Genomic DNA, 55019 nt, shown 5'->3' with positions numbered 1-55019 from the left:
TTGAATCTAACGTTATTTATAGAGGCTCATCAGTAAGACCTGATGATGAATCAAAGGCGATAGATGGAAGTGGTACTGGAAGTTCTATCCAAATTGATCCAACTGATCTTCAAAAGCCAATGTCAGCATACTATACTGAAGACACGGTAGATAAAAATGGTGTTTTCCATAAAAAAGGAGAAGCTACAACAGTTAATTATAGTATGGATACATTCCTATATCATGAATTATCTCATGTTATTCTTAATTCCGAGGGAACAAGTAAAGGAGATGTTGATAATCACACTTTTTTTAGGAAAGACAGTAATGGGAATTATGGTGATCCTGTAACATTAGAAGAAGTGAAAATAGAAAATACACAAGAAATGCTATATGTTAAAAATACAATTATTGTTGATGGAAAAGAAATTGTGACTTATCAACCGGCAACTGAAAGTCAATTAAACATGACTTTATCGATCCCGACAGTCTGTGATTATTTAAAAAGTAGAGGTGTAAAAACATGCAGATTAACTTATTAATAGGATTATTGATTAATTTATTTTTTATAACAAGTGTTTTTTCAGAAGATATAAAATGTGATTATTCTAACCCAGCTTATAATATGTGCTATACGATAAAACAATGTTTCTTTAAAATGAAAGTAGAGAAGCGTTCTCTGTATCACAACGCTTTTTATGAATGGGGTGAAGGAGGTTCTATAGGTTTTTCCGCTAACGATGTAAATGAGCCTTATTACTGGAAAATTAAAAAGGTTCCCGAATCTCATAAATTCATGCTTGAACCCAATGATTGGATTTACCAGATTGATGAGTGTAATCCTTATGTACAATCGATGCTTGAATTTAAAATGAAATATGAACAGAAAAAAGCTCATCTCCCGTTGATTGATATTTTAGCACTATTTCCAAAATCTGTTCCACATTTAATTAAAACGATAGAAGTTGGGAGATTAGTTGATGGTAAACGAGTTCGAATGAAGTTTGATATCAAAGAGCTATATAGGAAAAAAGAAATACAGGATCGTCACATTCTTCGTAAGATATTTTTCTTCTGGGAATGGGGAGATTATTTTTAGGTAATGGACAATGCCCTTCAGCTCACCTGCGGCATCGCTCAGGGGGCAAGGTGCTGTCTTACGACCTTACTCAGCAACCACATCTGTCTGAGCCGAAGCCAGGTCCGGCTCGGATAAAGGTTAAACAAAATGAAAAAACGATTCCATAAGCTAATCCTTATCTTCTCCCTTCTATTGGGAGCCATATTTATCCTCGCGGTAGTGCTGCGAAACCCGAAGGGAAACTGCGTGCAGGGCGACTGCAAGAACGGCAGGGGAATTTTAGAATTCACAAAAGGACTTCGCTATGAAGGTGAATTCAAAGACGGGCTACAGCACGGATTTGGCACGTTTGCCGATGCTAAGGGCAACCGCTACGAAGGTAGCTGGCACAAAGGAAAAAAGCAGGGCTTCGGCACCTACAGCTACCCTGGTGGGGAAACCTACAGCGGCTTCTTTCATAAGGACAAGAAATGGGGAAAGGGCATCTACACCTGGAATGACCAAACCCGCTACATCGGCATGTGGAAAAACGGAGAGCCGGAGGGTGAGGGAATTGTTACCCTGCCCGGAGGAAAAGAATTAAAAGGAATCTATAAAAACGGAACTATCTACGAAGGAGAAGGAATCTACATTTACGATGACGGAAGCAAGTATATCGGGGAATGGAAAGATGGCAAGCGCCACGGGGAGGGAATATTGAAAGATAAGACAGGGAAGATAATCTTTCAAGGAAAATGGAGAGAAGGGCAGTTTTCAAAGGACAATGGATAAGCCATCAGACCGACCTCAGGCCGTTCCTTCAGGGCCGGACAAATTGGCCGGGATTAGACCGGGAAAGAAAGGAAAATAAAAAATGCTAAAAACAATTCGAGAAAGCCTTCGGAATCATTACCGGCTCACAAAAGAAATGTTGTTCCCGACTGAAGCCGAGCTACAAAAACTCCAAAAAGAAGACTTTGCTAAAAAAACTATCCAATATACCTTTATCCTATTAGGACTATATGTCTTACTGAATATTAGCATCTACTTACTCAACTATAAAGACATGCAGGTCTTAAACGAGATGCTTCGAAAGACACTTGAAAAGCAGCCAACATCGAAAATTCATCACATATTCAGCATTTATCCCTATAATATAGTCTATATACTTATAAGCCTTTTTGCTTTCGAGGTATACATGATACTTGCGAGTTATCTTTTTTTATACCTCTTCGGAGAAAAAAACAGGAATATAAAAACCAACACCGTTTTTAGTATATATAGTAATACTTATATACTCTTATCTATTTTTCTAATATTTCTTACCAATACATTTTACCCAATAACAGATGAGCCAACAAAACTTCGTCTGGCTATACTCTTAGGTTTATGGATATTCTATTTGCTATGGGGAATCTACTATTCCGGCAAATACTATTACCGGCTCACGAAAGATGTTTTTGAGCAAAACCGAAACATCATCCTTTTAAGCTGGAATCTACCCTTTCTTTTTCTGGGAATTTACATGTATCTGGCATTAAGTTCTTAAGGAGTGTGAAAAGTGCAGATAGGTTTTGAAAATCTGAGTGAAGATAAAAATAATTTGACTGCTAAACATATATATTGTTATATGTGATAATGAAAATAGATTATAAACCAATAAAAGAATACAAAAACTATAATTATAAAAAGACATACAGGCATTCAAATAAAAGTAAATCTGAATATAAAAAGAATTTTATAATCTTATTTCTTGTTTTTCTTATCGGAAGTATCCTTATCATAACTATAAGCCAGCTTAAGAACCCAGATAAGCTTGAGGTGGAAAAGCTCGAACTGAGCAATTTAGAAGCAAAGATGGAGGAGCGTGTTCCTCTTGAAAAATGGGAGAAAGATAGGTTTTGTGAACTTTTGGAGAAAGTAAAAGGTATAAAATTATTTGCTTGCAATGAGAATTATTTCTGTCAAATTGGAAGTCTAACAGGCTATGAAATTCAGGCTGGGGATATTGACCTGCGTGGAACCGGTGTTCCATTTGTAGAAGCTTTAAAGCTGGCATTTGAAAAAACAGGTGTGCCTGTTGAGTCTTTTCAGGCAAAAGAATGGGCGAAAGATATTAATGGGAAGACATTTGTTGTAGAGTGGAAAGGTCCTTTTGGGACAGAAGTAAGTATTGATGCTCCCCATAAATATAATGGTCCGGATGTTTTTCACATAGGCTATAAAACAAAAGGGAAAAAAGGTAGTAAACAAAGGGGTCATATATTCTTAGATTGTGTTCCTTTTTTTAGAGAAGTAAATGATTAATTCAATGAAGGAAATACTAGTTGATGCATTAAAATCCACCGGTTATCGAATGGAGGATATGACACAGCTTCAATCTATCTTTTTCAGAGAAAAGATTATAAATTCTTACTTTGAAGGAAGTAAGCATCGATATTTGTGGGAACATTTTAAAAATATTGATGAAATCTTTTCTGTGCGTGATTCTAAAGCCTGGGCATGGTTGGATGATTTCTTAGAAGGAAAAGAAACTATCATTTTTTTTGAAAAATCAGATGATCCGAATATTTATATATTTCCTGAAGAGCAATCTATTGTTAGATTTTTAGAAGAATCATATATTGATGATTTCTACCTAACAAATGAAAAATTAGAATTTTTAATTTGTTTTAACGACCATGATTATCTTATCGCTACCGGAACAGCAGAAACATGGCTTAAGAAGAAAGCTTTAGAGCTTTCCAAAACAGGCTGGAGAGATATGGATGGTAAGTCTTATCTCCATTTAGAACTCTCTTAAAATAGGATTCCAAACTTCCTCCCGGAGTGAATTCGAGTGACGACGGCGCCGGTCCTTCAGAGCCGGGAAAATTGGCCGGGATAGAAAATTAAACCCCTATTCGGCGGAAAAGTCTCTCTAAAAAGTTTTCATCGAGTTCGGTGATGCTCGCAATCAGGGGCATATCAAGAGCCTTTCTTCGCATAGAAATAGCCGTTCTGAGCGTTTTTTTCCACTCTGCTCTTCTGGCTCTTCTTTTCTCGTTTTCCGCTTTTCTTTTCTCGTCCTCCGCTCTTCTTTTCTCGTCTTCAGCCCTTCTTTCTGCAAGTTCAGCTCTTCTTTTCTCGGTTTCTACAAGATGTAAGGCTCTATTATAGCCTTTTTGCTCAATTTTATCTAACAGTGAAACCAGCATATCCTTTACTCTCCTGCTTTCTTTAGTTTCCATCATTGATTTTAGACTGTCAAGTTCAATTTTTTTCACACCTGATAGCATATAGAGAAGGACAGTTTCTATATATTCCATGCCGGTTTTCTTTTCTGCTAATTCCGCAAGTAGGGAAATAATTTGCACCAGCTTTTCTTCAAACTCTTCACGATTGATATATTTCAAGAGCAGGGTAAAGAGTCTCGTAGTTATTTCTCCTTTTATATCTTCTTCTTGAAACCTGGAGAAATCATAAACTATATAGGAAAAATTGACCTGGTATTTTTCCCAGCCCGGCATCATTTCCTGTAAGCTCTGAAAATCATCACCATATTGCCATTCGTTTTTTCCGTGATATAAAAGCACAGGCAGGATAAGAGGAAGAACAAGCGACTTCTCTTTTTTCTCCTGGCTTATATGAAGGCTCCAAATTCCGAGCATGTATTTCAATAGCTGAAATGAAGTCATTCTATCGGGATAACTTTTGTGTTCGAGAAGAAGATAGATGTAGCTATCTTTGCCGGCTATCGGAACTTTGAAGAGCATATCCGAATGCACATCCTGATAATTGGCATCGACGAAACTATCTTTTGTTATTTCGAGAGAATCCAATAGAATGTCTTTTAACAACTCCTGAGGTAATTTGTGTTTCAGGAAGTCGATAGCATTTTCGCGGTTCTGGAAAGTGATTTTGAAAAAAGAATTATGATCCACCGAGCTTATAAACTATTCACAGAATGATTCGTCAAGAAGAATCTCCTTGATTCCCTCACTCCCAAGCAAATTTCGGCTTTGAATAAGGAGCTGATACAGGAAGCTGTTAAGGCAGGAAAAATGCCTCCTACAGATGACGAAGCCTCCGGCTGGTCAAAAAACAAAGATGATAGTTTATGGACTAAATTTGTGGGAGATGCAAACGATGCCTGGCAAATTTTACAGGGAAGCAATGTAGATGACGACGGCTGGGTAGATGCAAACGGCGTCTACCACCAGCGCACCTGTTTTGTCGCCGGAACTCTAATCTCCACAAAAAACGGTTTCAAAAAAATCGAAGAGATTCAAATTGGGGATGTGGTGCTGTCCTATAACGAAAAAACCGGTGTGACCGAATACAAGCCCGTGACACAGCTTTTCCGTAACGAGGTGAAGACTATCTTTAAGCTCACCTATGCGAATGGAAAGATAGTCGAAACCACATGGAACCACCCTTTCCTTGTGACTGATGGTTTAAATCATCAGTCAAAGGCAGTGTGGAAAGAGGCCAAAGACATAAGGCCCGGCGACCGCTCTGTCCTCGCGGATGGCAGCTGTGCTTCGACTCACCTGCGGTTCGCTCAGCAACCGAGGTGTTCTATGGAGATTGTTTCTGTGGAACAGGAATACAGAGATGAGTTGGTCTATAACTTTGAGGTGGAAGACAATCACACCTACTTTGTGACAGAAAACGCGGTGCTGGTGCATAATTATGAGAAGGGTAAGCTCCAATACATTCTAAGCAATAATAAGCAAGATGAACTTAGAGAAATAGCTAACACCGAAAAATATGGCATGGAAGGTTTTCTTCAACGAGTAAAGAATGGTATTACGAAATTTGAATTTGTAAAAGATGTTGAGACAGTTAGCTTAGACAATATTAGTTTTAAGGAACTTGATTCAATCGATGGAGATGATGAAGGGCTTAAAGAGAAATTCCTAAATGAGCTGAATAAGATATCTGACACGGCTAAAATTTATATAGATGAAGATGGCAATCTAAAACTGTTACAAGTAAATTCACTTGATGACAAAAAAATATATTCTAAAGAACTTATGTATGATGCTTTTGTTAACCATGATAAAAAAGTAAAAATATCTTTATCAGATGATAAAGATAGCCATATTCAAATGCGTGTCAGGAGTTATGGAAAAGGTTCTGTGACCCCTGGAGTAGGTTCAAACACAAATTTGGAAATAAATTTAGCAACGACTAAAGCGGGAGGTTATGTGGAGTATACTGGAGATGAAGGTATGGGAAAGAAAAAAGGCAAAATAGAATGTGTTGATGTTGAAGAAGCCAAAGTATTAAATCCTAAATATATAGGTATCGCTCACGAACTAATTCATGTGGCTCAGGATGTAAATGGATTTGGCTTAGGAGACAAAGTTGAAATTCATCACCAAAGTGAACTTTTTAAATCTTGGGGCATAGATGAGCTTGGAACTACAAAATTAGTTGAAGCAAAAGCAGTCACAAGAGATTCCCATGAAGTGAAAATATTTAAAGATAAGGAAGGAACAAAAGAAATGGATTACCCGCAAAACTCTATAAGTAACTATTTACGTTATTATTTGGGAATGAAGCATGATACGTTCGCAACTGAAAATCTTATCAGAAAAGAACATAAATTACCAATAAGAAAGGGTTATTAAATATGGTAAATATCTTATATTTCATACTATTCATACCTCTTATAATTATATCTTGTGGTCAGCCATCGTTCCAGGAGTTAATAAAGGAACCAGGATTTAAAAATTGTCACATTAATATTAATGAAGAAGAAAAATTGAAAAGGTCTATCTTGATGGATATGAGAAGTTTTATTTACATTGGATATAGGGATAAAAAAGCTTTTATTAGGGATCGAAAAGAAATACTTGAGAATTATTTCATTAAAAATAGAGATGAAATAATAAAAATAGATAACTGCGATTTTTTAAATGAAAACCCACGATATAGCTTTCGTTCATTTCTACCTGAAAATTATATAGATTTAGAGTGGTATCTTCTTATTGCAAAAATAGAAGATATTCAATTAAAAATCAATAGAATCACGCTGATACGAAATAAAAAGATTATTGAGATAAATACTAAGGACCTGGATAAGAAACGATATCAAAACTTCGAAAAATATCTATATCCAAATTTATATTTATTTTTTAAAGATGGAGAATTAAACTCAGAAAAAGTTCAAGAGAAAGCGTTGACTAAGGATGATGATATTACGTATGAAAAATGGATTCAGTTAGGTTCTAAAGAAAAGAAGCCGCCAGAGAAGAAGAATAAAAGAAATCCAAAACCGTCACATCCTCCGTAAGATATTTTTCTTCTGGGAATGGGGAGATTACTTTTAGGTAATGGACTGTTCTCCTGACTGGTGGTTTAAATCATCAGTCAAAGGCAGTGTGGAAAAAAGCTATAACGGGATAGCTTACATCCGGTTACTGAGCAAGCGAAGCGCGTCGAAGTATGCGGATGGTAGCTGTGCTTCGGCTCACCTGCGGTTCGCTCAGCAACCGAGGTGTTCTATGGAGGTACTGTCTGTGGAGCAGGAATACAGAGATGAGCTGGTCTATAACTTCGAGGTGGAAGACAATCACACCTACTTCGTGACAGAAAACGCGGTGCTGGTGCATAATTATGATCCTTCTGATTACAAAAGAGCAACTGATGTTCAAAAGTTAACATTGGAAACGAATAAACTTTTAACAGATTCTTTAGAATCTTTATTGGAAGAGGAAATTATTAATTATGAAAAAAAGAGAGCACAAATACAACGTTTATTCGTTGAGTGGAATAATGCATCAAATACTGATGGCTCAAAGTGGTGGAATCCTTTTTCATGGGGAGATATGTCAAGCAAGAAGAAAAAGGAACATGAAATCACATTAGCAAGAAAGGAGCTATTTGATAAGCAAGTTGACTTACTGAATGCTTACAATGAATATGAAGATAGTTTACCTGAATCTTCATATGAAGAAAATATAGAAACTTCAACAGGTAACAATACTCCACGTTCTTATCGACTCAACAAATATGCCACAAATCCTTTAACTGGTGAACAGGGAGGATTTATTGTTAGAGGAGGAGGATATCCATTTGCTGGAAACAATGGTAAGCATGATGGACTTGATATAAGTGCAATATTAACCGAAGCGGGTGATAATACATTATCCAGAGCTGGGTCAAAAGGTGTTTATGCCATTACTGATGGAGAAGTTACTGAAACAACAAAGGGAGAACGAATGCCTGGGCAACAAACTTGTGGTAGCACTCAATGTGGAATCTATGGAGATGGTGGTAATGTTTTTTCTTTCGGAAGAGCTGATTATACAAATTCTGATTCTGAAATAATGAATGATTTGAAAGCAAAGTCGAAACGTGGAGACTTACATGTTTATGGAAATTCAGTAAGCATCAGCGAGCCAGGTATGATATGGCCAGAAAGATACACAATAACAACTGAACATTTAGATAAAGCATATGTCGTTCCTGAAAGTAAAACTACTAAAAATGGAGACAAATTGGGAAATATGAGTTATACAGGGAATAGTAAAGGAGCACATCTACATTTCAATGTACATGTGGATCATCTTCCGAATTATACATATCGGCAAAGAGATGATACTACAGGAAAACTTATACAGGATCCTCAATGGGTAACTGAAGTAAACTCTCAATATAGAGATTCAAACACCAAAATAATTAGCAGAATAAAAGGGAAAAATGGATATTTTATAGATCCATTATATTATTTAAATAAAATATCCGGGAGAAAAAATTTTGAAGATAAATATTTACAAAATCCTTAGTGTAGTGTTATTATTAAATTTATTCTACTGTAAAAGTGAAGAAAAAGATGTAAATCTGGAATTACAGAAATTGCGGGAAGAATCTTTTAAGAGAACCTGGGGAGTAGACAAGGAAACAATGATGAAACAAAATGAGGAATTATGGAAGCTATATAATAAACCCCCACCAGATAAAATTCCGAATGTAAATGAGATGGATACAAAAAAACTAAAAGAAGCACATGGCAAGTCTTGGGGAATTTATTTAATAATTACTAATAATATTCATTTGGGAATTACACCAGAATTGGATTTGAATCGCACAAACGGGATTGAGCAAATTAAAAAACAGGGTCTCCTTCAAGAAGTTGAAAAATTGGAGCAATTCATGGCAAAAGGTGATATACGAAAAACCCTATCTATGATGTGTGATTACGGCGATAAATCTGCTGATGGTAAAAATATACTCGATTATAAAAAAGGATATATTCGTGCCGGGCGAAAGGTTAAAGATTTAAATAAAGAACAGTTTTTGGATATTCATTTCAAAGATCTAACAACTAAAAATAAAACCTATCCTCTGCCTTACGAATTTGCTTTCGACATTTCTACTTTTAAAGAAATTCCTGAGGAAATGAGAAATAATAATATCCGTTTAGATATAGAACCAGAAGCTTACGATAAGAATAAAAATGTTATTTATAGAATATATATTATCAACAGGAGGGATAAAAAACCATACCCCCAGATGTATGTGTTCCAAAAAATTGAAGATGTCTATTGTTATAACGTAGACTATTTTGAACCATAGATATTTAATATTTTTCTTCTGGGAATGGGGAGATTATTTTTAGCCCCCTGTTCCACAGTTGGAGAAAAATCTCAGGAGAGAATCCCCCTATGGGGGAAAACGTGGAGAGGATGTGGTACCACTGTAGAGATAGGGGGAAGAGAGAGCCAGTCAATGAGTGTTAAACAAAATGAAAAAACGATTCCATAAGCTAATTCTTATATTCTCCCTTCTATTGGGAGCCATATTTACCCTCGTGGTAGTGCTACAAAACCCGAAGGGGAACTGCGTGCAGGGTGACTGTAAGAACGGCAGGGGGATTTTAGAATTCACCAAAGGTCTTCGCTATGAAGGTGAATTCAAAGACGGGCTACAGCACGGATTTGGCACGTTTACCGATGCTAAGGGCAACCGCTACGAAGGTAGCTGGCACAAAGGAAAAAAGCAGGGCTTCGGCACCTACAGCTACCCCGGTGGGGAAACCTACAGCGGCTTCTTTCATAAGGACAAGAAATGGGGAAAGGGCATCTACACCTGGAATGACCAAACCCGCTACACAGGTATGTGGAAAAACGGAGAACCGGAGGGTGAGGGAATTGTTACCCTGCCCGGAGGCAGGGAAATGAAGGGAATCTATAAAAACGGGACTATCTACGAAGGAGAAGGAATCTACATTTACGATGACGGAAGCAAGTATATCGGGGAATGGAAAGATGGCAAGCGTCACGGGGAGGGAATATTGAAAGATAAGACAGGGAAGTTAATCTTTCAAGGCAAGTGGAGAGAAGGACAGTTTTCAAAAGATAATGGATAAGCCATCAGACCGACCTCAGACCGGTTCTTCAGGGCCGGTCAAATTGGCCGGGATTAGACCGGGAAAGAAAGGAAAATAAAAAATGCTAAAAACAATTCGAGAAAGCCTTCGGAATCATTACCGGCTCACAAAAGAAATGTTGTTCCCGACTGAAGCCGAGCTACAGGAACTCCAAAAAGAAGACTTTGCTAAAAAAACTATCCAATATACCTTTATCCTATTAGGAGTATATGTCTTACTGAATATTAGCGTCTACTTACTCAACTATAAAGACATGCAGGTCTTAAATGAGATGCTTCGAAAGGCACTTGAGAAACAGCCAACATCTAAAATCCCTCATATACTCAGCATTTATCCCTATAATATAGTCTATATACTTATAAGCCTCTTTGCTTTCGAGGTATACATGATAGTTGCGAGCTATCTTTTTTTATACCTCTTCGGAGAAAAAAACAGGAATATAAAAACCAACACCGTTTTTAGTATATACAGCAATACTTATATAATCTTATCTATTTTTCTAATCTTTCTTACCAACACATTTTACCCAATAACAGATGAGCCAACAAAACTTCGTCTGGCTATACTCTTAGGCTTATGGATATTCTATTTGCTATGGGGAATCTACTATTCCGGCAAATACTATTACCGACTTGCTAAAGATGTTTACGAACAGAACCGAAATATAATTCTTTTAAGTTGGAATCTACCCTTTCTTTTTCTGGGAAGCTACATGTATCTGGCATTAAGTTCTTAAGGAGTGTGAAAAGTGCAGATAGGTTTTGAAAATCTGAGTGAAGATAAAAATAATTTGACTGCTAAACATATATATTGTTATATGTGATAATGAAAATAGATTATAAACCAATAAAAGAATACAAAAACTATAATTATAAAAAGACATACAGGCATTCAAATAAAAGTAAATCTGAATATAAAAAGAATTTTATAATCTTATTTCTTGTTTTTCTTATCGGAAGTATCCTTATCATAACTATAAGCCAGCTTAAGAACCCAGATAAGCTTGAGGTGGAAAAGCTCGAACTGAGCAATTTAGAAGCAAAGATGGAGGAGCGTGTTCCTCTTGAAAAATGGGAGAAAGATAGGTTTTGTGAACTTTTGGAGAAAGTAAAAGGTATAAAATTATTTGCTTGCAATGAGAATTATTTCTGTCAAATTGGAAGTCTAACAGGCTATGAAATTCAGGCTGGGGATATTGACCTGCGTGGAACCGGTGTTCCATTTGTAGAAGCTTTAAAGCTGGCATTTGAAAAAACAGGTGTGCCTGTTGAGTCTTTTCAGGCAAAAGAATGGGCGAAAGATATTAATGGGAAGACAGGCATTGTTAGATGGCAAGGCTCTGGTGGAGCGGAAGTAAATATTGATGCTCCTCATGTTTTTAATGGTCCTGACGTTTTTCATATAGGCTATCAGACCTCCGGTAAAGGAGGAAAAAGAGTCAGAGGACACATTTTTATGGATTGTGTTCCATACTTTAGGGCGATAAAATGAGAGATTATTTTAAAGAAAATATTCAAGAAGCTTTAGACGCAACTAATTACCGAATGGAAGAGATGTCTCCACTTGAATCAATATTTTTTCGGCAAAAAGTATCAGAAAAATTTGCCGATGGCAGGGATTATTCCTCTCTTTTTTGGGAAGCTGTTGCTACTACAGGAAAGGGATTTAGTATTCGTAGTGATGAGTCATGGAAATGGTTAGATGATTTTTTAGAATATAAGGAATATATTTTATTTTTTGAAAAATCAGATGATTCTACAATATACATTTTTCCAGAAAAACAGTCAATAGTTAAGTTTCTCCATGAATTCCCGATTAATGTTCTATATATTACCAATGACTATTTAGATTATTTTATTTCTTTTAATGATAGCGATTATCTACACTGCATAGGCACTGCTGAATCCTGGTTAAAAACAAAAGCTTTAGAGCTTTCCAAAACAGGCTGGAGAGATATGGATGGCAAGTCTTATCTACATTTAGAACTCTCTTAAAGCTATATATTACCTATTCTAATCTACTGTAAAAATCCTTCGTTTAACGCTCAGGAACCCCTGTTTTGTCGCGGGGACTCTAATCTCCACAAAAAACGGTTTCAAAAAAATCGAAGAGATTCAAATTGGGGATATAGTGCTATCAAAAGACGAGGCTTCCAGAAAGATTGTGTATAAAAAAGTCACAGAACTTTTTTATCACGAGGTAGATACGCTTTTTGAAATCCGTTTATCTAACGGGGAGATAATAGAGACAACCTGGAACCACCCTTTCCAATATCAAAATAATCAAATAGGTGATGATAAAAAAGCATTGCCCGTATACAATCTGACTTCAGATGGAAAAATTGAAAAAGTAAATGACCTTGAAGAATTATTACTGGTGGGAATTCCTGCATATCAAAAGATAACTAAGAACGGAAAGGAAACTTATATACAGATTAAGGGCAAAGATATTGAAACAAATATCAATAAGCTTCGAAGGGAAGATGGACTTTCTATAAAAAGGAGAAAGTATAAAAATGTTGATTAGATATCTAATAGTGACAATTCTCTTTTCTATCATTCATAGCATTTCAATTTTTGCTGAATCCAATAGATGCAGGCTTGTTAAAGCTTGTTATATAGTATTTTATAATAATGAGAAATACCACAAACTGGACAGGCATGATTTTGGTATTTATGGAGTACGTTCAGGAGTAAGGTTTATATATCCAAATGATGGAGTTGGAGAATATTTTGAAGTTAAAGGATTTAAAAGACACTCTTTTTTAAAAGATGGAGATAAAATTTATCGTATTGATGAGTGTAGGCCCAAAAATGATCCGGGTGGAGTGGTTGGATGCGGAAAGATAATTGATAAACATTATTATCCAAAACAATACTATTTGTTTTCCGCACCTCTTGAATATATAGTAAAACATATCAGGGAAGTTGAAATTGAACGAAATGGAACTCGTATTATCATTCAAACTGAAAAGGTATTGGAAGATGTATAAACTAACAATAATTTTATACCATAACAGAATTAAATCCAACTGAAATACAACGATAATTCACCGGATTTAAAGAAAAAAGTATAGAATTTGAAGAGTTTTTATAAGCCCACTCAGTCAAATTTTTGAGTAAAAATTAAAAGCATGGGCAACTTATCAGCTATTTATTTTCTTTTTCATACTCAGAAAATCTGAGTATATACTCAGCCAGAGTTTCTATTTTGACGGGATGTCCATTGATAACCTTATAGATTCCTGAGTGACTGATGCCCAATATTTTAGCGCTCGGTCTTAAACCATGTTGCTCAACTAACCTTGTGAAATCCTGTAGTAAAATTATTTTATACTCCTGGATTTTGGATGCTATCTCTAATGCTTTCATGTTTCCTTCCCGATGGTTAGTTTTACACCCTCAGTTGTAGACAAAAAGAATAAAGCGTATGTAATAACTCTTACCGCGATATATTGAATTGGTTCCTGGATACTATTATTTTTAAATAGCTCAACTATACTTAAAAATGATGTCCCAAATGTTGTAAGCAGTAATAGAGAATACATAAGTCTTTGTTTGATGTATGCGAGTATAAAAGAAAAACCTATCCCAAGAACCGAGATAACGATACAAAGCTGCATGGGTAGCTTTAAGAGGTTGTAGAGGATGTAATGGTCATACAGTAAAATACTGGTTGAAATTACTAAGAATATTGAGTAAACCCAAATCATAAAATCTCCTTGACAGAGAATAAATGAGCACTAATAATTGAAGAAACGGAAGCTGCCCTTGCGGGCAGCCTCTTTTTTAGTTTCTGTCATTTTCTTCTAACCATTTCCAGAGAAGCCAGCCCGTCCAAGCGACTACTCCGAGAGTGGTTAGAAAGAAAATGATTAATATTATTAGTGTCATCATTTACCTCCGATATAAATATACTAATATACGGTGTATAAAATGCAACCACTTTTTTATATTATATTCCTTTTTTATAAAATATTATGCTGTTTGGTTTAGTAGATTCACCTTAAATCGTTGTCCGCATTTTTGTTTGTAATAGACAAACTTATCCTGTTTATTTTTTCCATAGCGGGTTCTGACAGTTGTGAAGAGTCGGTTCTTATGGTCGAGAAATAATAGGATTAATACCTCTCCGGTTTTGGGAAGTTTATAATTCTGCATTGTCTTCCCATCAAAATACTTTGTATCGTATTCCTTGAACTCACCTGTCAAGTTCTCTGCCCTGGTTACAAATACATCTAATAGCGTTATGGGAAACTTATATTCCACATCTTCCATTTTATAGTAGAGGTGACTGAATTTTATTTCGTTCTGATTCATGATAGTTCCTTTATTGATATTTTTTTATATAACTTCTGTCTTATATGCGATATTTACTTGATTCTTATTTATGGTGTTATATAATCTGTCAGTTTTTTTTAGGAGTGTAGCATTATGGCTAATGATGATCAAGCAAAATATAGAACCGTTACGGTTGATAAATCTCTTTTAGAGAAATTTTTAAGTTTATTTCAAGCGAAACATGGTTTTAAACCCGTAACCAAGCAGGTTTTTGAGGCTGATTTACGTAAGCGCATTGAGGATTTGGAGGCAGAACATGATTAATTTGATTAAGATTATCCTGGCAATGGTTATCTATCCTATTTGTGCCCTGGGTGAAGGATTCCGAATTTTCGAATTCTTTGTTATCAGCAATCACTGGTTGATTAGCTCTTTGATTTCGGTAGTTGCTGTTTTGGGTATTACGTTTTTCGTGTTTATGGACAATAAAATCGGTAGAATTTATACTATTTCAACAATTATTCTGGCTCTGTATATTTCTATTAAACCGGTTCATCAATTCTGGTTGGATAACTCAGGAATTGTAGAGATTCAAAAGCCTGTAGAACCAACCAAGCCCGTTTTACAAACTTCTATTTTCTGGGATACTCAGAAGAAGTTGGAGAAAGAATTTGATTTAGCTAAAGCTCAATACAGTGAAGATTTGAAAGTGTATAATGAGAATCTAAAATTGTATACTCAGTATATGTCTAATCCGCAATTGAAACACCCGGACTGGTTTCAATTGATTCACAAGATTTTGGCTGCTATTTTCTTGAGCCTCTTTTTCCCGGCAGGTTTGTATTTTTCCAGTGAGTTGATTATTGCTGAACTTAAATCCCGTCCGGAGGAATTGAGCGAGCGTGATAAGGTTCTTCTGGAATTACAGAAGAATACGCCTGTAACTAAAATTGCATCGTCTCTGAACATTTCCAGACAAAAGGTTTACATGTATATGAAAGAGGCAGGTCTGGAAACTAAACCTCGGACAGCAAAGAAACAAACTAAAACAGAACCGGACAAGCAACGTATGCTTTTCAAAGTAATTAATGGAGGTATAGACAGTGATAGACATCTTTAAAAAACATCCGAACATTCTCTGGACACTATTGATTTTACTCGCGATTCCTATGGTTCTTGTGTTTGTGAAATACGTTCCGGTGAAGTATAACGATTTAGAGAATTTTTTCGTGTTGGCAACCGTAGCATTCGTGACCATATTAGCGTTCCGTTTTGCCGTTGGTTTTGATTTTAAATCTATCACAAATATATGGATTCAGAACAAAAATGGAGCTGTGAATGTGGGTCCAGGTTTACTGGAATATAAACAGGCTACAATCAACAGTAACCAGGTCAGCAATAACACAGAAAACCACGTTCAGATTGAAGTGAAACCTATTTCTGTAGTGAATGCAGCCAAACATGTTCTGGAAGACTCCGGACGCTATGGGTTTTCTATTTATGAACAGCCGGTTCTGGATGCCATCAAGTATAAAATCCTTCAGGATACCGGTATTCATGCCCAGAATGAGCGTATTATCCAGGCTCTAACAAGCTCTCAGGAGTTCGGTCAGGATAAGAACCTGATTTATCATAAACAAATGAAAATAGAAGATAATTATGAGGTAGCGAAATACAAATCAGACTTCGATAATAACTTCTTTTCTCCTGGATCATTGAAACCGGCTAAGCCTGCCAAGCCCTCCCCTACCGGGAAAAGGAGGTAATATGGGATTTTTAGAGCAATATGTTGGCATAGGGGGAGTGATGATGCTCATGTTTATGGCCGGAGTAGTGGTGAACCGCTTTCTGAATCGTGTGAGTGATGCGGTTTCCAAAACTCTGAGTAACTCAAAAACCGTGAGTCATTATTTGGAATATCATAAGGGTTCTCACAATAGCTCTGTGACCTATAATAATTCCAATAATACTACTCACCATGAAATTCATTACCATGTTTTTGAAATGAGACCGGAAATTAAAGAGCTTCTGTTTTCCGAGCATGAGGGTGAATGCAGGGTAATTCCGACTCGTGAAAAAAAATCCGGTGCTTTGCCAAATTCGTCTGATTCACGAATCAGGGTAATTTCACCGGCGTTTCAATCGAAAAATAGGGTGTCCGAACGTGTCTAAAAGTGTCCGAATCTGTCCAGTGCCGGACACTTACCCGACAAACATTGTATTTCACAGGACTGTTTGCGGACAGTCCTTTTTTATTCTTAGACAGTATTATATTAATCTATTACAATCAGGAGTTTTATCATGACAGACGATTTACAAGAAATTCAAAATAAACAGGCTTTCGATGAGGAGATGAAACAAATCATAGGCAACTGGAAAAGCCCAAACTACAAACTACTCTCTGAAAAATATGGCTATTCAGAGGAGTATTGTCGACTGATGTATTTGTCGTTTAAGCAAAAACGGAATTATGAGTTTGCATCCGAACCAAAACAGACGTTCCGATTCCCTGTAGAGACAATCCTCGGACTTCAAAAAATTGGTAATTCCTACGAACAAATTATCAATATTCTAAATTTGAAATGTTCCATCTATACTCTGAAAAAGTATATGTATAATTTAAAAAAAGGTGTTAAGAGATGAAAATTTTCAAATCAGTTGGAATTGAATTTCATAAATACCAGAGGCTTTTAACCGAAGCAACCAAACAGGGAATGAATATTACGGAATATTTAGATAAAATATTGGCTGAAACTATAGCCAAAAAGGACGGTGAATGATATGGGTTATTTTGCAAATGGAACTGATGGAATGGCATTTGACGAACAGTGTGCAAAATGCAAATACGGTGATCAGCCCTGTCCTATTGCAGAGGTTCAGGTTGAATATAATTACGAGGCCTGCAATAATAAAACTGCCATGGCAATACTGGATACATTGGTTAAAGATGATGGAACCTGCACGATGTATGAGCGATTCGAGCATGACTTAAAACATGATGGGCAGAAAAATTTATTTGGGAATGAATCATGAACGCTAAACCTCTAAAACTGAAAAACTGCCCGTTTCATCTGGAGATAATGAAAAACGAATATGATGAATGGCTTATAATCGAATCTAAAACCCTTAAGGTTTTAGTAAATGGTATAGACAGAGAGGATGCAATTTACCAGATGAATGTGATTTTGTCCAAACCCGAACTGGTAGACAGAATCCTGACTGAAATCAACCAGTCCCAGCAATTGGAGCTGTTTGGCTCAATTCAATAATCTACCTCTTTTATCCCATTACTCCAAAGCTCTGCCTGACAAGCAGGGCTTTTTTTTATTGACAGAATTTTATTATATTATATAACACGCATAGAGTCCACGGGAACTGAAAAACAGCAGACCATGCCCCGGAGTTCATACTATACTATAATATGAATAACTTGTTATCAAGTGTCTGCATGGACTCTTTTCTCCACGTATGTGGGATGAACCGGAATGGCTTATGTGTTAAAGGATGCAAAGAAACTTTTCTCCACGCATGTGGGGATGAACCTTAGTAGAGATTTAAACGAGGTTTAAACGAAACTTTTACAATCCGCTCGTAAATTTACAGTCCGCATGAACTGTAAACTAATACTTGGTTGGTTCTTAGTTGGTTTGTGCAAATTTTGCACATTACTGAATTTCATAGTCTAAAAGCTCTGGATTAATACTTTATTTGCTGGCTATAACTTCCATGAGTTCACGCTTACTATATTTTAATTTTTTAACGGTTCCACATTTTGCGCATTCAAATTTATACATACCCAGAAAGGTTTTTCTTTCAAACATTTTTATCTGACAATCCGGACAATACACAGATGGTAGAACCTGTTTAGATGGACTTTTTCCTATGGTTTTGAGTTTTACACCAAGTATTTCGTGAAACTCGCCTTCAACCTCAATTACCTGTAATGGAAGTTCTATAAAAAAACTATCCGGGTTGTTTTCTATTTGGTTGTTGTTGATTGTCGCTGACATTGAAAAACCTACCAGTATACCTGTTAAAAGGATTAATATAAAAACGGGTATACCATAATAATTTTCTAATGTCAAGCTTTTATAGAAGTTGGTAAGATATGCAGTATAAAAACTGAATATAGTGGATAGAATAGATAATATTATTCTTGAGTGCTTTTTTATAAAATCGTAAAATTTTCTATTACTATCCATCACCACACCTCAAACCTTGTGTTTGATTTCCAGTTTCGGTTCCTTGGCCTGGGCGGGTTGTTCCGGGGGCCAGAAGTAGTAGAGCATAAAGCCGATGAGTATGGCCGGGAGTAGTTTTGCGAGTAATTTCAGGAGTTTTTTTCCGTTTCCCTCCCGGTAGGATTCGACCAGCTCGGCTTCATCGTCGGATAAATAGTATTTATTGGAATATTTTATGTTGTAAGTATTGCCAGAACCACTTGTCTGGATGATATTCCCTCCGGAATTTCCAGTGTTTGCATTGCCTTTTGGCTCTAAAAACATATCTCCCTCACCGGTCAGCAACCAATCCGGATTAACTGAGTATCCGTATTCGAGTGCTTTCAGGACTGGCCGTGAAATACTCTTATTTCTTCCTGATATAATATCATTATACCCTCCGGATGATAGTCCTATGGATTCTGCAAATTGAATCTTTCTCTGTCCTGTTTGTTTTCGTATTAAATCGAGTCGCTTCCCAACCATAAAACTCTACTTTTTTTCGTATTACGAGAATTTTTTTGTTGACTTTCGTAATACGTGAAATATACTACTACTACCAAAACGGAAATCAATTTCCGCTCTGGAAATTACAATCAGGAGGAATCGATGAAAGGTCAACAAATAAATCAGGCCATTCTGGACGCTACGGCCAAAAAAGCGTTCAATTTCGACCCTAAAACAATAACTAACCACAAAACTCTAAAAAGTGTTCTTCGCAGGAAGCATCTTGGAATAGCTAAGGCATCAATTACACTGGGATATGAATTTGCTAACTTTTCAAGCTGTGTTCGTGGTGATAGAGCTATAATTCCTATTATCACGGCAATTCAGGCTGATTTAGGACTGAGTGATGAGCAGGTTTTGCAGCTCTGGCCCCAGTTACGAGTCTGGCCCCGCGAGCCCTATTCCCGTGTGCCACGGAATGTAAATGAGGATTCAAACGAGGATTCGGCTGTTTGTAATGCCGATGCAATCAACGACGATTCAATAGAATTAAAGGAGAGAAATGTAGCATGAACGAGAATGAAGAAAGGTTGGAATTTCCGCTGTTTAAACCGTTCGAAAACGTTCAGGCAGGTATTGATTCCTTTTCGGAGTTGGTGAATCGTATTCCAAAGAAAGACCGTGCTGATTTCGCTATCTGGGTTGGTTGCCTTGTAACTACAATCAATAGGGATTTGGTTGAGATTAACGTAAGCAGTCTATATACAGATGCCGAGGTCGGGCAGGTAGTTCTGATGCTTGAGGATACATTTGAGAATTTAGAGTTTAATATTAAATATTTCTCTGAGAATTTAGCAGATAGACGTGATGATAAATTGGTTAACTTCATCGAGTGCACTTTAAAAACAATTACTGATGATGTGGAATGTATCAGTTTTTTCTCTCGGTTTTTGTTAAACCAATTTGGAGGCCAGGATGAATAAAGACGTGGAATTAGGAATTCAGGCTGCTCTCAGTCGGATTGAATTTAAAGCGGAAGATTCAATTGCCAATGAGAGCGAAATTAAGGAAATGCTTTTAGAGCTGAATACTAAATTGGAACATCTCATCGCTAATGATATTATTTCCGAAGCCACGCGATGCCATGAAGGAGCAAAGCCCGGAACTATCCAGAGCCATAAAAGCAGCCACTTTGGCCCCCTGGAGATGAGCGAAATAGTAAAGCGGTTGTTGTTTGGATTGAAAGGGTGGATCAACAGGCTTTATTCGTTCCATTCGGTATTTGAAGCCGGCGACGGGTGCTTTACATTTAGCAATGATTCTTTGCGTATGAGAATCGACGATGTAAAAGACAAAGCCCTGCTTTCGGGTCTTAAGAAACTTTTCAAAGGTTCTTCCTCCCTTCGATTTGTCGGAATGATTAATGATAAGCCCTGCAATATCCATATAAACATCGCTGCAAAACTTCCCATAAAAGGCAAGAATAAAAAGGAGCGTGTAGCATGAAGAATAAAACGAAAAAGCCGGTTAAGATTGATGTAATATTAGAATATTACCGCTATCTACTGGTTGAATTGGACTGGGTTTCTACCAGTATGGAAACAGTTCTGAACTTTGCCACTCTGGCAGATAGGGCTCTCAGTGATGAACTCCGGACTCAGTTTATCTATGATCTGGAAAGAGCCATTCAGGATTGCAGGATAGACGTTAGATTGGCATTAAAAGGGTTTAAGCATACTCTTAAGTGTTTTGATATTGAGGATACAGACAATGAGAAAACCGAGGGTTAGAACTATAAACCAATTGGAGGGCTATAGGGTTCTTGGTAAAGGAGCCAAAGCAACTCTGAAAAACCTGGCATCACGACTGGAATACATGATTACAGGTAGAGTTCAAAACTACAGGGATGACAGACTTTTAACAGCTATCATCGAAAGCTGGGTGATTCAGGCCCCGATTACCTATTTTAATTCAGACCTGAGTTTGCAGGTAACCATATTGCCTCAGAACTATTTCAAACAGTTGGAACTGTTTAAGAAGGCTATATGACAGAAGACGAATTAAGATTAGAATTAAAGACCTGTAATTTGAATGTTTTGGTTGAAGAGTTAGAAGAACGTTTAGTTCGAAGCGGACGTTCTATGGTAATTATGCCGGCTGATTCTGCGGTAGAATATGCCATTCAATCGATTGTAAAAACTTTTTTAGAAAAGGAAGGAACGCAAGGTTATGAAAACAGTCCTGGGAAGCGCAGTAACATTCTGGCTTTTGGTATCGTTTCCGGAGGTAGGAGAATTGGTGAAACACGAAAAGTTTCGGACACACAGGGAATGCAACCTGGCAATTTTGAAATTGCCGGAGGCGCGCGGGATTTGCACGCCCATAAAAGTGAGGTATAAGAAAAATGAAAACTCCTATCGCTGAATTAACGTTGAAGCAAATTGCTAATGGAGAAATTTCGCAGATTTTCGATGAACGTTTGCAAGAGGTCAGGGAAAATATCAACGACAAACGCACCTGGGCATCTGCTCCTCGTAAAATCATTCTGGAGATTACCATCAAACCGGATGAGGACAGGGAGTCGGCTATCATTTACCTGAGTGCTAAATCTCGTCTGGCTGCAACTACCTCCAAGCCACAACTGGTAGACCTGACAAACCAGCAATACTTTAAAAGTCAGGGATTTTTCGGAATCAAAGAGGTTAAACGTGAAAACAACTGATAAACCCACTACAAAGAAAAAAACAAAAAAAAGGGCAACTAAGGTTACCCCTAAAACAAAAACTAACACAAGTATAAATCAGGTAGAGGAAAATGTCAAGCCTCCTTTTTACCTGATTGATAAATCCGGTTGTATCGATTTTAATGGGCAGCCCTTTTACGTAGATAGGAACCTGGCTGAGCAGACTGCCGAGGTTCGTATTTCCAAGATAGGTCAAATCTGGCATGTAGATGCGTATATAAACGGCCTTATGCACAATCTAATAATGACTGTGAAAGCCAGCAGCACAAAAAAACCGGTTCGGACTCGGAATAAGCGTCCTGGCGACATTTACATAGGAGACTGATATGCCTAAAGATACACTTGTAAAAATGGTAAAAGAGCAAACAAAACTTTCTCACAGAGAATTGCATCTCGGTTTTTATACCAGCTATGAACTACTCCTTGAGCAATACGCAAGAGCCGAGGTTTTCCTGGCTGAGAAAAATCTGTCTGAGGAGTTCTTTGAATGGAATGCTCGCTTTGGTGTAGAGGTCGAGCTGGAAAAGAAAGCTATAGCTGAATTAGATAATCAAATAAAAGAGGAACAAGATGCCAACTAAAACAAAAACTAACACAAAAACAAATACAAGAAAAACCAGCCGTAATGCAGGCAAGAAAAACGCACAGTCTACTGTCGAAAAGCTTTTAAAACTAAAAGCCCAATCTGACAGACTGAATGAGCGGATGAAGGCCATGAAAGAAGAGCTTTATCCCCTGCTAAAAGAATCCGGAAAACTCAGCTGTGAATTTGGTGATATAAGCCTGAAAATCAGTAATAGCTGGATTCTTCCCCCCATCAATGTTGTTAGGGCAAGGGAAATTCTGGGAGAATCATTTCTGGTTTACTTCTCTGATAAACAGAGTTTTGGAGTTCAGCAAATTACTAAGAACCTGGTAAAAGATGGGGTTGATGAACTCAGTGAAAATCTACGCGGGCTGGTTGAGCTAAAGCCTGTAGAATCCTGGGAGATTAAACCGAGATAAGATGCTTTACGTTCATGCCCAATTTTGTCCTGTCTGCGGAACCGAACAAATGCCTAATGAATTGCAGGTTCTCAGGGATATTGATTTCTGGAAAGCTCACTGTGAGGAGATGTTTCGGGCCGGGAGTAATCCCAGTTCGTTTAGTAAACTACCCAAATACTTACAGACAGATGAGATGAAAGAATACTATGTGAAGCTCAGTAAAAGAATAAAAGCCAGGGAAGCCTGGCTTAAAAATCAGGAGGCCAAATCGGCGTAAGACCGAAATTGCAGTTTAGCTAAAAAGTTTATAAACTGCGAGGCCGGTGTATGTCAAGCAAAATTACAGAAAATAGACGAAAGCGCGTTGCTAAAATCTTTATTCTTGCAAAAGAGAAAGGTATAGATAACGAACTTTTACATACTATTATATATGAAAAGACTCATAAAGAGTCTATCAAGGATTTAAGCGAAATTGAGTTACTGGAAATCATTGAAGTCCTGAAAGGTGAGAGTAAAAAACAGATAAGACAGAAGTTTTCACAGGATGATTACATCCAGAGTCTTGTCATGAAGCTGAAGGTTGAAAGCCCGGCAGCTTACCTTTCCGGGATTATGAAGCGAATGGGTAAGAGTGACTATTCTGAATTGAGTGTGAAGGATAAATCAAGGATTATTGAGGCTTTAAAGGATATACTAAAACGACAATGCGATACTTAAAAAATGCTAATATTATTCTGAAGCTATTTTTGGAAAATCCGGATAGACACTTCACTTTAAGCGAAATAGCAGTTAAAGCGGATATTCATTACCTTACTGTCAGGAGAATGCTCATTACCTTCGAGGAAGATGGGATTTTGTCGAATAACGGTAAGGCGTATAAATTGTCTCAGACACTGTTAAAACAGTGCTATGACTATTTTAAACTTAACCAAAAATTTTACATGGAGATGTAATATGTCAGAATTAACAGTTTTAGAAAATAATGGAGTGTTGGAAACAGAGGACCCGGAAACGAAAGAAACGATTGTTTTTTCAGGGGATGATTTCGCCCGTTTAACGTTCTGCGAAATGCAGATTGGAATGGGTGCTCATGTGATTGCTACGTCCCTGAAAACTATTCGCGATAGCAAGCTCTATTTGATTCGCGGTTGTGCCAGCATGAAGGAATATGCCTATGAGTATATGAACCTGAGTGATAGAACGGTTCGTAACTACATTCGTCTGGCTGAATCGTTTTCCAGTGCAGAGAAAGTAAAGGCCATTTCCGAAGTTGGAATCACCAAAGCTTTGCAGTTGATTCAGGATCCGGAATTTGTGGAGTCTGCTGAACAGGCAAACGATGCGGAAATCAAGGAGTTGATTCACGGAAGACTGGCTAAAATTGAAAAGATGAATGAAAAAATCAAAAAGGAGAATAAAGAATTAAAAGCCAAATTAGACAAAGAGATTGCAGATAAGAAAAAGGCTGAGGGTAGCTTGCAAAATCTGGAGGATGAAATTGCTCTGGGTAAATTTGAGCCGATTCGTTCCAAAAAAACTGTGATGGCCGGTCTTTTAGAGTTTTATTCGTCCCTGGAGAAATTTGACAATCTGATTCAGAGAAACCAGATTACAGATGACATCGAGGTCCTGACTACTGAGTCCAGTATCTTTGCGAGAATGCACAAGGCTTTAGAGATATTGGAACCTTCTGTAAGTCGTAAGTTGCAGGAACGTGGAGCCATTCAGGATGCCGAGGTAGTTGACGCGGAGGAATAAGATGAGAAAGAAATTGCAGTTTAGCGACGAATTCTTTCGAAACCAGTATATGATTTACTCAGGTCTGAAAACCAATAAAGAGAAAGGGGCGTTTCGCGATGGTTTAATCGAAAACACTCCAGGCCTGACAAGAGACATCTGGTATAGAGGGATTAAAAAATTCAAAGAAGGAAAGAGCGTGAAAACACGCTCTGACCGTGGCAAGCCGAGGGTAGCCTGTGAAGAACAACTGATTCAGGATGTAAAGGTAATAGCAGCTATTAAGTTCGGCCATGCCACTTCTGATTCGGGTAAGATGTATAAAAAAGGCGTTTTTGAGACTACGAAAGACGCTATTTCACTGGCTATAGATAAAGGATTGATAACAAAAAATTATTCAGTATCAACTATGGACTTTTATCTAAGAAAATTTAGTTTGAACGCGGAAGGCATGAAACGTGATAGAGCAGCCATTCATCTAAAAGCCGAATTTTCAAATCAGTGGTTGCAAGTCGATGCCTCTCCGGCTATTTCAATTTACGTTGATGCAAGAGCAAAAGCTAAAAAACTGATTTATGATACTACCTTTAAAGCGGATACTTCCCATGGTAGAGACCGATTGGAACGGTTAGGACTCAGGAGAATCTGGGGTTATCATGTTGTAGATGTTTATTCAAAAGCTTTCGATGTTATTTTCTTTGCTGATAATGGTCTGGGTGAAAATGCAGATGACCTATTGACAGCGATGATTTACTTTATGAACCGGAAACAAAACCGGGAGAATCCTCTTTGCGGTCTGCCACTGAACATTTATTCCGACCCTGGTTCAGGTTTTCGTAGTAAGGCCTTTGCTAATTTCAATTACTACTTTGGAATCAATCACCTTACTCACGAGGCGGGAAGGGCCAATTCGACCGGGGCTGTAGAATCGAGGATTCGTTACAACCAGAGGTTTGAGAGAAAGTTTGGTTTTATGATTCGTAATTTCATGGAACACGAAGACCGATTTGAAGCCTTTAAGGAATTCATGGAAACTGAGGTTGTAAAGTATAACTTTGAAAAAGGGTTTTATTCGAAATGGGAATCAGGACTTACTATGGAACCTGTTTTACCACAGAGACAGGACTTTGTATATGCGAGAACTGAGCCTGAGATTGCCTCTGTAGATGGATTCGGCGAGGTAGTGTTGGATAAAAATAAATACTATGTTTCTCCTGATTTAAAAGGACAGAAAGTTCTTTTGAAACGCAGGTTTTGTAATTTTCCGGTAGCAGTGGATGCCAACAAAATCGAGTATATTTGCCAGAACGAACGCGCCGTGGTTCTCGGTGAGGGATACTATGGCAATAAGAAGACTGACTGGGAACGGAATCGAGAAGAGGTAAAAACCCTGGCAGGTCAAATAAAACGGGGTTTTGCGTTAAGTCCGATTACAGAAAATAACATTTCCGCTGAGGATGTTTTTTTCTCTCTCTGTGAAGATATGGCTATAGGGGCCTCTGAAATTCCGGAGGATATGCAGAGAGAAGCGTTGCTATTTTTTGAATCTCGACTGCGTGAAGAGGGTCAAGTTTCCAAAGAGGATAGAGATTCTATTCAAAAGATTTTTCACATGTATTTAGATAGGAGTGATAGATATGAAACGGCAAGAAGCTAATCAGCAATTATTGGAAATGGGTATTGTTCCTACTGCAAGCTTTGTGGATGTATACAGAAAAGTAAGCTTTGCAGTAAATAAACGTTCTATACTGGTTGTCACAGGTGAGCCGGGTATGGGAAAAACTACCATTAAACGTGTAACTCTCGGACGTTACAAGGAAGATGCATCGGGCTTTATCGTGATTGAACCGGAGGCAGGACTTGTAAGGCAGAAAGATTGCACTTCGGCTATCATGTCTCTCATGATAGATAAAATCATGAATGAACGTCCCAAACGTGATGTGATTTCTAAAGCTGAACAACTAAAACGTGGGCTCGCAGAAACCCATAGAAAGGTGATTCTTTCCATTGATGAGGCTCAGGAACTGGGAATGGATGCCCTTTATGGTATTAAGAAGCTGCATGAACTGGGAGGTGATGTAAGAAGGGAATTTTTATTTGCCATAACCCTATTCGGAAAACCGGTTTTACGAAGTCTTGTCTCTCCTCCTGAGTTAAAAAATAGGGTGACTCTGTATAATATGAAAGCCATTACCAAGGATGAGCTTCACCTTTTCTTACAGATTCATAATATTAGCTTTCAGAAAAAGCAAAGCTTTGACCAGTTTGCTAATGTTTGTGGTTTGATTCCCCTGGAAATTAAAGTTACCTGCTCAGCGATTCAAGCTCTTTCTAAAACAGGCTTGAAAGCCGATGAGGCTTTGAGTCGCTACGTGGCCGGTGATTTGAGTATTTTATTTAAGAAAACAAAATTAAGTTATTCGCAATTGGCTAATATGATTTTTGCAGCTACCGGACGAAACTTTGATAAATCAACCATTGGTAGAGCGATTAAAGGAGAAACGGCAACTCCTGAAGCAGATATGATTCGTAAGTTTGCAGCCGAGAAGGCCAATGAGGTTATGAACGGCGAAGAATAGTTCTATACATTCTATCCCTCCATTATTTTTTTTAGCTCGCAAAGTTTTGCGGGCTTTTTTTTTGCTTGCATGGAAGTCTAAAATATATATAATTGGCACGCTATGCAAACAAAACGAAAGAAAGATGATTCGGCTCAAGTTTTATGGCTTTTCCCTGGAATGGAAAGAGACCCGGAAAAACAAAAACCTAAAAAAGAAATCGACCCCACAGAATTTGACCTGAATCCAAAAGAGGCGGCCAGACTTCTGGGAGTTGCGGAAAGAACCCTGCGGAATTATAGAATTGAAAGACGAATTGCTTCTATAAGAGTCTCACCGCATAAATACAGGTTTTCCTCTAAAGACTTAAAACATTACCTTTCTCTAAATTATAAACCCGCCTTATATTTCGAATAAAATAGAACGAAAAACGGGAATCATCGGCAGGGTCAACCTTGCACTGATTCCTGTTTTATGCCATGCTCCTATGTATGGCTTACTCAGAAGAACAAAAGAACCGCGCCTTTGATATATATTTCGAGACCGGCGGTAATTTAAGTTTAACCAGAAAAACTCTTTTAAAAGAGGGGATTAAACTTCATGTTCAAACCCTGAAAGCCTGGAGTGTAGAAAAAAACATACACGGGAAGGACTGGGAAGAACGACGGGATGAAATTCGGAAACGTTCTCTCGTTTTATCGGATAGAGCTTTAGCTGAAAGACAATCCAAAACCATTGAAAATTTAATGGATATGGAGGATTATCTGATTTCGCAGTTGCGTAAGGCAAAAACCGGAACTTCTTCTGATGTGGCTAATGCCTATTTAAAAGTGATTACCAAGCGGGATGAAATGCTCGGAATCGATATGGCCTCCCAAAAAGCCAAGGAAGCTGTGGATAGATTAATTACAGCCTTGAAAGAGCATCCGGTTATTGGTCCTGTATTTGAAAAGCACTGGCCTGACATTCTTGAGTATATGCGAACCCTGGACAAGGTTAAAACGGTAAAAAAGGCAAAGCGTAAAAATGGATGAGATTTTTGAACATTTTCAGAAAGCCGGTTCTTTAAGCTTTCGTAAATTAGAGGTTTTAGATTGGATTTATCAGAATTTCAAAGTTTACGATTCCGGGAAGTGGAAGGAATTTAGCTTTGATAAACACGAACCTTTGAAAGAGCTTTACGAGTTCTGGCAACATCCACACTTAACCATCCGAAAAGGGGTTCAGGTTGGTGTAACTACCTACGGGATTGCTCGCAGTCTCTATGCAGGGGATAGAATGGGCATAGCAACGGCCTATTTTTTCCCGACAAATACGCATTCTGAAATTTTTGTAAATTCAAAATTTACTCCTACAGTAAATTTATCAGAGTATCTGAGCTCGTTAAAAAAAGAGGATGATACGGATAATAAGCGTTTAAAAATATTTAAAAACTTTTATATTCATTTTGGAGGGGTAGAGTCTGCAACGAATGTGCGTTCGATTACGGTTGACCACCTGGTAAAGGATGAAGTAGATGAAGCCAATCAGGAAAATTTGAAATTCGCTGATGACAGGCTTTTGCACTCTCAGTTTGGCTGGATTACGGAATTATCCCAGCCAACTCTACCTGAATTTGGGATAGATGCCAGTTTTAAAAAATCGGATCAGAGATTCTGGGGAATCAAGTGCAGTAAATGCCGAACTGATAATTTTATAGATGAAACCTTTCCTGAGTGCATCGTGTTTCACAGGGGTTCTGTGTATTATGGATGTATTAAATGCCGAAAACGTTTGGATGTAGCGAACGGAAGATGGATTCCGAAATTTAAAGACCGCTCCAAGTTTCACAGGGGTTATCATCTCTCCCAGTTAATCTGTAGTTTCAGGACTCCCGAACAGATATATAAACAATACAGCGAATTAGATGGAACGACAGCCAAAAAAAACTTTTCTATTTCCGTTCTGGGAATGCCATTTGCTACACCCGGTCAGGTTCCTATTACACTGGAAGTAATCAAAAGAGCCGAAAGAGATTTTGGCATGGAAGAAAGATATAACGCGTCTTACTTCGGTATGGATGTTGGAGATAAGTGCCATATCGTTTTTGGACATTATTACAAAGGGGCTTTGCGGGTTCACTGGGTAGAGGAAATTGATGCGGATAACGAAAACGGGATTATCCGTTTAATTAATAAGCATAAAATACTCGGAGGAGTTGTAGATGCCATGCCCTATAAAACCTTAAGCAAAAACATAGCCCGCTCTTTCCGTGGTCGCGTTTGGATTCAATATTTTAAGAATGATACACTGAAAACAGGGTTAGAAGGGGAAGATGAAAACGAGGTTTTAAAGGTCAATATTAACCGAACAGAGTCTCTGGATGAAACCTGTGATTTATTAAAAGAAGCTAAAATTGAGCTTCCTGCTATGAAAAATGTTCCTGCCGAATTATCCGAGAGGTATAGCCAGTTTCGGACTCATCTTTTACACCTGACCAAGGAACCTGTAGAAAGAGCCAATGGGGTTTTAGAATATCAATATAAACGAAAAGCACAGAATCACTTCGGCATGGCTTTAAATAGTATGGTAGTTGCGTATAAACTTTCTAAAAATAATCGGGTGAGTGGAATCGAGCCCGTCTGGATGTGAGGATTCATGTTTAATTATATTAAAAGATTCTTTATGAAGAAACGAGCTACATTGTCTATCCCTGTTGAAAATCAGAGTTCTGAAAATTACACGGTAGGCGAGATTAACCCGCTTATTCCTTACGAATTTTTAGACTTTTTAGAGGAGCTGGTTTTGACCAATCCGGATTTTTCACAGACAGTAAAACGAACTGTTCAGCTCGGAAACACCGGGCACTATGTAGAGTTTGATGGTTTAAAAGACTCAATGCAAGAAAAGGCTACTGAGTCCATTGAAAATATGGCAGCCAGTATTTTTCAACCCTCTGCCGGTATGGATGGCCTGGTTAATGTTCTATTTCGGCAGATTCTGGTTAAGGGAGCTATTTCCTGTGAATTCGTTCCCTCGAATAAATTTGACAGGATTGATAAGGTGGTAATGGTTCCTGTAAAATCTATCCGGTTTCATTTTGATGGTTCCAATTTTCTTCCCTTTCAGATGGTGAACGGAAGAAATGTTCCTTTGAATACAAACCAATACATGTATGTTCCACTTTTACAGCAGGAAAATTCACCCTATGGAATTCCTCCCTTTCTATCGGCTATGAACCTCGCATTTCTCCAGAAGGATAGTTTGAATGATGTGAAAAACATTATTCGCAAGTATGGACTTCTGGGTTTTGTATTCGCAAAGCGTAAATTACCCTTCAATGAATCGAACATGGCTCCTGAAGAATTCCAGGCTTACCTGAGACGGGACTTGCAAAACTTTGCTGATAATTTTAGGAAAAACTTTTCCTCCGGGGCCGCGGTTGCCTATGATGATGTAGATATTTCTCATCATACCATTACTAATGATGCAAAGGGAGCTACGGATATTTTCCAGCTCGTTGAACAGCAAATTGCCAGCGGTCTGGATATAGACCCTTCCCTTTTGGGTAGAACCTATTCAACTACGGAAACCTATGCCGGTGTAGTCTATCACGCTTTTCTGGCTAATCTTTCGAATATTAGAAGATTAGTAAAACGAGTATTGGAAAAGATTTATTACCAGCATTTGCTTTTTCAGGGTTTTAATTTGAAACGGGTGACTGTGAGTTTTAACCCGGACAGGGCTTTAGATCCGAAAGCGGAGATTGAAGCGACGAAACTGGAAGTAGAAACTGTATTATTAAAATTGAATGCGGGTATTATTGATTTAGATACCGCTGCCCGTGAATTAGGGTATGAGAAAGCCACAGGGTTAGCCGGAAAAAAGATTTAACGCGGCATTTGTCGCGTAGTCATTCTCATCTTTCTGTCTGGCCACAAAACGAAAGGGCTATTTACCAGGCTATAGAGGACAACTTTGCCTCGCATTTCTTTTCTGAGTATGAAGCCGCTGTAGATGCTCTTCTCTCTGAAATTTCTAAATTAGATATTTCAAAGGAAAACTTTTCAAAGCTTGTTCTGGATAAAATCGAAACCGAGCTGGGTCTTTCGTTTCCGAGAAAAATTGAAAAACAGTTTCTGGATGCTCTTGAAAACGCCTGGAAAGATGGACAGAACTATGATAATCCGAATTCGGACACGACAGTTCCTAGAGCTGATTTTAATAAAAATGTTACGTCTTTCTTTCAGAATGTTTTGAAAACGGATGTGGGAGGTCAGTTTTCTTTAGCCAAGAATCAATTTGAAGATACAATCAATGAGGCTTTGAAAACAGGGAAAACTTCTGAGGTAATTAAAGCTTTAGAAGAGAAGTTACTTGGCAGGAAGGTCAAAGGCGAGCTTGACCCGAACTCAGAACTCAGGGGTAAGCTCGATTATATTGTTCGTGATAATATTTTGCGGTCGAGAAACTTCTCGCGTATAGAGCGTTTTTCCGCTGTGGGTGTAACTCGCTTAGAAATTGTGGCTGTTATAGATAGGAAGACAAGTCACATCTGCATTGCCATGCACGGCAAGACTATCGAGGTTTCTAAGGCTGTGAGCTGGGTGAAAGAGTTTGTTTCGGATGACCCGGCGCGTGCGGGGTTCTGGCAGGAAAGAAAAAATCCGACCGAAGCCCAGGCAGAGGCCCTGGACTTGAAACGCATGACAGGCGATGAAGCCTTTGAGCTTTTAGGAAATAAACTACCACCATATCATCCCCGCTGCCGAACCACAGTCGTCGCAAGCTTTGATAGTTTTGTAAAGGCCAATTCTATTGAAGAGGCTGAACAATTCGCTATTAATCAGGGACTGGCTAAAAAAGTGAGTTATAAAGACTTACCTCTTTACGTGGCAAATGAAGTAAATGAACAACTGCTAAGCTTAAGAGGAAAATATGGAAAGACGTATGAGGAAATCATTTCAATGAATTGTGATACCATAGTGAAAAGGAAAGATGGATCTGAAAGGATAAAAAGACCAATGATGCAATCAAGTAGTTCGGTATTGAGACTTAACTATTCCTATTTTGATTTTAAAAAACTTGACACTCTTGAAAAGTTAAATCAGTCTATATTAAAGGAAGGTTCTAAACGTTTTTGGAACGCAGAAAACTTTAAAGATCTTGTAAACCATGAGTTTGGACATAAATTGACTTTAGGAAAGTATTCAAAACTCAGCAAAGGAAAAACCCTGAAAGAAAAAGAAAATCTGGTTGGAAAAGAGTTTGATACCAGTATATATAGCACTATTGATGGAAAAGAAAGGTTAGCAGAAATTTTCGTGTTGATTGAGCAGGGAAAAAAACTGGATAAGAAGTTTATTACAGAATTTAATAAATACATGGAGAAATAGAATATGATTATAGACCCTTACTGTTATGATTGTAAACATTTTATCGATGACGATTCTACAAAATTTCATTGTAAAGCCTTTGATGGTATTCCTACAGAAATATTATTAGGTAAAAATGACCACACGTCTCCCTATCCGGGTGACAACGGTATTCAGTTTGAACCGAAAGAGGATGAAGGCTCTTGACTTTCCAGTATTTATAAAAATACTGTGTGAATGGAGAAAAAAGAAGACTTATCAAACCCTGTAATCAAACAGATAAAAGAAACTGAAAAAACAGGTCAATCCACATCTAAAGATACAAAGACAAAACCAGAAAAATGAGTCCTGAAATTATTGTCAGTTTAACAGTAAGTATATTGATAAACCTCGGTTTTGGATATCGATGGCTAAGGGAGTTAAAAAAAATGAATGCAGAAATTACTAAAATCAGTTACGAGAATGAAAAACTATCAGCAGAGGTTTTGAAACTAAAACATGAAATTTCTAAAGAGAAAATTGAGAAAGCCATTTTGCTTGCTAACTTAAAAAAAGAGTATAATCAAATTATTATTTCGATTACAGATAAGAAAAAAGAATTTAACAAAATCCTTGAATCCAAAATTAAGAGTCGTGAAAAAAAACTATCCGAGTTATGGGAATCTATCGACTCTGATATTTTTGTTTTACAGCTTCCCTCCTTAAATCAAATGTCATGGATAGCTGATTATTTTTTTATGGATGATGATATAAGAAGAGAAGACTTTTTAATGGATACTATTATTCCATCTCTTATACTATTGAAAGTTCATTTTGAAATATTTAATAAACCAGAGATTCTCTCACTTTGCAAGAAAGATGAAACAATGCTCATGAGGTATGACATTCAGAGCGTTTACCGGTTTATAGAAAATACATCAGATTCAAAAAACAAAAAAGAAGCATTCAACTATTTTAATGTTCTGAATTTTACAGAAGTATAAAACTCGAAAATAAAGGCATTTTTGGCCTTACCCTACTCATTACACCCCTTTGCCTTCCTGCAACGCTCTGCAACGCCTTATATGCAGAATTTAGTATATTTTAAAGACCTTTTAAAACATAGTAAGACAAGGAACGGTAGCAACCGTTCCCCACAAAAAGATAATAAAAAAAAATAAGACGAAAAACAGGAATCATCGGCAGGGTCTACCTTGCAGGATATTCTGTGTTATGTTATCACTATTCCATAATGAAACGAGAGTTTTTCAAAATCAATGATAACTTTACTGCCTGGCAGAGTAATTCAGCACAGGGAGGATATGTTCGGCTTCGAGCCAATAATCTGTATACAAAATCTGAACCGGTTGAAGATGATCCTTCGGAGGTTCGCCTTCAGGAAGCCATTCCAAAAAATGAAAATGCAGAATCCATAATCGTTCCCTTTCGAATGCTTACGGCAAGTTTGATTGAAGGTCACTGGTTGGACTTCACAGAGAAAGGTCTTTTGGAAAAGTCTGTGGATAAGTTCAAAAATGTAACAATCTATACAGACCATTATACCTCGGTTGATAACTGGGTCGGTGTGGCTTTGAATGCACACTTTATTAAAGACGGGATTGATGCGGATTTCAAAATTGATTCTGTCAAAGCACCTATGATTGCGAGGGGTCTTACAATCCAGCCGCCTGCCATTCATTCCTGTTCAGTGGGTATTTTCTTTGAGGCTGAAATGTCTCATCCCCAGTTTAAACGCTGGGAATTCTGGGATAGACTCGGAGAGGAAATTGATGGGGAAATTGTTCGTTTTATAGTTAAGAAAATCGTTGAAGTCCCGGAGGTCTCGCTGGTGTATTCCGGAGCCGACCCAAGGGCAAGGCGTAGTTTTATAAAAGATTTGGAGTTAGAGTCTATGACCAAAGAAGAACAATTTAATAAGCTCTGCACAGCCCTTGGGATTAAAGAGGATGATGACCTGGAAAAGTTGATTCCTGAGTTGAAGGAAAAACTTGGTATGTCTGAGAAAATTCTGGAAGAAATGCGCAGTGAAACCTTGAAAACCTACAGGGCTTTTGCCCAGGATAAGGCCAGAGAGTCAACTGTCAGGTTGATTGAGTCGGCAGACTTTTCTACATTGGAAGGTTTGAAAAACGAATATGCCGCTATGCTGGAAGAGCGTTTCCCGAAAAACCAGAATGGAAACCGTCAATCCTCGGAAACGGAAATTCCTCCCGGAACTACTGTTCGGGAAGAATTTGTAAACTTTGAGAACTACAGTATTTAGGAGAAAAGAAATATGGAAGGTTTTATAGTAGAGAGCACAGGCTTAATTCATCCTACGATTCTGGCCTGTTCACATGATGGGAGTCTTACAGATTCTCACATCGGGAAGTTTGTAAAGCTCAGCGGAAACATGGCAGTTTCCCTTTGTGCGGATAGTGAAGTTCCCTGGGGTCAAATTGTCACCCTGGAAAAAGGCTCTAATGTTGTCGGGGTTCAGGTTGCGGGAAGTATGGAAGCTATGTATTCGGGAACGGATCCGGTAGCCGGGAAAGAAAATTTTCTCTGTGATGTAAATGGAGATTTGAAAATTGGTGTGGGGGCCGTGTTTACAGTGTTGTCTGTAGATGCTACCAATAAAAAAATCAGCCTTCTGAAAAACTATTAGGAATTATTAGGAGAAAATAAAATGGAAAAATTACCAAAAATCTTTATCGGTCTACTGTTATTCTTTCTTTTCTTTACCTGTGGTAAACAGGAAAAATCACCTGAATTGCTGGTTGGACTTGGGGCTACGAGTGTGATTGCTCTCAGGCGAGAGGATGTTCCTGACTTGAAACTTTCGATGGAACTTTTTCAAACAAGACGTGATGGGAAAAAATTGAGCTTTTTAGAGGCTCTTACCGAGCAAGAAAAAAAAGCAGGTTTCGTTCCTAATGCAGAACTGTCCACGGTATCTGATGCCTGGACAAGGCAGGTGTATAAAGCGGGTATAGATTTAAAATCCAGTGCAAGCCTTGTAGAACAGTTTTTTTCCTCCGATAGCAATCGGGTTTTGTTCCCGGAGTATATTCGGCGAAAAATTGAAGAAGGAATGCGTTTTGGAAAGAGGTATTTGAATCCTGAAGATGTATATGGTGTCAAAACGGAATTGGATGGGGTTCCCGGTATGCAGCAAAGTTTGATTTTCGATGAAGATAAAACTAAGCTGGCTCTCATAGCACAGGGTTCTGAATTTCCTAATGTATCTGTGAATATGGGAGAAAAACCGATTGTCCTTTTCAAAGCCGGTAGAAAGGTCACCTTTACCTACGAGGCACTTCGCAGAAGTTCTCTTCTCAGAGCCGGACTTTTCTTCTCTGCTATCGGAAACCGTATCGGCAGACAGATTACAAAACGAGCCCTGGAGGTAATCGAAAAAGGCGATGGAAATGCGGCGGCGCTTACTCCTAAAGAGACAGCAACTACTACCTGGAAGTATTCGGATGTAGTTCAGTTTCTTTACGGCGACTTTGATGAAGGATATGAGCCAAGCCATGTAATTGTAAACCGGAAATTTTTCGTGAAGATTTTCACTGACAATACGAACTTTCCCCAGTTTCAAAGTCCGGGTATTCTGGAAAAATTCTTAAGAACCGGTGAACAGGAAGACCTTTTAGGTGTTATCTGGAAAATACATCCTGACATTCCGGATGATACAATCTTTGCCTTTAACAAGAAAGAATGTCTGGAATACTACGAGGAAAAGAATTCGGCTATCGTGGAAACGGATAAAATCATCTCCAACCAGACAGAGATTGGAACTATTTCCAGAAACCTTAACTTTGGAATCATCGATGCAAAAGCCAGGGGAATTAAAAAGCTGAAAGCGTAAATGTATAACACCTTAGAAGATTTAAAAATTCTCTGCGGTAAGAAGCCGGACGCTATGGGAATGGATGATGTGAATCCACTCAGCACAGGAAAAACTGAGTGGGTAACCTTTCTCGAATCAGCTTCTGAGTTTGCTCTGAACAAGATTCTTTACTGGGGCTTTCAAACGGCCCCTGTTGAACGATTAAAGCAGGCTGAGGTCTGGCTGGTTAAGGCCTTTTTAGCTGAGGAAGAATATTACAGAAGTTTAAATGATGTGGCCAGTATTTCTTTGGTTGGTGTTCAGAGTATAACGACTCGTTCCATGAAACCAAATGAGTTTAATTCTGTAGTAAAATCGTTTATGGATAAGGCCTATTCTATTTTGTCGGAATATGCCAGTTCATCGAGAGATTATGTCGTTGTAGTATAAAAATAATGCGGGGTAGTTCAACGGTAGAATGTTAGACTCATGCTCTAAATGTTGCGGGTTCGAATCCCGTCCCCGCCATACAGGTAAAGATGCAGAATATAAAACATAAATTGATTTCTGATACAATGACGACAGCTCTATGGATTATTGCCTATATTTTTGTTGTTCCGCTTTTCTATTATATCAAACGGAAATTACAAAATACTAAAACTTACAATATCATAAGCTTCTGGTTTTATCATAAAAAGTTACTAAATCATCGTGTATTTGAAAAAATAAAAAATCTAACCTCTATTCGAATCCCATTTAATGTGATAAGCCTTGGTAAAAAAATTGCTTTTGGTGATATGCTGGAATTAGAGGCAAGATACCTCGAAATGTTTTTAAAAATTTTCACTCTTAAAATCATACGAAATAATGATTATGGATACATAAAGAATTTTATATATTATTTGAAATACACAGAGTTAATGAATTCTAAACAGCTAATATTGCAATTATTAACAGATTATGAGGAGCATGTAAAGCTATTACCTATACTGATGATTTCTGAACTTTCAGAAAATATTGAAATCAGGCAGGTTGACCTTATCAAATATATAAGGTCCAGATACGAGACTTTGGAAATTTCTGAAATTGAAATAATGAATATTAAGCAAGAGATTAAATACAGGAAAATGAGACGCTTGATTAATAAATATGAGGAAATGATGACAGTATACCGCTGCCAGATAATTAAAAATTTAGCCTGTCAATTAGAGTCTGACAAACCTCCTCATGTTTTATTAGAAGATGTTTTTACAAATAGTTTTTTGCCGGTCATTTTAAATGCGCAGGAAACTATTGCTATGAAAATAAATCAGTTAAATGGGGAGTTTAAAACTTTGGTTTATAAGGGTCATAAACTAATATAAGGAGAGTTAAATATGGATCCACGTTATGAAATTTTAATGTATTGGGTTGGTGCCATGATGCTAATTATGGCCTTCGCCTATTTTGTGAGGAAGACATGACTGATAAATTGGATACTATAGCTGAAAGAATTTACGCAAATTCTTTTTGGTTTATAGTTGTGTTAATCATAATAGCAACTTTAGGGACTGCTATCGTAAGAACGTTTTCAGGTAAATCAGATCTGATTTTAGTGCCAAAAGAAATTTTGAGTTTTATTGAGCACGTGCTCTGGGTATTTGCGGTTCCTGTGAGCTTACGAATTGCAGGTGAGAACGTGAAGTATTTAGCTATGATAAGAACCGGGAAAAATGTAGAACAAGGAGATTCAAATGCAACTTAACCTAGAAACAATATTACCCATTATCATTGGAATTGTGACTGTAATCGGAAACCTGATAGTTGCCTATCAGCGAAAAGGCTCTTTGACGGCTGTGGATGTTCTGACAGGTGTTACGACACTTTTCAAACCTCGTGACCCGATAGCTTCCAATCCGGATTCGGTTCACTCCAATGCTGTAGTGAAGGTAGAAGAAAAACCACGTTTTATTTATCCATCTCAGGATCCAGAGAACTACAAGTCAGTGGATGGTTTTAGAAAAATTTCTACCGGTGAACTCTATCAGGATTTGCCTGTAAAAGAAAAATTCTCTTTGCATACAATTGTAAAAGAGATTGCAGATGAGATAAATAATACATATAAACCCTTCAGCGATATGCTTGGAAAAAGGATTATCGAACTGGCAACAAAAAACGATATTGCGAATACCTTATGTTGGATTAATATTGCCATTTTAATTGCCAATCAGATACGGGTAAATTCAGGTCAGAATGCCTTTGATATAAAAAATGCCCTGAAACGAATCTGGGGGACTGATTCCGTAGGCTGGTTTAAAAATGAAGCCGGTGTATTTATACCGGGGACAACCCTATACACTCCTAAAATTTATGAAGCTCTTTTAGGTAGAGAGGCTATAATCAAAAGGTATGAGAACAACCTGATGGATGTGATTACTCAGAATCCAGAAAAACTCTTGCATTTACGGCTCGATAAAACACCACACTCAACCGGTATAGTTTATCATGATAACCGGGTTCATATTGTTGATACGGCTGTCCGTTCTAGAAATACAGACATCAAGTCTATTGAAGCAAATGAAACCATATTCGGTAAAAAGATTTCTTTCTTAGAAGTTGTGAGTTAAGCCATGCTACCCATTGAAGTGCGATTAAAGCAAAGTTTTGATGTTCACGCAAAAGATGTGGTGACACTTTTAAAACCTGTTTCCAAAACAGGCAGGGTGAAAGCTACGGCAAAAACCGTGTATGAATTGGATGGGACTTTAATCGGACTCTGGGTAGATACAGAAAATGAGGATAAACAGAATATAGGAGAAATCCAATATACGAAAGCAAAGTTCTATTGCAGACGCTATATTTATCCTGAGCAAATTACCCAGGAATATCGAATGTTTAAGGGTTTGTTGAATGACATATCAGAGCTGAATTTGAGTCTAAGCTTTATGATAGATGGAATCCGAACCTTATCGTTGAAAGGATATCAGTATGGAGTTGTAGTTTTTGATTTGAGCCTTGAACCAAAAGGGGGACGTGTATGGGTTTAACGTATACAGATACTTTCGGACCTGTATTGCTAAATGCAATTGCCGGACTTGATGCTCAATTGGAAAGAGCCACGGAAAAAAATGCCATGCTTTTACAGGCTAACCTTATCAAGGGAATTCGGAATCAGAAATACAGAAGCCAGTGGCCGGACTTGAAACCGAAAACGATAACGCAAAAAGAGAAAAAAAATCTGTCGAACCTGATACTCGTAGGAACCGGCGATTTAAGTTCCTCCTTTGAGGTAGCAAAGGTTTCCGGAAAAGTATTTCAAGTTGGAACGAATAACCCGTATGCACGAGCTCATGAGTTTGGCTATGCTCCACGGAAGATTCCTGCCAGACCGTATTATCGTCCTGCCTGGAATGATAGCCTGGAAGGCATGAAGGAAAACTGGAGAGAAGCCTTTAGGAGAGGTTTAAGTCTATGAGAAAAGCCCATATTGATTATTTAAAAGCCCTGGCTGCGTCTATCACGCTGAATGGAGAGAATCCATTTGGTTCTGATAATTTCTATGAGATTCAACCGCCGCTGGATAGCTTCCAGGAAAAAGCTCCCTTCTGTGTGATTGGATATAATGCTGTGAATAATGTTTTTTACTCCGGAAGCAGACCCTCTGAAAGAATCGTTATTCAGAATGAATCCAATAAAACCATTGCCTTATTAACGAAAATCATAAATCAAAGTTTTTTATACCAGTTAGATTTCTGGCTGAATTCACCTGATGATGATATTCTATCTGATATTACGAATATGGGAATTATTGATCAAAGTCTGGTTTATTTATATGACCGATTGAAATTTACAAGGGATGAATATTCGATTCCTATAAAAGTTGAAGTGAATGCAGGTCAGTCAGGAATTATTACAGACCCTGCCGGAGAATTAGGTTTGTATAAAATATATCTTGAAGTTATTTTTTTAGATGGCATTTATAAAATTGAAAACAGGGAAACCCTGGCAGGGGTTCAATTTACTGCCAGTTTTAAAATAAAATAAGACGAAAAACGGGAATCATCGGCAGCGTCTACCTTGCAGGATGAATTGATTTTTGATACTGTAGATTCATCTGAAATAGGGAGAAAGATGAATGCCTACAGCCAGCGTTACAACTACTCACCAATCGGGCGGTCTGACTTTTAGTGATGTGATTCCTGACAGGGTTCACGGGAAAGTTGGTGTAGCCGAAACCGGTGAAGTTAATAAAATCTATTATATCCAAAATCTTAAACAGGCAGAGAATATATTCGGTCGAGGTCAATTAATTGATTCTCTCAAGCAATACTTTGAAGAGTTTGATGAAGAGCTCGGACAGAAGCCGGTTCCACTTCTCTGTGTTCGTCCTGATAATGATATTCCAGGGATTGTCGCCACACCTACACTGGAAGGAAGCGGACTGGCTACAATAGCCATTAATGGCAGTCCTTCAGGAAGTCGTTCTGTTAAAATCAAAATTACAAAAGCCGGGGCCGGTGGTATTGCTGAATATCGAAAGTCGGTAGATGGTGGTCTTAGCTATGGAGCACCACTTGTAACCCCTGTCAGTGGTGCGTCTATCAATCTGGATGTGGGTGTAAGTGCAACTTTCACAGATGATGTAACGAGTCCTGAGCAAACCTTTGCACTGGGAGATGTCTGGTCTTTTGAGATTTCCGGGCCTGCCGCTTCCAACTCTTCCAGACTTGCCGCCTTTGAAGCTTTCAAACAGGAATACAGGGTTTACTGGATTCATCTTCTGGGAGGTGTGGACAGAAATTTTGCCGTCTCCCTGGACTCTGTTTTGCAGGTTATGGAAACCGAGTTAAATCAGCCAATTTTTGCTGTGCTTGAGGGAATGAGCTTCGATGAAGCCGAGGCCAAGAAAGGTTCGGACTTTGCTGACATTGCAGAATACCTGCAATACATTGCCGATGAGTATGACCCGTTTTTCTCTGACAGGGTTTGCATTGTTGCATCTGAGGGTCGTTATATTCCGGGTGGTATCGCAAATGCCGGTGGTTATGAAGTTGTCCTGGCATCTGAGATTCCCCTGGGTGAGTGGAGAAATGCAGCGACTCTACTAACAGCCAAAATTGCTTCCGGTGCTCCCAATGTTTCTGCTGCCTATGTGCGAGAAAAACGCAGTCTTACAATGTCGGAAATTCGTTACTGGAAAGAAGGTTATCAGGATTACATGGACTTACTCCATGATATGAGGCTCACCGTTTTAAAAGAGTATAACGACTATGATGGAATTTTCATTGCCAGAGACAGGATGAAGTCAGGGCCTGATTCGGATTTTGTGGAAATCCCTGAAAGAAGACGGGCAGACAAAATGCACAGGATTGTGTATCGTGAGTCACTGCAATTTTTAAATCAGGATACGAATATTGGTTCAGGTAGCGGAGGAATCAAATATATTCAGGCAGTTGCAGATGCTGCGGTTTCGTCTTCGATGGAAGTTTCAGGAAGGCAGGAAATCTCAAAGCATGAAATTATTTTTGATCCTGATAAGGATTTTTCTCAGACAAAAATCCTAAAAGCCAAGTTGAAAATGTTTATTGCAGGACGTATTAAAGCAATTGAATGGACAACATCGTTTGCCGTTACGCAATAAAGGAGATGTATGAATGAATAATCCAAATTGGGGGATAGAAGTCCTCCCGGAATCATTAAACTGGGAAAATTTTAAGCTGACCTTATATGGAAATCAAATTGTAAAATTTTCCAGTTTTGAATTTGAAGAGAAAGCAGATATTGCTATTGTTTATGGTGCCAGTGGGTTACCTACAAATTGGACAAAGAAGAAAACTGAATTTGATGCTAAATGTGCTTTGCATTTAGATGAGTTAAAAGTTCTTACAACCTTAGCCGCTCCTTTTGGAGGGATGTTGACTATGTTACCTCCAGCTCCATTAACTGCTGATTGTGTGGCTGCTGGAATTTCTTACGGCCTTGTAATTCCAGCCATTAAGTTTAAAACAGTGAAATATGTTTTTAAACAGGGAGATGATAAGGTAGAAGTTCCATTGGATTTAGCTGTCTTAGGTTTTCCAAGAATTACAATGTTATAAGAATAGGAGTGTATATGGAGAATCCTTTAAATCAAATATCAGAAATTAATAATGCCAAAGAACAATTGCCTGCTGTGTATGAACCGGTTACTGAAGAGTTTTTAGAAAAGTATAAAGCACCTCTGGACACTCTCAGAGGAAATTTTAAAAGTAGAGGTGGTATTCATCTGGCTACTGTAGATGATTATCACATTATTTTTAAAGTTCCTTCACAGAGAGCCTATTCGATGATTCGTAAACGTGCAGAGAAGCTTGAACCGTTTGAAGCTGATATGCTTCTTTTGGGTGAAAATCTTTTATATCCTCGAATTGAAGTAGTTCAGGCCTGGATTGAATCCGGAGCTTTTGGATTGGTTTCTGTTTTTGCACTTGAGATAGTGAAAGCAACGAAAGCAACTCAAGAGGCAACTGTAAAAAAGATTTAGCGAAATGGCGAGATAATCTAAAAAATGGCTATGGGGCGGTTGAGCTACTTTCGCAATATTATAACCTTCCCAAATTCAAAAAAAATCCTTCAGGCTACGCAAAACGTGTAGCCGAGTTGGAATACCTGGATAAATATGAAGTGAACCGGATGGCAAGAGCCATTGTCCTTGCCTTTAATGGAGAATAAAGCGTCTAATGAATAAAGGAGTTTTTATGAGTCTTGATAAGCCTTACCGGAAAAAACTCAAACGGCAATTTGATGGATTTGGTTTAGCTTTTGTTCTTTTTGTCCTCATGTGCCTTCCTATTTTTGGAAGCATTGTCCTTTGCACAAAGGACATGCGTGAAGGTATTCCGAATAAGTATGAATATTTTTTAATCTCTATTCTCGTTCACTTCTCTTCTATCTGGTTTATTGTAATCGTAATTTCTATCTTGAAGGCTTGCGGTGTCTGATTCATTTAAGTTAGGAGCAATTATTTCCCTTGCTGATTACGCATCCTCTGTAATCGACAATGTGGGTAAAAAATTTGATGCTTTAAAAAGTAAACTGGGTGAAACGCATTCTGCCATTCAGAAATATGAATCAGGTATGAAGGGGATTAAAATAGGTGGTGCAATTATTGCAGGGGGTTTAGCAATCAAGTCAAGCCTGTCCGGTTCTGTAGATGAGGCCCGCAAGTTCGAAAAAGAGCTGGCACTGTTAGGAGCCACTGCTAATGCAAGCAAGCTGGATATGGATAAATTTTCACAGGCTGCTATTGAGACAGGTCTGAATACAGCATTTTCACCTCAGGAGGCTGCATCTGGATTAACAGCCCTTGCCAGTGCTGGCGTGGAGGGTGCGGATAATATCCGAACTGCTTTACTACCAGCAGCGGCCTCATCTGCTGGAAAGCTTTCTATAGATCAGGCTGCAGCTGATATGGCAGCTACCATGATGAGCTTTAAAAATCAGGGAGTTTCTGCAAGGCAAACCGTTGATACCTTTGTAAATATGGCGAATGTCGCAAGCTTTTCTATTCAGGATTTAGGATCTGCGTGGCGTGGTGTGAACCTGGCTGCCAGTTCTACCAATCAGAGTTTATCTACTACTGGAGCAGTTATGGCAGCTTTAAAGAATGCCGGTTCGACTGCCATTGAATCCGGAGAAGGTATACGAATGGCATTAACTGCACTCACAGACTGTGTGGAAAGTAATTTAAGCAATAAATTCTATTTAATATAATGCAGTTATAGACCAAATGAAATAAATTGATAAGTGAAAAAAGCCCTTTTCACACAGCCTGTCAGCGCACCATCAACGGCTGCACGGAAGGAATTAAAAAAACTGGGCGTAGATACTTACGATGAAACCTCCGGTAAATTTAAGGATTTAATTACCATTTTTGGCGAATTAGAGGTTGCCACAAAAAAAATGAGTAAAGAATCAGAAAGAAATGCAACCTTGCAAAAAATACTTGGAGTTGGTGGTATTAAGGCTTATCAGGCCGCTGTCGGTCAGGGCATTGAAAAAGTCAGGGAGTTTAAAGCCATTTTAGATACTACAGGAACCTCGTCATCCTTTGCTAAACGTCAATTAGATACCTATGAAGGTTCGGTAAAAATTTTAGAAGGAAGTTGGCAGACCTTTAAGGTTTTGATTGGAAATACATTAATTCCTGTTTTATCCAAACTTGCCGGTGCTCTGAGTTATGCAATATCAGGGACTGCCAGATTTTTACAGCAAAATCAGGGAGTAGCAAAAGCTATTGGCTGGGGAGCATCATTAGTTGCCAGCATATTTGTTGTGGGTGGAGCGACCTGGGCCTTAATCGGTGCTTATAAGGTTATGAGCGTATTGATAACTCGTAATATTATTTTAGGAGGATTATATAAAAGTTATTTAGGTATGGTTTCTGTTATGAAAGGATTACTTACGGGAAGGATTTGGGCAAATACGATAGCAACCGGAGCACAAACATTGGCAACACAAGCTGGAATTTTAGCCAAACGAGCCTCTATTACAGCAACTTTTACAGAAGCATCAGCAACCAATGCGTCTGGTTTGGCTAAAGTTTATTATACAACAAAAGCCTGGTTGATGGTTGCAGCCAGTTCAGCCCTTACCGTTGCACAATGGGCTTTGAATTCTGCACTTTTGGCGAGTCCGATTACATGGATTATTTTAGGAGTTGTGGCCTTAGGAGCCGCCATTTACGGAATTGTAAAATATTGGGATTCCCTTGTTGCTGCTATGAAAACAGCCTGGGGATGGATGAAAAAAATATTTGGTATGGAGGATTCCGAATCAGATAAATTACAAAGTGCTATTGATAAATTTGATTCTAAATTAAAAGTTCTGGATGAAAAGAAAAGTAAATATTTGCAGATGGGCTTTAAAGCAGACTCTAAAGAAATTAAAGCTATAGACTCTGAAATAAAAACTACCACGGGACAAAAAGAAAAAACTTCGCAGGTGCTTTCTGGTGTGCAAAACTATGATTCAAAGTTAAAAGAATTAGAAAATCAGAAAAAACTCATTCAGTCTGCTATGGATAGTGCAGGAAAGGAAGGAAAAGCTGGAGAAGTTGAAGCATTAAAAAAACGTTTAGCCGAAACCAGTAATTCTATTTATGCACTCAATAAAAATGAATTTATCCGTGAAGCTCAAATTTCAAGTATTAAAGAAGGTGTGAAGGAAATCAAAAATACTACAGACTCGGTAAAAAGTCTTAACAAAGTAGTTTCAGAAGTTGACTTTACAAAACTTAATCCTGAACAAATGGTATCAAAAAATAATGCTGTAATGAAAAAAATGCAGGAGCAGGCGTTTTATTCAGGTAAGGGATTTGTCAATCAGATGAATACGGGAATTGAACATCAAACTGCAATTAATGGAGGTAATGGAGCTCTGAAACTGGCGGGAGCAATGGATAAACCGATTCCACATTCTGATGCAAAGGAGGGACCGCTATCCAGACTAACAGAATCTGGAAGGGCATTTGTTACTACATTTGAGAAGGGAATCGAAAATGCTCTTGGTCAATCTACAATTATGAATGAATTTGGTCAAAAGTTTAATCCAATGAAACCTATAGAACGAGATAGTTCTATAAACAGTAATATTATATCTGAAGGAATCACCAATAATAATTCAAATAGCGCAAAAACAATTTCTTTAAATATAGGTAGCCTGATTCAAAATGCTGAGTTTCGTGGAGACAAAAGCGGAATGGAACAAATAGCAGAAATTCTTTTACGATTAATTAATGCAGATGTGGAGAAATACGAATATGCCTGATGGACTTAAAAAAGCAGGAATGTTGGCCTCCAGTTTGGTTTCAACTCCAGATATTTTTTCAGGAGGGAAATTCTTAGGTTTTACTGCTAGTGACCTGAATCCTTTGCAAATAGAAGATTATCAATGTCCGAGAGGAACAAAAGTTTCATTATACCAGGATAAAATATTATCATCAACCAAAGTCACAGGTAGAAATGGAACTATTAAGGAACTCGCTGGTTTTGATGACTGGCATATTACTATAGAATTTTTATTTATTCCGTTCTTTACCAGCATTCCTTCGATTTCCTTTGATTCAGGAATTCAGTTAAATAGTCTGGATAAATTCACAACTGATGAGTTGAAAGATATTCTTGCTATATGGAAAAGTAATTGGAAAAAAAAGCCATCTTTAAAAGTGAACAATCAATTATTTTCTGAATTAGGGATTGAAAATATAGTATTAACAAAATTTGAACTTCCAACACGTGATAGAGATCATGAATTGCCAGTAAGATTAGAAGCTCTGTCCGATAGCATTATTGATCTGGGAGAACCTGATTAATGTCTACAGTATATGTTGTTAAAAATGAAGATACCTTACAAAGGATAGCCGCCAAAGTTTATGGTGACTGGACTCTTTGGAAGCTCATTTCTGATTTTAATAAAGTAAGTAAAATTTATTCAGGAATGTTATTATCAATACCTGAACCCATGATTAATGATAAGATTCATATAATACAGGTGTATGATTCGTATGAATCCTTATCCAGGCTGTATTATAATACTGAACATTTTAGTTCTTATATAGCTTTTTATAATGATTACATTTTACTTAGTGAGCATGTTGATGAAGAAATTACTATTCCATATCTATTGAATAAAAAGGTGTATGACTGTCAAAAAATGGATTCGAGAAACGATAATGTTTGTTATGATTCAAAAACTTTATATAGGTAATTTAATTTTTAATTCTGTAAGTGATGTTACCGTTTCCAGTTCTCTATATGAGCCAGTAGACACAATGACCATTAAATTACCTCTGGATAGAAGCTTTGATAGAGATAAAATAAAAGTGGGTGATAGTGTAGAATGGGAAGCAGGTTACGAAAAATATGGTTTATTTCATGAGTTTAAAGGGGAGATCACAGAAATAAGTCCAAAAACAAGTGATTCAAAGCCTCTGGAAATAATCTGTAAAGATATGATGTATAAAGCACAGAAAGTAATTTTTAAAAAGAATACATATAGAAAAACACTTGAAAATGTTCTTGGAAGTGTAGCTTCTTCCATCGGCATTCCATCTGAAAAAGTAAAAATTATTCCTGATTCCATAAAAAATAAACGAGTAAGCATCTATAGCTCAAATAAATCTATTCGCTGGTTATTAACGAGCTTAAAGCGATATGGATACTTCGCTTTTTTTCGTAGTGGAAAGTTATATTGTGTATCGATTACTGAACTTTCTGAATTTCCGGAGCCATCTGTTTTTAAAATAGGATTTAATGTTATAGAGGACAAACTCATTAATCGTTATAAAACCGATATTCAGGTTATTGTAAAAAGCTATAATGAAAAGTCTGGAAAAATATATGAAGCAAAATACCCTACAAAATCAAAAGGAGAATCAAAAGAATATGTGATTGATGGACTCACAAACTCGGAAGCAAGAAAAAGGGCAAAAGATTTATATATAGAGATTGCAGGCGATGGAATGAGAGGCTCATTTATTACCTTTGGTTATCCTAATGTTTCACACAGCGAAATAATTCAAATTATGGATCCATTCAATCAAGATAGGAATAAAGAAATTTTTATAGGAAAGGTTGTAAAAACTTTTAATGCGGAACGTGCTCAGTTTAGACAGGAAATTTTTCCTGATATTATTAATTTTAAAAAAGATGTAAAAAAGAAAAAGAGAAGATAATGGATTTCGTTGAATCTATAGTTAGAGCCTGGATGGCTGGTTATACAATTTTTTACTCAACTATTGCCCGTGTAAAATCTTCTAAAAAAGAGAAATCAAGCGTTTCGCTGATTAGTGAAAACACTGAGTATAAAAACATACGACATTTCTTTCCTGGTGAGCCGGCTAACGATGCAAAATGCCTTTTAATTTTTCCTGATAATTCTCCCGAACGCGCCGTGGCTCTGTCATTCGATAAATTCAAGTCCATAAAAACACCCATAGGAACCCTAACCGATATATCGATTTCTGATGATGGTATTGAGTTTTCTTTTAATAGCACTGCTAAAATAAAATTGAATCCTACCAGTGTTTTATTGGAACTTGGTTCTAACAAAGTCGAGCTTACCAGCTCAAAAATAAAACTCACGGGTGACGTAGAGATAGATGGAAAACTGAATGTAAAACAAAATATAGAGTCCGACGAAGATGTGAAAGCCGGGTCTATCAGCCTGAAAACCCATACCCATCCCTATACAGATACTCCCGTCGGACCATCTATAACCCAAGCTCCCCAGTAGTAAAGACGCTTTGCAAAGCGTCTCAACAGGCGTCTCAACAGGCGTCTCAACAGGCGTCTCAATAGAATATAAACCAGTCTATAAAATAAAAACGAAAAACGGGAATCATCGGCAGGGACTACCTTGCTGGTTTTGGCAGTATATGGTATTACTTATGTAATGTCTGACTTTGCAACGAAAGACTTTGATTTGATGATTGATGAAGCGAGTGGAGATTTTCTTTTAGAAGAGGATACTCGAATTGTCCTTGAAAACCGGTTAATTGAAGCCTTTGACATGCCTCCCGGAGATGATATTGATTTCCCTTCTGTATTCTCACGACAGAGAGAGAATCTGAACTCAGATAATGAGTCTGATGTTCTGAAACGAATCAGGGATGCTGAAAGGATTTTGAAAGAACAAAGTGAAATAGATCCGGATTCAATTCAAGTCTCGCTTATAGGTTCACAAATCGTTACTGATTGGGATTTGCTATGATTATCCGAGATTTTATTCAAAAATATGAATTGCCTCCTGCGGAAGCCGAAGGGCTTTTATATGCAGCCCAGTTCTATGCCAGAACCACATTTGATGAAAAGCTTCTCATCCTGATTTATATCAAAACCTTCGGGGTTTTCCCTGGGGGAATTGATGAGGAAACTTTGGCCAATGATGTTTCTGATTTAATCAAAGAATTCATAGATGATTCGGTTGTTAGCGAAACAAAAACATGGTCGAGTAAAAAAATTAAAGAAAGCCTAAAACCCCTGAGTATAGAATTTCAGGAAGCTTCTTCCGAATGGCAGGTTGTCCATAATCTTGGCTATGAACCGGGTGTGAATATTATCATTAACTCTGAGGTCGTTCTTGCAGATGTAAAGCACTTGAGCGAAAACTCTTTACAGGTTGTCTTTGCCCATCCTCAAACCGGCAAGTTAATTTTATTCTAAAATAAGGAGAATCTTATAGATGAAAGTTTTAAGCACGCTTGATTTACAACAAAACAGGGTAATTAATGTCGGTGCCGCGGTAGATGGCAGTGACCTCATCACGAAAGACCAGCTAACCGCTGCTATGGAGGGCATTAAGCAGAAAGCCCAGGCTAAAACCGTAGCCACTGCAAACATTACCCTCTCTGGTGAGCAAACCATTGGCACAACTGCCGTAGTTGCCGGGGATAGAGTTCTCGTAGTAGGCCAAACCAACGCAGCCGAAAACGGTATTTACGTTGCTTCTGCCACTGCATGGACTCGCTCTGCTGATGCAAATACCTGGGACGAACTCGTTTCAGCCGGTATCTGGGTTCAGGATGCAAGGGCCTTCTACAGAGCAAACATTTCAGCAGGTGGCACACTCGGAACTACAGCCATCAGTTTTGTTCTGGTAATTGCACATAATGAGTTAGCTGCAAATATCCCCAGATATGAAAAATTTACAATTACCGGTAATGGTGTGTCTAAAACATTTGCTATCCCAACTACCTTCAGTGATACGCTGGCAAACGGATTTATTGTAAATGTTTTAGACAACAACACACCAGTTGTAGTTGATTCCAGCACTGACGAAAATTCTATAATCACTGTGAGTTTTGAAACAGCCCCTGCAAACGGAAAAACCTATACCGTTGTTATTTGTAGTTTAGAATAACCTGTGAATTTCCTGTCCAGAGTATTTGACCTGACTGGCGGGTTTGTAAATCCGCTCGTATTTTCACCGTCCATCCCCCCGGCCCCCGGGGGCGTGGTAGTGCACAAGTCGGTCTATACTGTGGACACCACTGCCGGGCCGGTTGTTTTGACCTGTCCGGCTTCCCCACATGAGGGGTTTGAGTTTATCGTTGTGGATGTAGCTGGAAATTTCAAAATTACGAATTGCACAATTAATTTTAACGGCAATTTGTTCAGAGGTGATGCGACTCTAATTTTGAACGTTGGATGGACATTTGTCTGGATGCAGTTTTTGTCTGGCCAGTGGCTGATAAAGAGCTTATACACGGGAGCCACTAAAAAATGAAATTATCAGATTTAGAATATAATACACCCCTTGAGGCGAAATTAGCCGAACTGGAAACCCTGTTTGAACAAAAAACAGAGGCGGGAGTTTCATTCTATGTTTTATCTGTTGATGCCGAGGTAGTTTTTCAGGCAAACGAAAAAAGCATAACCCGGATTTCCGCTGCTATTACCCAGCTTGGTGTATTATCCGAAATCGGATTGAATGTCACCGAATACAATTGGACTGCGAGAGATAATATTACCTATACTCTAACGATTACCGAGCTAAAACAACTCGGCATAAAAATAGGTGAGCATTTTACTGAGTGCCACAGAATCAAATGCGCAGTGAGAGATTTTTTACACAATTCTGTGCATCCGGATATTGTAGATTTAGAAGGTGAATGGGAGATGCAATCATGAATTTTTATACCTCTAAATCAAATATAGAATTAGAAATTGAGAGAAACGTAAAAGATGCCAAGGTTTTTTTGGGTCATAATTTTAATAGTCCTCTCAGCAAGGTAAAAACGTTTATACGAGCTCTGGCCAATGGCATTTACCTGTTTATTGACCTGCCTCTTGCCAGCCTGATTAAAGCGATTCATCCGCATACTTCCGAAGAAGCCGAATTACATGAATGGCTCAAGAGATTCGGGCTTGTCTGGAAATCGGCTACGCGGTCGATTCATAAAATTCGTGTGGGAAGCACAGAGAAAATTTATTATACTACAGAAATTCCCGTAGGAACTATTTTTTCTACAGCCGATGAAAAGATTCAATTTCAATCTACAAAAACCGCTTATCTTTTACCAACTACAGAAATAGATTCCCGCGGTTTCTATACTGTGGAGGTTGAGGTAGAGTGCTTACTTGAGGGAACCGTTGGAAATGTTGCACAGGATGGCATCACGGAAATTTTAGATTATCTGGATGAAATCGATGTGGTATATAACCCGGATTCAGAACCGGTTTCGCTCGGAAGTGATAGGGAAACCATAGCCAGTGTAAGACAAAGAATTTATAATATCGAAGCGGGAACGCAGGTTGTATTTACTCCTGACTGGTATATAACGGAAGCCATGAGCTTTGCGTTTGTGGAAAAGGTTGTATTCAAATCCTCTAAAGCGATTGGTTTACCCGGTTATTTAAAGCTTATGGTGAAAGGCAGCGGAGGTAATTTATCCTCTTCTCAAATAAGCCAATTGGAAGAACACTTTGAAAGTGAGGAAAAAAATCCGGGAGGCGTGGCAAGAGTTCTCGTTGAAAACATAGGAACCCTCGAAGTAAATAAAGTTTACAGGGTATATTTTGCCAGTGCTGAAAATATACCAACACAGACCGCATTGGATACACTGGTTGATACCTATTTCCAAAATTTATCCGATGGCGAAGCTTTTATTGAGAATGTTCTAAAAGTGCAATTTTTGAACCTGCCGGATTCCGTTCTATGTGAGGTAGAACCCTCCGGAGATGTATTAGTTCCACAGGGAGAAATTGCTGTAAAAGGTGATGCCTTCCAGGTTATCGGCCTTGTTTATTATGGGTGAAGAATATGCAATTATTTGATTTTGATTCTTTAGTATGGTTAAATCAGAGAAAACGCATCCGGGAAACCGGACAAGACGGGATATGGTATAGAGCTTTATCCGCGTTTTTAGAAGTTATCAAAAGCCGAAATGAGAAAATTAGCTGGTTATTATCCAACCTGTTTTTTGATACATCCTCCGGCAGGGGACTGGATTTGTGGGGAGCTCGCTATAGAATTTCTCGCTTAGTAGAGGAATCAGATACAGCCTATAAAGACAGGATTCGATTTACATTATCATACAGACGAAAGCCTGGAACGATTGCCAATGTTCGCTCTATCTGCATTAGTATTCTGGAATGTGGCAGTGAGGAGGTAGAGGTTTTAGAGGTTTATAACAATTATGATAACTGGATTATGGGTTCAACTATTGCCACACGGGACTATGCACATCATGCGTATAGAATATATATTCCAAAGACAACTACGGTTAAACGTGAACTCTTAAAGCGTGCGATTGACACAATTACTATAGGGGGAAATTATCCGGAGGTCTGGGAGGTATCAGAAGAACCGACAGATATTTATGAACCCAGACTGGATGCGGGCCCGTTTGGAGAAAAACAATATTATAGAGTTTATTAGAGGTTTGATATGTTAAAGGGAGTTATTTGGCCGGCTAACGGAAAAAGAGTTTATCAGGAAGATTACCAGTATGAGCAAAATTCGATTTCCGAGGAAATAAGAAATCGAGATACTGAAAATTTCGCTCACGGAATTGTGTATGGAGGGGAAGTTTCCATATTAGACGAGTTTAGTGGTTTTATTCAGATCACTGGAATTCTTGCCTACAATGAATATGGCCAGCGAATTGAGAGTCCGGAAATACAACTGAATGCTCCGGAAAATACAGATACTATTTTAGTTTTACGGCATAAATTCAATGAAGTGGTTGACCCATCGAAAGTAGATTCCAGTGGGTATGCAGTGAAACGACGGGAAAACTCCTATGAACTTTTATTCACAGATAGTTTGTCTACAGGCGATATAGCCATAGCCGGAATCAGCCGATTGGGTAGTAATTGCACTATAACGGATGCCAGAAAATTCAAAAATAGACTGGGAGATTTACAACTCATCCGAAGCCGTATTCAATCGGCAATTCCCAAAGAGGCATTGGATTTAGTAGCTGTTTTGAATCGTATTGATGCCCAACTGGAAGCGGAAGAAACTGCCAGAACCAATGCACAGAATAGCCTGCAAAATGCAATTACCTCCGAAGCACAAACACGTAGCCAGGCCGATACAAACCTGCAAAATGCAATCACCTCCGAAGCACAGACTCGCAGCCAGGCTGATACGAGTTTACAAAATGCCATCACCTCAGAAGCCCAGGCTCGCAGCCAGGCTGATGTGAGTTTGCAAAATGCTATCAACGGGAAGGCTGATTCTGGACATACTCATGCCTTTGAAGCCGGGAAATCAAGTGAGTTATGGAGTTGGGCTGAGGGCCTTCCAGACAACATATACTATCCCCCACAAAATCACCACATTACAGGTGGTATTGTATTCGCAATGGATGTAACTGGATACTATATTGCAAACAATAACGACCACATTTTTAGTAAAGGGTATGTTAATGGGTTATTGCAAGGCGGGAACTTATATGTCAGATTTTTTCCAGATAGGGTTGAAGCTGAATGCACTGTCCTAGGAGGATATTGGTGTAGGTGTTTGATATTTATCTCGCACAATTAGGAGAAGCTTTGATACTTCGCAGGCTTGGTAATAAAGGAAAAATAGCAGGTAATGTAGTAACAAAAAACGCTTTAATTACAATGAAAATTGGGTAAAATTGCAGTTTGGTTAATTCTGTTATGGCCGAAAATTATTGCTGGTTTATACAGGAAGAAAAAAAAGTGAAAGATAGAGAGGAAGAAATCCAAAACCGTAATATCCTCCGTAAGATATTTTTCTTCTGGGAATGGGGAGATTATTTTTAGGTAATGGACTGTTCTCCTGACCGGTGGTTTAAACCATCGGTCAAAGGCAGTGTGAAAATTTATCCGGCTCGGGGAAAATATAAAACATGAAAAAACGTTTCCATAAGATAATTCTTATATTATCCCTTCTGTCGGGAGCCATATTTATCCTTGCGGTAGTATTGCAAAACCCGAAAGGGAACTGCGTGCAGGGTGACTGCAAGAACGGCAGGGGAATTTTAGAATTCACGAAAGGACTTCGCTATACAGGTGAATTCAAAGACGGGCTACAGCACGGATTTGGTACGTTTGCCGATGCTAAGGGCAATCGCTACGAAGGTAGCTGGCACAAAGGAAAAAAGCAGGGCTTCGGCACCTACAGCTACCCCGGCGGGGAAACCTACAGCGGCTTCTTTCATAAAGATAAGAAATGGGGAAAGGGCATCTACACCTGGAATGACCAAACCCGCTACACAGGTATGTGGAAAAACGGAGAACCGGAGGGTGAGGGAATTGTTACCCTGCCCGGAGGCAGGGAAATGAAGGGAATCTATAAAAACGGGACTATCTACGAAGGAGAAGGAATCTACATTTACGATGACGGCAGCAAGTATATCGGGGAATGGAAAGATGGCAAGCGTCACGGGGAGGGAATATTGAAAGATAAGACAGGGAAGTTAATCTTTCAAGGCAAGTGGAGAGAAGGACAGTTTTCAAAGGATA

Annotated in this window: 81 protein-coding genes and 1 tRNA gene (2 of these 82 running past the window's edge); 76 read left to right on the top strand and 6 right to left on the bottom strand. The window is 38.2% G+C overall.

All coding sequences use genetic code 11. From position 1 onward, the window contains the following. The 6 genes from H7A25_22505 to H7A25_22480 form a co-directional block, all read left to right on the top strand. A protein-coding gene (locus H7A25_22505) for a hypothetical protein (protein MCP5502687.1) crosses the window boundary here: on the top strand, window positions 1-521 show its end. 655 nt of this gene lie to the left of the window's left edge; the window shows 521 of its 1176 coding nt (coding positions 656-1176); the start codon falls outside the window, past its left edge; the stop codon is at window positions 519-521. Continuing rightward, a complete protein-coding gene (locus tag H7A25_22500) occupies window positions 503-1078 on the top strand; it encodes a hypothetical protein (protein ID MCP5502686.1) in 576 nt (191 codons plus the stop codon). Before H7A25_22505 ends, H7A25_22500 begins: the two co-directional genes overlap by 19 nt. 129 nt (window positions 1079-1207) lie before the next feature. Beyond that, entirely contained in the window at window positions 1208-1831 is a 624-nt protein-coding gene (locus H7A25_22495) for a membrane-binding protein (protein ID MCP5502685.1), read from the top strand. A gap of 82 nt (window positions 1832-1913) precedes the next feature. Beyond that, on the top strand, window positions 1914-2588 hold the full coding sequence (locus tag H7A25_22490; protein ID MCP5502684.1) for a hypothetical protein: 675 nt from the start codon (window positions 1914-1916) through the stop codon (window positions 2586-2588). Window positions 2589-2677: 89 nt separating this feature from the next. After that, on the top strand, window positions 2678-3346 hold the full coding sequence (locus H7A25_22485) for a hypothetical protein (protein MCP5502683.1): 669 nt from the start codon (window positions 2678-2680) through the stop codon (window positions 3344-3346). Between the two features lie 4 nt (window positions 3347-3350). Further along, window positions 3351-3842, top strand: coding sequence for a hypothetical protein (locus H7A25_22480; protein ID MCP5502682.1), 492 nt, complete (start codon window positions 3351-3353; stop codon window positions 3840-3842). Window positions 3843-3930: 88 nt separating this feature from the next. Here the strand turns inward: H7A25_22480 and H7A25_22475 are convergent, their stop codons facing one another. Beyond that, entirely contained in the window at window positions 3931-4962 is a 1032-nt protein-coding gene (locus H7A25_22475) for an Rpn family recombination-promoting nuclease/putative transposase (GenBank protein MCP5502681.1), read from the bottom strand. A gap of 78 nt (window positions 4963-5040) precedes the next feature. Here H7A25_22475 and H7A25_22470 point away from each other — a divergent pair, with 78 nt between their 5' ends. The 10 genes from H7A25_22470 (at window position 5041) to H7A25_22425 (ending at window position 13413) form a co-directional block, all read left to right on the top strand. Then, window positions 5041-6657, top strand: coding sequence for a hypothetical protein (locus H7A25_22470; protein ID MCP5502680.1), 1617 nt, complete (start codon window positions 5041-5043; stop codon window positions 6655-6657). Between the two features lie 2 nt (window positions 6658-6659). Then, window positions 6660-7322, top strand: coding sequence for a hypothetical protein (locus H7A25_22465; protein MCP5502679.1), 663 nt, complete (start codon window positions 6660-6662; stop codon window positions 7320-7322). A 226-nt stretch (window positions 7323-7548) separates the two neighbouring features. After that, window positions 7549-8817, top strand: a complete 1269-nt coding sequence (locus tag H7A25_22460; protein ID MCP5502678.1) for a hypothetical protein — start codon at window positions 7549-7551, stop codon at window positions 8815-8817. Further along, on the top strand, window positions 8789-9607 hold the full coding sequence (locus tag H7A25_22455; protein ID MCP5502677.1) for a hypothetical protein: 819 nt from the start codon (window positions 8789-8791) through the stop codon (window positions 9605-9607). The genes H7A25_22460 and H7A25_22455 overlap by 29 nt, the downstream gene beginning before the upstream one ends. A gap of 169 nt (window positions 9608-9776) precedes the next feature. Continuing rightward, window positions 9777-10400, top strand: coding sequence for a membrane-binding protein (locus H7A25_22450; GenBank protein MCP5502676.1), 624 nt, complete (start codon window positions 9777-9779; stop codon window positions 10398-10400). A gap of 82 nt (window positions 10401-10482) precedes the next feature. Continuing rightward, the gene (locus H7A25_22445; protein MCP5502675.1) at window positions 10483-11157 is read left to right on the top strand and encodes a hypothetical protein; all 675 of its coding nucleotides are present in this window, start codon (window positions 10483-10485) and stop codon (window positions 11155-11157) included. Window positions 11158-11246: 89 nt separating this feature from the next. Next, window positions 11247-11912, top strand: a complete 666-nt coding sequence (locus H7A25_22440) for a hypothetical protein (protein MCP5502674.1) — start codon at window positions 11247-11249, stop codon at window positions 11910-11912. After that, on the top strand, window positions 11909-12415 hold the full coding sequence (locus H7A25_22435; protein MCP5502673.1) for a hypothetical protein: 507 nt from the start codon (window positions 11909-11911) through the stop codon (window positions 12413-12415). Before H7A25_22440 ends, H7A25_22435 begins: the two co-directional genes overlap by 4 nt. Window positions 12416-12449: 34 nt before the next feature. After that, window positions 12450-12947, top strand: coding sequence for a Hint domain-containing protein (locus tag H7A25_22430; GenBank protein MCP5502672.1), 498 nt, complete (start codon window positions 12450-12452; stop codon window positions 12945-12947). Further along, window positions 12937-13413 (top strand): hypothetical protein, encoded by a 477-nt coding sequence (locus H7A25_22425; GenBank protein MCP5502671.1) that lies wholly within the window; start codon window positions 12937-12939, stop codon window positions 13411-13413. Before H7A25_22430 ends, H7A25_22425 begins: the two co-directional genes overlap by 11 nt. A gap of 157 nt (window positions 13414-13570) precedes the next feature. Here the strand turns inward: H7A25_22425 and H7A25_22420 are convergent, their stop codons facing one another. The 3 genes from H7A25_22420 to H7A25_22410 all read right to left on the bottom strand — a co-directional run bounded on the left by H7A25_22420 (window position 13571) and on the right by H7A25_22410 (window position 14740). Then, window positions 13571-13792: a hypothetical protein gene (locus tag H7A25_22420; protein ID MCP5502670.1), complete on the bottom strand. Its 222-nt coding sequence runs from the start codon at window positions 13790-13792 to the stop codon at window positions 13571-13573. Then, the gene (locus H7A25_22415; protein ID MCP5502669.1) at window positions 13789-14133 is read right to left on the bottom strand and encodes a hypothetical protein; all 345 of its coding nucleotides are present in this window, start codon (window positions 14131-14133) and stop codon (window positions 13789-13791) included. The genes H7A25_22420 and H7A25_22415 overlap by 4 nt, the downstream gene beginning before the upstream one ends. 265 nt (window positions 14134-14398) lie before the next feature. Further along, window positions 14399-14740, bottom strand: coding sequence for a hypothetical protein (locus tag H7A25_22410; GenBank protein ID MCP5502668.1), 342 nt, complete (start codon window positions 14738-14740; stop codon window positions 14399-14401). A 114-nt stretch (window positions 14741-14854) separates the two neighbouring features. On the opposite strand from H7A25_22410, the gene H7A25_22405 reads away from it, so the two are divergent. The 8 genes from H7A25_22405 (at window position 14855) to H7A25_22370 (ending at window position 17970) form a co-directional block, all read left to right on the top strand. After that, on the top strand, window positions 14855-15025 hold the full coding sequence (locus H7A25_22405) for a hypothetical protein (protein MCP5502667.1): 171 nt from the start codon (window positions 14855-14857) through the stop codon (window positions 15023-15025). After that, window positions 15018-15821 carry a hypothetical protein gene (locus H7A25_22400; GenBank protein ID MCP5502666.1) on the top strand — a complete coding sequence of 268 codons (804 nt, stop codon included), beginning with the start codon at window positions 15018-15020 and terminating at the stop codon, window positions 15819-15821. Before H7A25_22405 ends, H7A25_22400 begins: the two co-directional genes overlap by 8 nt. Continuing rightward, a complete protein-coding gene (locus H7A25_22395; protein MCP5502665.1) occupies window positions 15805-16467 on the top strand; it encodes a hypothetical protein in 663 nt (220 codons plus the stop codon). The genes H7A25_22400 and H7A25_22395 overlap by 17 nt, the downstream gene beginning before the upstream one ends. Window position 16468: 1 nt before the next feature. Beyond that, a complete protein-coding gene (locus H7A25_22390) occupies window positions 16469-16873 on the top strand; it encodes a hypothetical protein (protein MCP5502664.1) in 405 nt (134 codons plus the stop codon). A gap of 129 nt (window positions 16874-17002) precedes the next feature. After that, window positions 17003-17344 carry a hypothetical protein gene (locus tag H7A25_22385; GenBank protein MCP5502663.1) on the top strand — a complete coding sequence of 114 codons (342 nt, stop codon included), beginning with the start codon at window positions 17003-17005 and terminating at the stop codon, window positions 17342-17344. Continuing rightward, on the top strand, window positions 17341-17481 hold the full coding sequence (locus H7A25_22380) for a hypothetical protein (protein ID MCP5502662.1): 141 nt from the start codon (window positions 17341-17343) through the stop codon (window positions 17479-17481). The genes H7A25_22385 and H7A25_22380 overlap by 4 nt, the downstream gene beginning before the upstream one ends. Before the next feature lies 1 nt (window position 17482). Further along, window positions 17483-17734, top strand: a complete 252-nt coding sequence (locus H7A25_22375; GenBank protein ID MCP5502661.1) for a hypothetical protein — start codon at window positions 17483-17485, stop codon at window positions 17732-17734. Further along, window positions 17731-17970 carry a hypothetical protein gene (locus tag H7A25_22370; protein ID MCP5502660.1) on the top strand — a complete coding sequence of 80 codons (240 nt, stop codon included), beginning with the start codon at window positions 17731-17733 and terminating at the stop codon, window positions 17968-17970. Before H7A25_22375 ends, H7A25_22370 begins: the two co-directional genes overlap by 4 nt. Window positions 17971-18405: 435 nt before the next feature. On the opposite strand, the gene H7A25_22365 is transcribed toward H7A25_22370, so the two are convergent. Together H7A25_22365 and H7A25_22360 are read right to left on the bottom strand one after the other, a co-directional pair. Beyond that, a complete protein-coding gene (locus H7A25_22365) occupies window positions 18406-18903 on the bottom strand; it encodes a hypothetical protein (protein ID MCP5502659.1) in 498 nt (165 codons plus the stop codon). A 9-nt stretch (window positions 18904-18912) separates the two neighbouring features. After that, window positions 18913-19407, bottom strand: coding sequence for a helix-turn-helix transcriptional regulator (locus H7A25_22360; protein MCP5502658.1), 495 nt, complete (start codon window positions 19405-19407; stop codon window positions 18913-18915). Window positions 19408-19530: 123 nt separating this feature from the next. Between H7A25_22360 and H7A25_22355 the strand changes: the two genes are divergently transcribed. From H7A25_22355 to H7A25_22100, 52 genes are all read left to right on the top strand, one after another. Then, window positions 19531-19941, top strand: coding sequence for a hypothetical protein (locus H7A25_22355; protein ID MCP5502657.1), 411 nt, complete (start codon window positions 19531-19533; stop codon window positions 19939-19941). Then, the gene (locus H7A25_22350) at window positions 19938-20351 is read left to right on the top strand and encodes a hypothetical protein (protein ID MCP5502656.1); all 414 of its coding nucleotides are present in this window, start codon (window positions 19938-19940) and stop codon (window positions 20349-20351) included. The genes H7A25_22355 and H7A25_22350 overlap by 4 nt, the downstream gene beginning before the upstream one ends. Next, complete coding sequence (locus tag H7A25_22345) at window positions 20344-20874, top strand: hypothetical protein (protein ID MCP5502655.1); 531 nt, start codon at window positions 20344-20346, stop codon at window positions 20872-20874. Before H7A25_22350 ends, H7A25_22345 begins: the two co-directional genes overlap by 8 nt. After that, on the top strand, window positions 20871-21158 hold the full coding sequence (locus tag H7A25_22340) for a hypothetical protein (GenBank protein ID MCP5502654.1): 288 nt from the start codon (window positions 20871-20873) through the stop codon (window positions 21156-21158). The genes H7A25_22345 and H7A25_22340 overlap by 4 nt, the downstream gene beginning before the upstream one ends. Continuing rightward, window positions 21139-21417, top strand: a complete 279-nt coding sequence (locus H7A25_22335; GenBank protein MCP5502653.1) for a hypothetical protein — start codon at window positions 21139-21141, stop codon at window positions 21415-21417. Before H7A25_22340 ends, H7A25_22335 begins: the two co-directional genes overlap by 20 nt. Continuing rightward, entirely contained in the window at window positions 21414-21767 is a 354-nt protein-coding gene (locus tag H7A25_22330) for a hypothetical protein (GenBank protein MCP5502652.1), read from the top strand. The genes H7A25_22335 and H7A25_22330 overlap by 4 nt, the downstream gene beginning before the upstream one ends. 5 nt (window positions 21768-21772) lie before the next feature. After that, window positions 21773-22090: a hypothetical protein gene (locus H7A25_22325; protein ID MCP5502651.1), complete on the top strand. Its 318-nt coding sequence runs from the start codon at window positions 21773-21775 to the stop codon at window positions 22088-22090. Further along, window positions 22077-22436 carry a hypothetical protein gene (locus H7A25_22320; protein MCP5502650.1) on the top strand — a complete coding sequence of 120 codons (360 nt, stop codon included), beginning with the start codon at window positions 22077-22079 and terminating at the stop codon, window positions 22434-22436. Before H7A25_22325 ends, H7A25_22320 begins: the two co-directional genes overlap by 14 nt. 1 nt (window position 22437) lies before the next feature. Beyond that, complete coding sequence (locus H7A25_22315) at window positions 22438-22692, top strand: hypothetical protein (GenBank protein ID MCP5502649.1); 255 nt, start codon at window positions 22438-22440, stop codon at window positions 22690-22692. Then, window positions 22682-23116, top strand: a complete 435-nt coding sequence (locus H7A25_22310) for a hypothetical protein (protein ID MCP5502648.1) — start codon at window positions 22682-22684, stop codon at window positions 23114-23116. The genes H7A25_22315 and H7A25_22310 overlap by 11 nt, the downstream gene beginning before the upstream one ends. Before the next feature lie 49 nt (window positions 23117-23165). Further along, entirely contained in the window at window positions 23166-23375 is a 210-nt protein-coding gene (locus H7A25_22305; GenBank protein ID MCP5502647.1) for a hypothetical protein, read from the top strand. A gap of 50 nt (window positions 23376-23425) precedes the next feature. Continuing rightward, on the top strand, window positions 23426-23815 hold the full coding sequence (locus tag H7A25_22300) for a DUF1018 domain-containing protein (GenBank protein ID MCP5502646.1): 390 nt from the start codon (window positions 23426-23428) through the stop codon (window positions 23813-23815). Then, entirely contained in the window at window positions 23803-24051 is a 249-nt protein-coding gene (locus H7A25_22295; protein MCP5502645.1) for a helix-turn-helix domain-containing protein, read from the top strand. Before H7A25_22300 ends, H7A25_22295 begins: the two co-directional genes overlap by 13 nt. A 1-nt stretch (window position 24052) precedes the next feature. Continuing rightward, window positions 24053-24856, top strand: a complete 804-nt coding sequence (locus H7A25_22290; GenBank protein ID MCP5502644.1) for a hypothetical protein — start codon at window positions 24053-24055, stop codon at window positions 24854-24856. Window position 24857: 1 nt separating this feature from the next. Then, the gene (locus tag H7A25_22285; GenBank protein MCP5502643.1) at window positions 24858-26492 is read left to right on the top strand and encodes a transposase family protein; all 1635 of its coding nucleotides are present in this window, start codon (window positions 24858-24860) and stop codon (window positions 26490-26492) included. Beyond that, a complete protein-coding gene (locus H7A25_22280; protein MCP5502642.1) occupies window positions 26473-27414 on the top strand; it encodes an AAA family ATPase in 942 nt (313 codons plus the stop codon). The genes H7A25_22285 and H7A25_22280 overlap by 20 nt, the downstream gene beginning before the upstream one ends. 102 nt (window positions 27415-27516) lie before the next feature. Next, a complete protein-coding gene (locus H7A25_22275) occupies window positions 27517-27810 on the top strand; it encodes a helix-turn-helix domain-containing protein (GenBank protein MCP5502641.1) in 294 nt (97 codons plus the stop codon). Window positions 27811-27884: 74 nt separating this feature from the next. Next, a complete protein-coding gene (locus H7A25_22270) occupies window positions 27885-28427 on the top strand; it encodes a hypothetical protein (protein MCP5502640.1) in 543 nt (180 codons plus the stop codon). Beyond that, window positions 28420-30024: a phage terminase large subunit family protein gene (locus H7A25_22265; protein MCP5502639.1), complete on the top strand. Its 1605-nt coding sequence runs from the start codon at window positions 28420-28422 to the stop codon at window positions 30022-30024. Before H7A25_22270 ends, H7A25_22265 begins: the two co-directional genes overlap by 8 nt. 33 nt (window positions 30025-30057) lie before the next feature. Next, window positions 30058-31266, top strand: a complete 1209-nt coding sequence (locus tag H7A25_22260; GenBank protein MCP5502638.1) for a hypothetical protein — start codon at window positions 30058-30060, stop codon at window positions 31264-31266. 8 nt (window positions 31267-31274) lie between these two features. After that, the gene (locus tag H7A25_22255; GenBank protein ID MCP5502637.1) at window positions 31275-32768 is read left to right on the top strand and encodes a hypothetical protein; all 1494 of its coding nucleotides are present in this window, start codon (window positions 31275-31277) and stop codon (window positions 32766-32768) included. 3 nt (window positions 32769-32771) lie between these two features. After that, complete coding sequence (locus H7A25_22250; protein MCP5502636.1) at window positions 32772-32954, top strand: hypothetical protein; 183 nt, start codon at window positions 32772-32774, stop codon at window positions 32952-32954. 134 nt (window positions 32955-33088) lie between these two features. After that, window positions 33089-33730: a hypothetical protein gene (locus tag H7A25_22245; GenBank protein MCP5502635.1), complete on the top strand. Its 642-nt coding sequence runs from the start codon at window positions 33089-33091 to the stop codon at window positions 33728-33730. A 248-nt stretch (window positions 33731-33978) separates the two neighbouring features. After that, window positions 33979-35010 (top strand): hypothetical protein, encoded by a 1032-nt coding sequence (locus H7A25_22240; GenBank protein MCP5502634.1) that lies wholly within the window; start codon window positions 33979-33981, stop codon window positions 35008-35010. A 12-nt stretch (window positions 35011-35022) separates the two neighbouring features. Then, window positions 35023-35394 (top strand): hypothetical protein, encoded by a 372-nt coding sequence (locus H7A25_22235; GenBank protein MCP5502633.1) that lies wholly within the window; start codon window positions 35023-35025, stop codon window positions 35392-35394. A 21-nt stretch (window positions 35395-35415) separates the two neighbouring features. Then, a complete protein-coding gene (locus H7A25_22230; GenBank protein ID MCP5502632.1) occupies window positions 35416-36600 on the top strand; it encodes a hypothetical protein in 1185 nt (394 codons plus the stop codon). After that, a complete protein-coding gene (locus H7A25_22225) occupies window positions 36601-37011 on the top strand; it encodes a hypothetical protein (protein MCP5502631.1) in 411 nt (136 codons plus the stop codon). Window positions 37012-37017: 6 nt separating this feature from the next. Beyond that, window positions 37018-37089, top strand: a tRNA-Met gene (locus H7A25_22220). Between the two features lie 11 nt (window positions 37090-37100). Beyond that, on the top strand, window positions 37101-37925 hold the full coding sequence (locus tag H7A25_22215; protein ID MCP5502630.1) for a hypothetical protein: 825 nt from the start codon (window positions 37101-37103) through the stop codon (window positions 37923-37925). Window positions 37926-38020: 95 nt separating this feature from the next. Then, the gene (locus H7A25_22210; GenBank protein ID MCP5502629.1) at window positions 38021-38305 is read left to right on the top strand and encodes a hypothetical protein; all 285 of its coding nucleotides are present in this window, start codon (window positions 38021-38023) and stop codon (window positions 38303-38305) included. Continuing rightward, the gene (locus tag H7A25_22205; protein ID MCP5502628.1) at window positions 38295-39167 is read left to right on the top strand and encodes a hypothetical protein; all 873 of its coding nucleotides are present in this window, start codon (window positions 38295-38297) and stop codon (window positions 39165-39167) included. Before H7A25_22210 ends, H7A25_22205 begins: the two co-directional genes overlap by 11 nt. 3 nt (window positions 39168-39170) lie before the next feature. After that, entirely contained in the window at window positions 39171-39587 is a 417-nt protein-coding gene (locus H7A25_22200; GenBank protein MCP5502627.1) for a hypothetical protein, read from the top strand. Beyond that, complete coding sequence (locus tag H7A25_22195) at window positions 39578-40015, top strand: phage virion morphogenesis protein (GenBank protein MCP5502626.1); 438 nt, start codon at window positions 39578-39580, stop codon at window positions 40013-40015. The genes H7A25_22200 and H7A25_22195 overlap by 10 nt, the downstream gene beginning before the upstream one ends. Beyond that, the gene (locus H7A25_22190) at window positions 40012-40584 is read left to right on the top strand and encodes a hypothetical protein (protein ID MCP5502625.1); all 573 of its coding nucleotides are present in this window, start codon (window positions 40012-40014) and stop codon (window positions 40582-40584) included. The genes H7A25_22195 and H7A25_22190 overlap by 4 nt, the downstream gene beginning before the upstream one ends. A gap of 91 nt (window positions 40585-40675) precedes the next feature. Then, on the top strand, window positions 40676-42181 hold the full coding sequence (locus H7A25_22185; GenBank protein MCP5502624.1) for a hypothetical protein: 1506 nt from the start codon (window positions 40676-40678) through the stop codon (window positions 42179-42181). Window positions 42182-42194: 13 nt separating this feature from the next. After that, a complete protein-coding gene (locus H7A25_22180; protein MCP5502623.1) occupies window positions 42195-42638 on the top strand; it encodes a hypothetical protein in 444 nt (147 codons plus the stop codon). Between the two features lie 14 nt (window positions 42639-42652). Then, complete coding sequence (locus H7A25_22175) at window positions 42653-43063, top strand: hypothetical protein (protein MCP5502622.1); 411 nt, start codon at window positions 42653-42655, stop codon at window positions 43061-43063. 214 nt (window positions 43064-43277) lie between these two features. Next, window positions 43278-43520 (top strand): hypothetical protein, encoded by a 243-nt coding sequence (locus H7A25_22170; protein MCP5502621.1) that lies wholly within the window; start codon window positions 43278-43280, stop codon window positions 43518-43520. Continuing rightward, window positions 43513-44292 carry a phage tail tape measure protein gene (locus H7A25_22165; GenBank protein MCP5502620.1) on the top strand — a complete coding sequence of 260 codons (780 nt, stop codon included), beginning with the start codon at window positions 43513-43515 and terminating at the stop codon, window positions 44290-44292. Before H7A25_22170 ends, H7A25_22165 begins: the two co-directional genes overlap by 8 nt. A gap of 33 nt (window positions 44293-44325) precedes the next feature. Further along, entirely contained in the window at window positions 44326-46347 is a 2022-nt protein-coding gene (locus H7A25_22160) for a phage tail tape measure protein (protein ID MCP5502619.1), read from the top strand. 19 nt (window positions 46348-46366) lie between these two features. Continuing rightward, on the top strand, window positions 46367-46891 hold the full coding sequence (locus H7A25_22155; GenBank protein MCP5502618.1) for a hypothetical protein: 525 nt from the start codon (window positions 46367-46369) through the stop codon (window positions 46889-46891). Continuing rightward, entirely contained in the window at window positions 46891-47286 is a 396-nt protein-coding gene (locus H7A25_22150; GenBank protein ID MCP5502617.1) for a LysM peptidoglycan-binding domain-containing protein, read from the top strand. The genes H7A25_22155 and H7A25_22150 overlap by 1 nt, the downstream gene beginning before the upstream one ends. Next, on the top strand, window positions 47219-48253 hold the full coding sequence (locus H7A25_22145) for a late control protein (protein ID MCP5502616.1): 1035 nt from the start codon (window positions 47219-47221) through the stop codon (window positions 48251-48253). Before H7A25_22150 ends, H7A25_22145 begins: the two co-directional genes overlap by 68 nt. Next, entirely contained in the window at window positions 48253-48813 is a 561-nt protein-coding gene (locus tag H7A25_22140) for a hypothetical protein (GenBank protein ID MCP5502615.1), read from the top strand. The genes H7A25_22145 and H7A25_22140 overlap by 1 nt, the downstream gene beginning before the upstream one ends. A gap of 123 nt (window positions 48814-48936) precedes the next feature. Then, window positions 48937-49290: a hypothetical protein gene (locus tag H7A25_22135; protein ID MCP5502614.1), complete on the top strand. Its 354-nt coding sequence runs from the start codon at window positions 48937-48939 to the stop codon at window positions 49288-49290. Continuing rightward, the gene (locus H7A25_22130) at window positions 49287-49742 is read left to right on the top strand and encodes a hypothetical protein (GenBank protein ID MCP5502613.1); all 456 of its coding nucleotides are present in this window, start codon (window positions 49287-49289) and stop codon (window positions 49740-49742) included. Before H7A25_22135 ends, H7A25_22130 begins: the two co-directional genes overlap by 4 nt. Window positions 49743-49866: 124 nt before the next feature. After that, entirely contained in the window at window positions 49867-50439 is a 573-nt protein-coding gene (locus tag H7A25_22125) for a hypothetical protein (GenBank protein MCP5502612.1), read from the top strand. A 362-nt stretch (window positions 50440-50801) separates the two neighbouring features. Then, window positions 50802-51209, top strand: a complete 408-nt coding sequence (locus tag H7A25_22120) for a DUF4376 domain-containing protein (protein MCP5502611.1) — start codon at window positions 50802-50804, stop codon at window positions 51207-51209. Further along, window positions 51206-52336: a baseplate J/gp47 family protein gene (locus tag H7A25_22115; protein MCP5502610.1), complete on the top strand. Its 1131-nt coding sequence runs from the start codon at window positions 51206-51208 to the stop codon at window positions 52334-52336. The genes H7A25_22120 and H7A25_22115 overlap by 4 nt, the downstream gene beginning before the upstream one ends. Window positions 52337-52341: 5 nt before the next feature. Then, entirely contained in the window at window positions 52342-52959 is a 618-nt protein-coding gene (locus tag H7A25_22110) for a hypothetical protein (protein ID MCP5502609.1), read from the top strand. 9 nt (window positions 52960-52968) lie between these two features. Beyond that, the gene (locus tag H7A25_22105) at window positions 52969-54072 is read left to right on the top strand and encodes a hypothetical protein (protein MCP5502608.1); all 1104 of its coding nucleotides are present in this window, start codon (window positions 52969-52971) and stop codon (window positions 54070-54072) included. Window positions 54073-54403: 331 nt separating this feature from the next. Then, window positions 54404-55019, top strand: the 5' portion of a protein-coding gene (locus tag H7A25_22100) for a membrane-binding protein (protein ID MCP5502607.1). Its footprint extends 8 nt past the window's final position; 616 of the gene's 624 nt are visible here — the first part of the coding sequence; the start codon lies at window positions 54404-54406; its stop codon lies off the right edge, out of view.

It is taken from the genome of Leptospiraceae bacterium, assembly GCA_024233835.1.
GTDB lineage: Bacteria > Spirochaetota > Leptospiria > Leptospirales > Leptospiraceae > JACKPC01.
Note: the sequence above shows the minus strand (reverse complement) of the source record. Positions and strands in the feature narration are given on the sequence as shown.

Bases quoted from the DNA above. Each gene is read 5' to 3' on its own strand.
- H7A25_22500 (MCP5502686.1), top strand. From the start codon at position 503: ATGCAGATTAACTTATTAATAGGATTATTGATTAATTTATTTTTTATA.
- H7A25_22495 (MCP5502685.1), top strand. From the start codon at position 1,208: ATGAAAAAACGATTCCATAAGCTAATCCTTATCTTCTCCCTTCTATTG.
- H7A25_22490 (MCP5502684.1), top strand. From the start codon at position 1,914: ATGCTAAAAACAATTCGAGAAAGCCTTCGGAATCATTACCGGCTCACA.
- H7A25_22485 (MCP5502683.1), top strand. From the start codon at position 2,678: ATGAAAATAGATTATAAACCAATAAAAGAATACAAAAACTATAATTAT.
- H7A25_22480 (MCP5502682.1), top strand. From the start codon at position 3,351: ATGAAGGAAATACTAGTTGATGCATTAAAATCCACCGGTTATCGAATG.
- H7A25_22465 (MCP5502679.1), top strand. From the start codon at position 6,660: ATGGTAAATATCTTATATTTCATACTATTCATACCTCTTATAATTATA.
- H7A25_22450 (MCP5502676.1), top strand. From the start codon at position 9,777: ATGAAAAAACGATTCCATAAGCTAATTCTTATATTCTCCCTTCTATTG.
- H7A25_22445 (MCP5502675.1), top strand. From the start codon at position 10,483: ATGCTAAAAACAATTCGAGAAAGCCTTCGGAATCATTACCGGCTCACA.
- H7A25_22440 (MCP5502674.1), top strand. From the start codon at position 11,247: ATGAAAATAGATTATAAACCAATAAAAGAATACAAAAACTATAATTAT.
- H7A25_22435 (MCP5502673.1), top strand. From the start codon at position 11,909: ATGAGAGATTATTTTAAAGAAAATATTCAAGAAGCTTTAGACGCAACT.
- H7A25_22425 (MCP5502671.1), top strand. From the start codon at position 12,937: ATGTTGATTAGATATCTAATAGTGACAATTCTCTTTTCTATCATTCAT.
- H7A25_22420 (MCP5502670.1), bottom strand. From the start codon at position 13,792: ATGAAAGCATTAGAGATAGCATCCAAAATCCAGGAGTATAAAATAATT.
- H7A25_22415 (MCP5502669.1), bottom strand. From the start codon at position 14,133: ATGATTTGGGTTTACTCAATATTCTTAGTAATTTCAACCAGTATTTTA.
- H7A25_22410 (MCP5502668.1), bottom strand. From the start codon at position 14,740: ATGAATCAGAACGAAATAAAATTCAGTCACCTCTACTATAAAATGGAA.
- H7A25_22405 (MCP5502667.1), top strand. From the start codon at position 14,855: ATGGCTAATGATGATCAAGCAAAATATAGAACCGTTACGGTTGATAAA.
- H7A25_22400 (MCP5502666.1), top strand. From the start codon at position 15,018: ATGATTAATTTGATTAAGATTATCCTGGCAATGGTTATCTATCCTATT.
- H7A25_22390 (MCP5502664.1), top strand. From the start codon at position 16,469: ATGGGATTTTTAGAGCAATATGTTGGCATAGGGGGAGTGATGATGCTC.
- H7A25_22385 (MCP5502663.1), top strand. From the start codon at position 17,003: ATGACAGACGATTTACAAGAAATTCAAAATAAACAGGCTTTCGATGAG.
- H7A25_22380 (MCP5502662.1), top strand. From the start codon at position 17,341: ATGAAAATTTTCAAATCAGTTGGAATTGAATTTCATAAATACCAGAGG.
- H7A25_22375 (MCP5502661.1), top strand. From the start codon at position 17,483: ATGGGTTATTTTGCAAATGGAACTGATGGAATGGCATTTGACGAACAG.
- H7A25_22370 (MCP5502660.1), top strand. From the start codon at position 17,731: ATGAACGCTAAACCTCTAAAACTGAAAAACTGCCCGTTTCATCTGGAG.
- H7A25_22365 (MCP5502659.1), bottom strand. From the start codon at position 18,903: ATGGATAGTAATAGAAAATTTTACGATTTTATAAAAAAGCACTCAAGA.
- H7A25_22360 (MCP5502658.1), bottom strand. From the start codon at position 19,407: ATGGTTGGGAAGCGACTCGATTTAATACGAAAACAAACAGGACAGAGA.
- H7A25_22355 (MCP5502657.1), top strand. From the start codon at position 19,531: ATGAAAGGTCAACAAATAAATCAGGCCATTCTGGACGCTACGGCCAAA.
- H7A25_22350 (MCP5502656.1), top strand. From the start codon at position 19,938: ATGAACGAGAATGAAGAAAGGTTGGAATTTCCGCTGTTTAAACCGTTC.
- H7A25_22345 (MCP5502655.1), top strand. From the start codon at position 20,344: ATGAATAAAGACGTGGAATTAGGAATTCAGGCTGCTCTCAGTCGGATT.
- H7A25_22340 (MCP5502654.1), top strand. From the start codon at position 20,871: ATGAAGAATAAAACGAAAAAGCCGGTTAAGATTGATGTAATATTAGAA.
- H7A25_22335 (MCP5502653.1), top strand. From the start codon at position 21,139: ATGAGAAAACCGAGGGTTAGAACTATAAACCAATTGGAGGGCTATAGG.
- H7A25_22330 (MCP5502652.1), top strand. From the start codon at position 21,414: ATGACAGAAGACGAATTAAGATTAGAATTAAAGACCTGTAATTTGAAT.
- H7A25_22325 (MCP5502651.1), top strand. From the start codon at position 21,773: ATGAAAACTCCTATCGCTGAATTAACGTTGAAGCAAATTGCTAATGGA.
- H7A25_22315 (MCP5502649.1), top strand. From the start codon at position 22,438: ATGCCTAAAGATACACTTGTAAAAATGGTAAAAGAGCAAACAAAACTT.
- H7A25_22310 (MCP5502648.1), top strand. From the start codon at position 22,682: ATGCCAACTAAAACAAAAACTAACACAAAAACAAATACAAGAAAAACC.
- H7A25_22305 (MCP5502647.1), top strand. From the start codon at position 23,166: ATGCCTAATGAATTGCAGGTTCTCAGGGATATTGATTTCTGGAAAGCT.
- H7A25_22300 (MCP5502646.1), top strand. From the start codon at position 23,426: ATGTCAAGCAAAATTACAGAAAATAGACGAAAGCGCGTTGCTAAAATC.
- H7A25_22295 (MCP5502645.1), top strand. From the start codon at position 23,803: ATGCGATACTTAAAAAATGCTAATATTATTCTGAAGCTATTTTTGGAA.
- H7A25_22290 (MCP5502644.1), top strand. From the start codon at position 24,053: ATGTCAGAATTAACAGTTTTAGAAAATAATGGAGTGTTGGAAACAGAG.
- H7A25_22285 (MCP5502643.1), top strand. From the start codon at position 24,858: ATGAGAAAGAAATTGCAGTTTAGCGACGAATTCTTTCGAAACCAGTAT.
- H7A25_22280 (MCP5502642.1), top strand. From the start codon at position 26,473: ATGAAACGGCAAGAAGCTAATCAGCAATTATTGGAAATGGGTATTGTT.
- H7A25_22275 (MCP5502641.1), top strand. From the start codon at position 27,517: ATGCAAACAAAACGAAAGAAAGATGATTCGGCTCAAGTTTTATGGCTT.
- H7A25_22270 (MCP5502640.1), top strand. From the start codon at position 27,885: ATGGCTTACTCAGAAGAACAAAAGAACCGCGCCTTTGATATATATTTC.
- H7A25_22265 (MCP5502639.1), top strand. From the start codon at position 28,420: ATGGATGAGATTTTTGAACATTTTCAGAAAGCCGGTTCTTTAAGCTTT.
- H7A25_22260 (MCP5502638.1), top strand. From the start codon at position 30,058: ATGAAGAAACGAGCTACATTGTCTATCCCTGTTGAAAATCAGAGTTCT.
- H7A25_22250 (MCP5502636.1), top strand. From the start codon at position 32,772: ATGATTATAGACCCTTACTGTTATGATTGTAAACATTTTATCGATGAC.
- H7A25_22245 (MCP5502635.1), top strand. From the start codon at position 33,089: ATGAGTCCTGAAATTATTGTCAGTTTAACAGTAAGTATATTGATAAAC.
- H7A25_22240 (MCP5502634.1), top strand. From the start codon at position 33,979: ATGAAACGAGAGTTTTTCAAAATCAATGATAACTTTACTGCCTGGCAG.
- H7A25_22235 (MCP5502633.1), top strand. From the start codon at position 35,023: ATGGAAGGTTTTATAGTAGAGAGCACAGGCTTAATTCATCCTACGATT.
- H7A25_22230 (MCP5502632.1), top strand. From the start codon at position 35,416: ATGGAAAAATTACCAAAAATCTTTATCGGTCTACTGTTATTCTTTCTT.
- H7A25_22225 (MCP5502631.1), top strand. From the start codon at position 36,601: ATGTATAACACCTTAGAAGATTTAAAAATTCTCTGCGGTAAGAAGCCG.
- H7A25_22215 (MCP5502630.1), top strand. From the start codon at position 37,101: ATGCAGAATATAAAACATAAATTGATTTCTGATACAATGACGACAGCT.
- H7A25_22210 (MCP5502629.1), top strand. From the start codon at position 38,021: ATGACTGATAAATTGGATACTATAGCTGAAAGAATTTACGCAAATTCT.
- H7A25_22205 (MCP5502628.1), top strand. From the start codon at position 38,295: ATGCAACTTAACCTAGAAACAATATTACCCATTATCATTGGAATTGTG.
- H7A25_22200 (MCP5502627.1), top strand. From the start codon at position 39,171: ATGCTACCCATTGAAGTGCGATTAAAGCAAAGTTTTGATGTTCACGCA.
- H7A25_22195 (MCP5502626.1), top strand. From the start codon at position 39,578: ATGGGTTTAACGTATACAGATACTTTCGGACCTGTATTGCTAAATGCA.
- H7A25_22190 (MCP5502625.1), top strand. From the start codon at position 40,012: ATGAGAAAAGCCCATATTGATTATTTAAAAGCCCTGGCTGCGTCTATC.
- H7A25_22185 (MCP5502624.1), top strand. From the start codon at position 40,676: ATGCCTACAGCCAGCGTTACAACTACTCACCAATCGGGCGGTCTGACT.
- H7A25_22180 (MCP5502623.1), top strand. From the start codon at position 42,195: ATGAATAATCCAAATTGGGGGATAGAAGTCCTCCCGGAATCATTAAAC.
- H7A25_22175 (MCP5502622.1), top strand. From the start codon at position 42,653: ATGGAGAATCCTTTAAATCAAATATCAGAAATTAATAATGCCAAAGAA.
- H7A25_22170 (MCP5502621.1), top strand. From the start codon at position 43,278: ATGAGTCTTGATAAGCCTTACCGGAAAAAACTCAAACGGCAATTTGAT.
- H7A25_22155 (MCP5502618.1), top strand. From the start codon at position 46,367: ATGTTGGCCTCCAGTTTGGTTTCAACTCCAGATATTTTTTCAGGAGGG.
- H7A25_22150 (MCP5502617.1), top strand. From the start codon at position 46,891: ATGTCTACAGTATATGTTGTTAAAAATGAAGATACCTTACAAAGGATA.
- H7A25_22145 (MCP5502616.1), top strand. From the start codon at position 47,219: ATGACTGTCAAAAAATGGATTCGAGAAACGATAATGTTTGTTATGATT.
- H7A25_22140 (MCP5502615.1), top strand. From the start codon at position 48,253: ATGGATTTCGTTGAATCTATAGTTAGAGCCTGGATGGCTGGTTATACA.
- H7A25_22130 (MCP5502613.1), top strand. From the start codon at position 49,287: ATGATTATCCGAGATTTTATTCAAAAATATGAATTGCCTCCTGCGGAA.
- H7A25_22125 (MCP5502612.1), top strand. From the start codon at position 49,867: ATGGAGGGCATTAAGCAGAAAGCCCAGGCTAAAACCGTAGCCACTGCA.
- H7A25_22120 (MCP5502611.1), top strand. From the start codon at position 50,802: ATGAAATTATCAGATTTAGAATATAATACACCCCTTGAGGCGAAATTA.
- H7A25_22115 (MCP5502610.1), top strand. From the start codon at position 51,206: ATGAATTTTTATACCTCTAAATCAAATATAGAATTAGAAATTGAGAGA.
- H7A25_22110 (MCP5502609.1), top strand. From the start codon at position 52,342: ATGCAATTATTTGATTTTGATTCTTTAGTATGGTTAAATCAGAGAAAA.
- H7A25_22105 (MCP5502608.1), top strand. From the start codon at position 52,969: ATGTTAAAGGGAGTTATTTGGCCGGCTAACGGAAAAAGAGTTTATCAG.